We start from the raw sequence: 57,671 nt of genomic DNA, 5'->3' as shown, positions 1-57,671 counted from the left end.
CACATTATTGATGCTCATACAGGATATCCTGCTGATTCCGATTTAATGAGCGTTACCCTAATTACGGATTCTTCTTTTGTAGCTGATGCTTTAGATACGGCAATATATATCTTAGGCTTAGAAAAAGGAAGGGAATTGATTCAGAAACAGGAAGGAATTGAGGCTGTCTTTGTTACCAGGGATAAAAAAATCTACGTCACTGAGGGACTGAAAGATAATTTTAAATTCCACGATGAAAGCAACACTTTTCAATATATTAAATAAAACGAGGATTTTTTATGAATAAAAATAAAAGGTATGCATTAATTATTATTCTCGTGACAAACGCAATTTTGATCTCATTCCTGGAATCATTTATCCCGATTCCCATTCCTGTGCCGGGCATAAAGCTGGGACTTGGAAATATTATTACAATGATTGCTATTGTCTTTTTAAGCTGGAAAGATGTTCTTTTTATCGTAATCGTACGCAGTTTTGTGGTAGCGATTTTGACGAGGGGCGTGATGATGCTTGCCTTTAGTTTAAGCGGCGGCATTTTGAGTGCTATCGTTATGCTTCTGCTATATAAAAAGTTGTCAAGGTTTTTGAGCATAAAAGGGATAAGTGTTGCGGGAGCTATTACCCATAATACGACTCAAATCTGCGTGGCATTGCTAATATTGGGGCAAGTTGTTGTTCTGTATTATCTTCCTGTTCTTTTAATTGCCGCTGTCGTTACAGGCTTAATTACCGGCAGCATCGGCGAAATGGCTATCAACGAGATTCAGAAAAAAGAGGTATTTAAGGATGAAATACCTCCCCATTGTTGAGGTGTCGGATATGGATGGACTAATAAAGTTTATCCTTGCTATACTATTAACAATTCTTCCCTTTTGGGTTCACAATTGGATAAGTATAGTCATATTGTCTGCAGCGTTAGTCATTATTACGCTAGTCTCGAAAATTAAACCCAAGACGCTGCTTATAAGTGCTGGTTCATATGGGATAATCGTGCTGATTCCTTATCTTTTTGGATTTTTAATCAATACCCTTGTCTATACATTTTCAAATAATATGATGTTTGCAAATCAGCAGGGGTTTTATGAAAGCTTCTTAAGATTATATCGCTTATTTATCATTTGGTATGTAAGTATCCTTTATTTTCATACCACTCCGATAGAAACGGTTATTGGTATGCTGGATCAACTTCTGACTCCCTTAAAATCGTTTGGGGTTCCCATTGAAGATTATTTGAAAGTTGTCATGTGTGTTGTGATTGAGCTTAAGTCAATGGGAACAGAAGTCAAGAAGAGCCTGGGAGACAGTATGCGTACAGCTATGGGGGAAAAGGGAAAAAGGTTTAAAATAAATCTCAAAGGAATTTCACAGATTATTGTTTCTTTGATCGTTGATTCGTTTGGAAAATTAGATAAGATTGAAAGCTTTGTTGAAAAAGTTAATCCCGAAGAGTTATTTTATTACAGCTTTAATATCACTAAAAGGGATGGACTTGTGGTACTGAGCTTTATGGTTCTCACCTCTTTGGTATGGTTGGTAGAAAAGGGACATTGGGTATAGGGTCCTATTGAATGGGATAGCTCATGGTGATGCCTTGGATGTTGGCACATCATGAGCTTTTTTATGTTTATAATAAGTGCTTATTTGAACATTAACTTAATATATTTGAATAAAGTGCAAATAAGGGAGGGTTAATTATGAAAAAAGTAAAGGCGATTACTACGGTACTGGTTTTAACAACGGCATTGCTCATAGGGGGGTGTGGCGCATCTAAGACGGATCAGGCCCCGGGGACACAAACACCTGCGGCAGCGTCTCAAAAAGTTTCAGAAGTCAAGATTTACAAAGGGGTAGGTCAGACTGCTAATTTCCGGGTTGGACCCGGAGAGCTGTTTAGCATTAACTATGTGACTGCGAGTGCCTTATTCGATCAAGACGGGAAAATCATTGATATTTATTTTGATGCTCTGGAGGTCATGTCACCGAATGATACAGAGCATGTCGGTGTACCTAAATTTTCCGGCTGGCCCGGTCAAGCGGCCTATTTAACGGCAGCAGCAAATACAAATGAAACGGCAATTAAGGAGCTTGAAAATTGGAAATCAAAGCGTGAACGGGGTGATAAAAACTATGGCCTAAATTGGTCCGAACAGATCAATAATTACCAGAAATTCATGAAAGGTAAAACGGTAGCTGAAATTGAGCAATGGTTTGCTAAATATACGTCCGATCTTAATGGACGCCCATTAACCGAAAAATCAAGCAAGCCTGAGGATGTTGCGAAATATGCTAAGCTTACGGCTGATGAGAAAAAAGCATTAGAATCTGATGTTACTTCCGGTTCAACAATAAGTCTTAAAGACGGGCATGGTGATTACATTGGGGCACTGAAGAAAGCTTATCAAAATAAAGCAGAAGTAACAGTGCCTGTTAAATAATCTTCTTGGATCAAATGGATAAAAGTTAAACTCAAAAAGGGCTCACAAAAGTTTTACGGGCCCTTTTTACATTTCTCTAAAAAACACCTTGAATCTGGGGTGTGTTTGAACCGCGGACGCCTCTTCAACCTTGCTTATTGCAATATTTGTTTATATACTATTCTCATGGCTATTGTAATCGATCATTGCCGAGAGGCATGAGGAGAGGAAAATAAATGAGTATTCGAATTTTAACAGACAGTACAAGCTATATAAATGAGGAGATACGAAAAGAGCTGGATATTAGAGTCGTACCCTTAGGTTTATCCTTTGGAAATGAAAGTTTCAAAGAAACGGAGATTGATAACGAAACCTTCTATGAAATGATGTCTCAAAAGGGAATTCCGACTTCTTCACAACCTTCTGTCGGGGATTTGGAAAATGAAATGCGAAGCATGGTCGAAAAGGGGATTCATCTTTGTTGTATTTTTTTGTCCTCGGAAATGAGCGGAACTTTTGCAACGGCTCAACTTGTTAAGAAGATGTTATTGGAAAAATACGAGAATGCAAAGATCGCAATTATTGATTCCAGATCCAACTGTATGCAGCTTGGCTTTTCGGTCATTCAAGCGGCCAGAGCTGCAAAAGAGGGAATGAATTTGGAGCAGGTCATGAATTCGGCACTTCAGAATATAAAAAGAAGTCGATTCTTATTTATACCTGCTAATTTGAATTACCTTAAAAAGGGCGGACGAATCGGCGGAGCGGGCGCCTTGCTGGGCAATCTATTTAAAATTATTCCGATATTGACGGTAGAAGATGGAAAAACTTCTGTTTTAATGAAGGTGAGGACAAAAGGACTCGCTTTGCGTACGATGGTGGATGAGGCTGTGAAAGACATTACCCAGCACGGTTTGGGTGAGATTGTTGTTCACCATATTAATTGTAAGCATGAAGCGAAGGAACTGGCAGAGGCGATTAAAGAAAAGCTTAAAGTCAATATTGACATTATGGATATAGGTCCTGTTATCGGACTTCATGTTGGTCCCGGAGCACTCGGAATTGCTTATTATACACAACAAGATATGCGATGAAAGGCAGGAAAACAGATGATTTCGACAAATATGCAAGAGCAGGTCAAGAACAGTTCAATTATTCGGGCTATGTTTGAGGAAGGGAAACGACTGGCAAAAATATACGGGGCCGAAAATGTCTACGACTTCAGTCTGGGAAACCCCAGTGTTGAACCTCCTGAAGAAGTAAGAAAGGCAATAATAGAGATTGTTAATCAGGAAAACGCAATCAGTATTCATGGATATATGAATAACTCCGGATATGAAGATGTAAGGACGGCAATTGCCGCGTCAATTAACAATAAATTCGGGACTGATTTTACTCACAATAATATTGTGATGACTGTCGGGGCGGCAGGCGGCTTAAATGTCATTTTTAAAACGCTGTTAAACCCCCAGGATGAGGTTATTGTTTTCGCTCCCTTTTTTGGAGAATACAGAAGCTATGTTAAAAATTATGAGGGTAAACTCATTGTTGTAGCGCCTAATATTGTTGACTTTCAGCCCAATCTGGCGGAATTTAAAGCGAAAATCACGCCTAAAACGAAGGCAGTCATTATTAATTCACCCAATAATCCAACCGGGGTTATTTATTCGGAAGAAACGATTACCAAGCTCTCAGAAATACTTAGGGAAAAGCAGAAGGAATTTGGAACAGAGATTTACATTATTTCTGATGAACCCTATCGCGAACTCGCATATGAACAGGCAGAAGTCCCCTACCTCACAAAATACTATGATAATACCATCGTCGGTTACTCTTTCAGTAAATCCTTATCACTGCCGGGAGAAAGAATAGGTTATCTTGTGATTCCTGATCAGGCTACAGATCACGAGGATATCATTGCAGCGGCAAATATTGCCACGCGTATCTTAGGTTTTGTTAACGCTCCGTCTTTATTCCAACGGGTTATAGCGAAGTGTTTGGATGCGAAGGTGGATTTAGAGACATATAACAGAAATCGTGAGCTGCTTTATAATGAGCTCTCAACGTATGGTTATGGATGTATTAAACCTGAAGGCGCTTTCTACCTGTTTGTTAAAACGCCGATCGAGGATGATATTGAATTTTGTAATTTGGCTAAAAAGAAAAATATACTTGTTGTACCGGGAACAGCCTTCTCCTGCCCCGGATATATGAGAATTGCCTATTGTGTTGCTTACGAAACGATTAAGAAATCATTGCCGGGCTTTAAGGCATTGATCGATGAGGTTAAGTAAGCTCGCAACTTATGTATAGGGTCGTGTAGCTTTTCGCACATCCGTTTACTCAGGTGCTCCGGGGCTTGCACACTTGCTTCCATGAGAGCTACGCCAAACCTCTGGGAAATACCTGATGTGAACCACTGGCTCCGCTACCCACGTAAGCATCGTGTGCTCTAACGCCCCTCCGCAAAATCGTGCACTCCTGTGCGTAAAGCTACGCTATTGGGTCTTTTGTGTATTTGTTATACCTCTAGAACACATAAGTAAAAGGGACTGTTGCATTTTGCAACCAGTCCCTTTTACTTATTTCAGCCAACTATCCACTAATTCACGATTATCGGCAATCCACTTCTTGGAGGCTTCCTCCGGTTTCATCCCTTCATTGATAAGACTTTCCAGAGTGCCGAGTTGTTGGTCGCTGAGTTTGAAGGATTTCAGCATATCGGCAACTTCCGGATTATTCTGGGTAAATTTCTTGTTGGCCAGAGTATGCAGCCTTTCCGCATCTCCATAAACCTTTTTGGGATCTTCGAGATATTTGAGATCATACTTTGTAAACATCCAGTGAGGATTCCAAGCGGTTACGGCAATCCATTCTTGATTACGGTAAGCTTTATCCAGAGAAGTCAGCATGGCAGCTTCCGAACTTTGAATGATTTCGTAATCTAAACCATACTCTTGAGCCGCTCGGTTTGAAGCTTTCATAATTCCGGAACCGGGATCGATCCCGATAATTTTACCCTTGAATTTATCTTTGTTCGTGTTCAATTCCTCGATGGAGTTAATATCGACGTATTTCGGAACGACAAGTCCGATCCTAGCTTCGCTCTCATACCAGATTCCATAGTCATCAAGATTATCTTTATATTTATCCCAGTAGGCTTGGATAGTAACCGGAAGCCAAGCATCCACGAAGATATCGATATCCCCTTGGTTTAATCCGACAAAGAGGGGTGCCAAGTCAAGGCTCGTGAGATTAACCGTGTATCCTTGTTCCTCAAGAATCACTTTCCAAAGATTGCTGACGGCTATATCTTCAGCCCAGTTAACATAACCGATGTTAACCGTTTTGTTCGCCCCGGCAGATGGGGATTCTTGTTGAGTTGGGTTAGTTCCACAACCGGATACCAGTCCGGCGGTGAGCAGAGCAACCAAAGCCCATATAAAGAGATGTTTCCATTGCTTTTTAAACAATTTCATTTAATCAGTCCTCCTTACGATCACGATTTGGTCGTTGCACCTCGTGAATTTCGAACCACTCCTTGGCTGAGACGGTCCAGAATCATAGCTAAAATAACGACAGCTAAACCATATTCGAAGCCCTTACCAATGTCCATCTGTGAAATTCCGGCAAGAACGCCGGCGCCTAATCCTTGAGCCCCGATCATCGCCGAAATAACGACCATCGAAAGAGAAAGCATCATTGTTTGGTTGATACCTGCCATGATTGTGGGAAGGGCCAAGGGAAGCTGTATTTTCCAGAGCATTTGCCGGGAATTGGAACCAAAGGCTTCTCCGACTTCGACGAGGTCTGCGGGGACTTGGCGAATTCCCAGATCTGTTAAGCGAATAACCGGGGGCATAGAGAAGATAACGGTTGCAAAGATTGCAGAAACGGTACCGAGGCTGAAGAACATCAGCGCCGGAATGAGATAGACAAAGGAGGGCATCGTTTGCATGAAATCCAATACCGGGGAGAGGATTTTGTGAAAGCGATCACTTCGTGCAGCCAAGATACCTAAGGGAATACCGATAATGAGGGATACAAGGGAAGCGATGATGACGAGAACGAGCGTATCAAGAAAGGGAGACCATAATTCCAGGTTGTGGATGAGCAAAAGCCCTACCGTTGTTCCCAGAGCAAGACGCCATCCTTTGGCGCGCCAGGCCAATAAGGCAAAGATAAGAATAACCACAAACCACGGAACCAATGCTAAGCCGTTACGTACTGATTCCGTGAAGACCGTTACGGATTTTGTGAAGGATTCAAACGCATTTCCGAAATGGTATAATAGCCAATCTACTCCATTATTAACCCACAATCCTAAGGGTAGACGATACATCATTAACTTCACCCCCCGTGTTGGCTAGTGCGGCAAGCACAGCCCCCCGTATAACAATACCGATTAGCCGTTGTTCTTCATCAATCACCGCTAAAGGAAACTTGCTCTTTGCAATAACAGGTATGATATCTCGCACAAGGACCGTTTCCTTATACATGGGTACCTTTACTAAATCAATATTATGAAGATCTTCGATATTTCCTTCGTGTGCTTTAAGGGCGAGATCAGCGGAAATAAGACCTTGTAAGTGTTTCGCCCGATCCACAACGAATACGCTTGAAATCCCGTTTTCCCTCATGAGCTGTAAGGCAACATTAGGCCCGTCACGCAGTTGCATGACAGGATGGGGGCGATTCATGACATCTTTCAAGGTTAAGATTTTACTGCGATCCACACCGCGGGCAAATTTCGCGACATAGTCATCTGCGGGATGCCCGATAATTTCTTCAGGTGTACCGACTTGAATAAGAGAACCGTCTCTGATGAAGGCAATACGATCACCGATTTTTAATGCTTCATTAAGATCATGGGTAATAAATACAATCGTTTTGTTCATTTTCTGCTGCAGATTAAGCAACTCATCCTGCATTTCTTCACGAATGAGAGGATCCAAGGCGCTAAAAGCCTCATCCATGAGCAGAATATCCGGATCATTGGCTAAAGCGCGAGCCAAGCCAACCCGTTGTTTCATTCCGCCGCTTAATTCATCGGGATAAGAATTTTCCCAACCGGCAAGCCCTACCATCTCAAGACACTGGAGTGCCCGCTTTTCACGTTCTGATTTGCTTACCCCTTGAACCTCTAAACCATAAACCGTGTTTTGCAAAACAGTTCGATGGGGTAAAAGGGCAAACTGCTGAAATACCATAGCCAATTTTTTTTGGCGCAGTTCCCTGAGTTCTTGGGCCTTAAGCCGGGTAATATCTTTCCCGTCAATGATCACTGAGCCTGAACTTGGTTCAATTAACCGATTTAGACAGCGAAGGATGGTTGACTTACCACTTCCTGATAGCCCCATAATAACAAAAATTTCACCTTCGTTAACCGTAAAATTCATATTATTGATGCCGACAGTAAGTCCGGTTTCTTTTAGAATTTGTTCCTTATTTAAGCCTTGATTAAGCAGCTGCAATGCTTTTTGGGGTTGAAAGCTAAAGATCTTGATTAAATTCTTTACTTCTATTTTTACTCCCATAGATAGAGACCTCCTCTCCATGAGTACAGAAAAGCACGTGGCAACTTAGATATAAATATAAAGTTGTTACTTATTCATTATACCCCTGATAGGTGTTACAGGTCAAAAGGGGATAGGTCTGATAATTCGGTCTCTCTCTTGAAAAAAAGGGAGCATAAGGGAATAGCATACAAAAAAGCAGATAATCCTAGCCCATACTGCCACACCTTTAACAAAAGGAAGGTTGTCACTGCACAGTCATACCTTCTCAATCGAAAGAGTTTGAAATTAAAAAGTTCTTTATCTTAATACGATATTGTTGTAAAATTATTACTTTAAGGATATTAGTTTAAAGGGGAAAACGAAAATGGAAATATTGCAAGTTAAAGGAAATACGTATATATTGGACACAGGTATGACCTATATTCCTTTTTATAAAATCAACAATGAAGAAATAATTTTATTAGATACCGGGTGGAGAAAAGAGAGAGAAGGAATTGTGGACCTTCTCATGGAAAATAACTTCAAAGTATCGGGCATCATTAATTCCCATGCTCATGTTGATCATGTCGGAAATAATAAATATTTCAGAGAAAGATATAAATGCGCGATAGCTATGGGGGATATGGAAGCCTATATTTGTCGTTCAGCGGTTAATCTTAAAACTTACTATAGCAATGCAAGCTATACAGACATAAAAGAACATTATAACCATATGGTTTGTGAAACAGATATTCGGATTCAGAATAACCAAGACAGGATCAATATGTGTGGTATAGAATTTAGGATTCTTCATACACCGGGGCATAGCCCGGCCCATATTTGTACTATTACTCCCGACAATGTGGCTTATATCGGTGATGCTCTTATTAGTTACGAGGTTATGTGGGGGGCTAAAATGCCTTACGCTTTTATTCTCAGTGAGGATTTAAAAAGTAAGGAAAAACTTTACACATTGGAATGCAGCCAATATATAGTGGCCCACAAAGGGGTTTATAGTGATCAGGAAATAACCAAACTGATTGCGGATAATATAAAATTTTATAAGAGCAGAGCGGCGGGTGTTTATTCCGTCATTAAGAATAAGATAACCCTAGAAGAGATTATTAAAGCAGCTTGTAAAAAGTTTAATATTAGTATTAAAACCGTATGGAAGTATGCCATGATCGAAAGAATGGTAAGGTCTTATGTTGAATATTTGACTGAAATAGGGAGTATTAAGCTGGACTCTACCGATGGATTCTTAAAATATTATAAAGTCATGGACAATAAGGGTAATGTATGCTAAAGAAATATTAAATCGTATTGGGGGAGGGGTATTGAGTGAGGAAAAGTCTGAATACACTGTATTTTAGTGCGACAGGTACAACTCAAAAGATCGTAGTCGAATTAGCACAGAAAATCCTAGATCCAAGAGAACCGGCAAATTCTATTCAACATTTCGATTTTACATTACCAGGAGCAAGAAAAAATCCGGTATCCTTTGAGAAAGACGACATTGTCATTGTCGGAGTTCCGGTTTATGCCGGAAGAGTGCCCAATGTGCTATTAAAGTATTTAAATTCAATTAAAGGCAACGGGGCCTTAGCGATCGCCATTGTTGTCTATGGGAATAGAAATTATGATGATGCTTTAATCGAGTTAAAAGATATTTTAGAATTTGACGGTTTTAAAGTTATGGCCGCAGGTGCATTCATTGGTGAGCATGCCTTTTCGAAAACACTTGCTCAAGGCAGACCGGATGAAAAAGATCGGCAGATTGTTGATGAATTTGCGAAGTTAATCTCTACGAAAATAACATCTTCCGATGAAATAACCGGGGTTAAAGTTCCTGGCAATAAGCCTTATCGAAATTACTATATGCCTAAAGATAATCAGGGCAACCCTGTTGATATCAGAAAGGTTACGCCGAAAACGAATACGAATTGTACAGATTGCAAAATTTGTGCTGAGGTTTGTCCGATGGGATCCATTGATTATGAAGATGTTACCCAGCTCAAAGGAATTTGTATTAAATGCGGAGCATGTGTTAAAAAATGTCCGGTTCAGGCGAAGTATTATGATGACCCCGGTTATTTAAAGCATAAGTTGGAATTAGAAATAGAGTGTGCAAAGCGCTGCGAGCCGGAACTATTCATCTAAGACGATCGTTTTAGGGCGTTATAGTATGCCCAGATGTTCAAGCAGGATTTTTATCCCCATACCGATCAAAATGATACCGCCTGCAAGCTCGGCCTTGGATTTAAATTTTGTTCCGAATCCATTCCCGATTTTAACGCCAACAAAAGAAAATAAAAAGGTTGTAATACCAATAATCGTAACTGCCGAAAAAATATGAACTTGTAAAAAGGCAAAAGTAACACCAACAGCTAAAGCATCAATGCTCGTTGCAACGGAAAGTATGACCATACTTTTAAGGTTGAAGGAATCGTCAACTTCTTCAGATTCATCCCTTGATTCGCGGATCATATTTAACCCTATAACGGACAGCAGGAAAAATGCAATCCAGTGGTCAAGAGTGGTAATGCTTTCTTTAAATTGGGTACCGAGAAAATACCCAATGACAGGCATCAAGGCCTGAAATATACCAAAGTAGAGACCGACAATGACAGCGTGTTTGTAGCTCATCCGCTTAAGGGATAATCCTTTACTGATAGAAACAGCAAAAGCGTCCATTGATAATCCAATCGCAATCGTCAATAATTCAAAAAAACCCATTCTTCTATCCAAACTCCTTTTTTACCCATATGCTATTAATGAGTTTACCCAATAAGAAAAGACTCAAGTCCAGCTTAAGCTACACTTGAGTCTTTGATTTTTCGGCAAAGGCACATGCATAGCAGAACCTGCTACACATGAGTCTCATTCATTAAGGTAAGCCAGACCAGAAACGGCCAGTATGTTGACTTACCACACGGCAAATGCGTGCAAACTACTCCCTCATGGAAGTTCGATCATAAATTCATATCACTAATTATATCATACAATTTAGCGCAGGGGATTAACACGCTCGTAATTTTTCGCAAAGCGTAACGCTAAATCCTTGGCGACAGCATCAAATTCGTCTTTATTGGCCCACGTATTTCGTGGGTTAAGAATTTCACTCGGAACCCCCTCGACATGGTCAGGCACGAATAATCCAAATATCGGGTCTGCGCTGAAATTTGCCCGCTCGATTGAGCCATTGAGTGCCGCGGTAATCATTGCCCGCGTATAGGCTAACTTAATGCGCTTACCTGTACCATATGAACCGCCGGACCAACCTGTATTCACAAGGTATACTTTGGTATCATACTTTGCAATTCTTTCGCCGAGCATCTCTGCATAAATTCGAGGTTCAAGCGGAAGGAAGGGGGCGCCAAAACATGTTGAAAAAGTTGCCATAGGTTCAGTAATACCGCGCTCTGTGCCCGCAAGTTTTGAAGTATAGCCTGAAAGAAAATGATACATGGCTTGCTCTTTCGATAACTCCGAAATGGGGGGCAGTACCCCGAAAGCATCGGCAGTTAAGAAAAAGATAACTTTGGGATGTCCCGCTGTACCGGGAATAACCGCATTATCTATATGTTCAATAGGATATGCGGCACGGGTGTTTTCGGTTAGTGTTTTATCGGTATAATCAGCCTGATGAGTCTCCGGGTTGAGAATTACATTTTCCAGTACCGTCCCAAAGCGAATCGCCTTCCAAATTTGAGGTTCTTTTTCTTCGGAGAGATCGATGCATTTGGCATAACATCCGCCTTCAATATTGAAAACTCCATCCTCACACCAACCATGTTCATCATCACCGATTAAGCGCCGTGCAGGGTCCGCTGAGAGTGTTGTTTTGCCTGTACCGGATAATCCAAAGAAAAGAGCAACATCTCCTTTTGTTCCGATATTGGCGGAGCAATGCATGGAGAGGGTGTTTTGAAGAGGAAGATAATAATTCAGGACGCTGAAGATGGATTTCTTCATTTCCCCTGCATATTGAGTTCCCCCGATTAAAATAACACGCTTCTCAAAAGAACAGATGATAAAGGCCTCTGAATGGGTGCCATCAATTTGCGGATTCGCTTTAAATCCGGGGACCGCAATGATTGTAAAACCCGGCTTATGTTTTTTTAAATCCTTTTCGCTCGGCCGAATAAAAAGCTGATGAACGAAGAGATTTTGCCAAGCATATTCATTGATAACCCGAATCGGTAAACGATATTTCTCATGAGCACCGGCGAATCCATCAAATATAAAGAGTTCACGTTCTTTTAGGTAGACTTGAACTTGCTCGTAGAGACTTTCAAAACGTTCGGAAGAAATAGGGCGATTTACTGAACCCCATGCAATCTTATTATGTACGGACGGTTCATCGACAATAAATTTATCCTTCGGCGAACGGCCCGTATATTTTCCTGTGCTGACACGAAATGCTCCTGTCGAAGAGAGAATGCCCTCTCCGCGTGCGAGCGCTGTTTCGACTAATTCAGAAACGGATAAGTTATAATGTATTTCATTGGATGCAAAGGTTTCGCTTACCCCGATTGGCTGAGCGCTGCTGTTCATAAAATATTCTGCTCCTTTTTGAAGTTTAGTGAATATTGTATACGCCCTATTATAGCAACACATTGAGGGATAAGTACATACTTTTGGTAAAAAAAGTTTTATTTATTACTCATAATAGGTTAAATCCTGTGTTTAATGAACTTGATTAGTTCATTAATAACGACGGGAATGAGGGCAAAGGCTATAACCATAAGCCAATCCCTTCCTGAAAGCCATTGAAGCTTAAAGGCATTCGCCAGAGCAGGGATGGAGATTATCCCTAACTGCAAGACTAAACCGGTGATAATCGCCCCAATTAGATATTTATTAGTAAAAAGGCCAATGCTCAAGATTGATTTACGATCATTACGCATGCTTAAGGCGTAGAAGAGCTGAGAAGCGGCTAGAACAACGAAAGCCATCGTACGGGCATAAATTAAGACCTCATCCGGGATATTCCGGGAACTTAAACTAAAACCGTATTCACTCAGGCCAAAGTAAAAGGCAATCAAGGTCAGAAGACCGATCAGCGTTCCTCCCGTGATCGCTCGTTTTCCGGCACCCTGTGCAAAAAAGCCTTCTTTCGGGTCACGCGGTTTCGCTTTCATAATATCTTTATCACCGGGATCAACCCCCAAGGCAATAGCAGGGAGCGTGTCAGTCAGCAAGTTAATCCATAGAATTTGGGTGGGCAGGAGAGGAACAGGCCAGAAGAAGAGAACGGAAAGAAAAATTGCGATAATTTCACCCAAATTACAGGAAAAAAGGAAAATGACTGATTTCTTAATATTGCTATAGATATTCCTTCCTTCTCTAATGGCATGAACAATCGTGGCAAAATTATCATCGGTTAAGATCATATCACTGGCACCCTTGGCAACATCAGTACCGGTAATTCCCATAGCTACTCCGATATCCGCGGTTTTAAGGGAAGGAGCATCATTGACCCCATCCCCCGTCATTGAAACGATATTTCCCTGAGCCTTAAAGGCCTTAACGATTTTCACCTTGTGTTCGGGGGATACTCGGGCAAATACACGATAATTATTGATGCGACGGGCAAATTCTTCATCGGAGAAGGAGTTAATTTCAGCACCGGTTAAGGCTTGATCAAGGGAGTCGGCAATGCCTAATTCTTTGGCAATCGCTGCAGCAGTATTTTTATGGTCGCCTGTAATCATCACAGGTGTAATTCCTGCATCCTTTGCTTCTTTAATAGAGTCTTTGACCTCTAAACGAGGCGGGTCAATCATTCCGACGAGTCCGAGAACCGTTAAATCCTGTTCCATCTCCTCCGGCGCCGGTAATCGATCTGTATCTCTAAAGGCTGCGCCAAGGACCCGCAAAGCATGATCAGACATTTCTTCGGCGATCATTAAGAATTGATTTTTAATCTCCTCAGTTAAAGGGACGATTTCCCCTTGGATTAAAGCATATTTGGAGATTTTCAGAAGATTATCGATTGCTCCCTTCGTATGGACGCGATATCCTTTTCCTTCTTCATTAAGTGTTGACATGAGTTTGCGGTCCGAGTCGAAGGGGTTTTCCCCTACGCGTTTATATTCGGCAGACAATATTTGTTTAGATAATTTGTAGCGATCCCCGAGAACCACAAGGGCAATTTCAGTGGGATCGCCTGTCCCTTGCCCATTTTCATAAGTTGCATCAGAACATAAAACTAAAGTTTTCAGCAATTCTTGAGTATCCTTGTCAAGCGAAGATGGGGAATCTTCGGCAGGAACATCTTTAAGATTACCGAAAGTGTAATGCTTGACAACGGTCATTTTGTTTTGGGTCAGTGTTCCGGTTTTATCGGAACAGATGATATTAACAGAACCTAATGTCTCAACTGCAGGGAGTTTCTTAACGATGGCATTGATTTTGGACATTCTCGTTACGCCTAGGGCTAGGACAATCGCCACAATGGCCGGAAGGCCTTCGGGAATGGCAGCGACGGCTAAACTGATCGCGGTTAAGAACATTTCAAATAAATCACGTTTTTGAATGAAACCAATGGTAAACATGATAAGACAGATGGCGATAGCGAGATATCCTAAAATGCGGCCGAGTTCATCAAGCCTTTTTTGAAGGGGGGTCATTTCCTCAAGATCTTCATCGAGTATCTTAGCGATTTTGCCCATTTCGGTATTCATGGCTGTCGCAACGACAACCCCTTCACCCCGACCGTTGGTCACCAGTGTAGACATAAAGGCCATATTAGACCTATCCCCAAGGGGAGTTTGCGGATCTTCATGCAAAGCGTTAGCTTCTTTTTCAGAGGGTACGGATTCCCCGGTTAAAGCGGATTCCTCGATTTGCAGATTAGCGCTTTCGATGAGTCTCAGATCAGCCGGTATGTAGCGGCCGGCATCGAGAACAACAATATCCCCGGGGACGATTTCTTCGGAGCGGGTTTCCTTCACCTTTCCGTCGCGTCGAACCAGTGAACGCGGTGTTGCCATTTGCTGCAGGGCTTCAATCGCTTTTTCGGCTTTATATTCCTGGAGGACTCCGATCACCGCATTTAATATAACGACAAAGAGAATGATGAGGGTATCGGCATATTCGCCGATAATCAAGGTAATGATGGATGCCCCAAGCAAAACATAAATGAGCATATCTTTGAATTGCCCAAAGAATAAGGAAAGCAGGCTTTTCTTTGTTTTTCCCCGAAGCTTGTTTTCACCGTATTTTTGCAGCCTTGCTTGAGCTTCCGATGAAGTAAGCCCTAGGACGGGGTTAACGTTAAGTTCTTTAAGAGCTTCTTCTTGGGATTTGGCGAACCACATCTGCAATCACCTCTCAGTTATTGTATTCTTGGAGATCTTTAGTATAATTATTGTACCTCATTATTACAGCGCATTTTGTTATACTTATCAGAATATATAAGTTTTTATCGGTTGATAGTATAAGTGCAACCAGCGGCTTTCGCTCTCGCTAAGGCAACAAGTGCGTCAGTCCATACTATGGACTGACGTGGCGAAAGCCGGGTTTTCTATATTTCGTGGTAGCTCTAAAAATAGTATGATATAATATAAGAATTATTAATTATGTATTTCATAAATTTAAAAGAGGTTAATACATCATGAGTAAGGTCTATACATTTGAAGCGGAAATTAAGAAAGTGCCGGATATTGACGGTGCATATGTCGAAATTCCCTTTGATGTTAAGGCAGAATTCGGTAAAGGGCGAGTACCTGTTATAGCGACGTTTGATGGTGAAGTATATGAGGGAAGCCTTGTTAAGATGAAAACGCCTTGCCATATTATCGGAATTCGCAAAGATATTCGAGCAAAGATCGGTAAGCAGCCCGGGGATCGAATCAAGGTAACTCTTCAAGTGAGAGAAAAGTAAAAGTGTAAGGTGAAAGGACATCATGATTAACTTTAAAAACGTAGAATTAAATGACAAAGAATGGATACAGCCGCTGCTGGTTAAGGCTGACTTGAGCGGCTGCCATCAGAACTTTACCAATATATTTGCCTGGGCAGAAACATATAAGTACCGGGTAGCCAAGGTTAATGATTTCCTAGTGGTCAAAAGTGGCCATATTGTCGATGAACCGGCTTATTTCTGGCCTGCGGGTTCCGGAGATGTCAGGGCTGTTTTAGAGGTGATAAAACAAGATGCCGAGGACTGCGGGCATGATTTAATTTTAGCGGGTTTATCCCCTGAGAATATGGCTGAGCTGCGAATTTTATATCCCGACGGCTTTGAGTACCAGGAAAATCGCGACAGTTTTGATTATGTTTATTTACTCGATAAGCTCATTACTCTTTCAGGTAATAAACTTCACTCCAAACGAAATCATATTAATCGTTTTAAAGAAAATCCGGATTGGAGCTTTGAGCCGATCACGTTAGAGAACTTAGCCGAATGCTGGGAAATGAATAAAGCATGGTGTAAAGCCAACCGATACGAAGAGGATGAACAGCTTGTTGAAGAATTATGCGCTGTGCGCCGATGCTTTAACAATTTTATATCCTTGGGCCTAGAGGGCGGACTTCTGCGCTTAGATGGCAGAATCATTGCCTTTACGATGGGAGATAAGCTTAACTCAAATACTTATGATATACATATTGAAAAAGCCTTTGGTGAGATACAAGGAGCATATCAGATGATTAACCGTGAGTTCGCGGTTCTTATCAAAGAAAGACACCCCGAAATCATTTATGTTAATCGTGAGGAAGATATGGGTTACGAAGGGCTGAGGAAAGCGAAGTTATCTTACCATCCCGTTAAAATGGAGGAAAAGTTTTGGGCGAAATTCATCCACTGACTGAAATCAGACCGGCTCATAACGGTGAGGTTATCCGTCAAAAGGAAATATGGAAGCTTTGCTTTGGAGATGCAGATACGTTTATTGACTTTTATTTTGAGAACCGCTACAAGGCAGAAAATACAATCGTATTGCTTGATAAAGGCAAAATTTCGGCGATGTTGACTCAGATTCCGATCCGGGTGGTAACTCCTGAGCAACGAAGCTTGAATTCTGCAATGTTTTATGCAATTGCAACACACCCTCAAGACCGGCACAGGGGCTTTGCTACCCAAATTATTGAGTTCAGCAATGCGTATCTGAGTAAAGCTGATAAAGAACTTTCTGTTCTTGTCCCGGCGGAAAAGCCGCTTTTTGAATTTTATCATAAATTGGGCTATCAGGAGGGCTTCTATATTCGTGAAACTCTTCTTCAGGCTAAGGAAATTGATCATATGGCTGATCAAAGAAGCTGCTCCTGTAAAATTACACCGATCATCCCGAAAAAGTATAATCAACGGCGCGATCAACAGCTTAAGGGAAATCTCTACGTGGCCTATGAAGAGGATGAAATTGTTTATCAGAAGAAGATTTCTCAATTGTCGGGGGCCGATATTTACGCAATGGACAGTGGCGAAGTCCGGGGCTGTGCGGCGATCGAACGTTTGAGTTCAGATAAAGTACTGGTTAAAGAATTGCTGATTGCTGATCAACTTCTGCCCTCTGCCCTCCAAGCGATTGCTTTATGCTTGCCCGCCCAGGAATATATTGTACGTACACCTATATTTAGAGGAAAGAATTTAGGCGGTTCAGTTCATCCCTTTGGGATGTTTTGGACGTGCCGAAATAATAAGAGCGAATTTAGACCTGAAGCAAGCGGTTATCTTGGTTTGGCGTTTGATTAGGAGGATGAAGGATGAGTATGAAATTTATTAAAAGAATACCAACGTATGAAGAGGTTTTAACGCGGATACCTTTGCCAAAACATCTTGAGAAGATTAAGCAGAAACGAGACCAAGAAATTAGAAATATCTTAACGAACCAAGATGATCGTTTTCTTCTGATTATCGGTCCGTGTTCGGCAGACAACGAAGATTCAGTGTGCGAATATATCAGCAAGTTGGCAGTTATCCAAGAAAAGGTAAAGAAAGAGGTTCTAATCATTCCCAGAATTTATACGAATAAACCTCGCACGACAGGGGAGGGCTATAAGGGGATGATGCATCAGCCTGATCCGGAAAAAGGACCGGATTTATATGAAGGAATTAAGGCCATTCGTAATTTACATTTAAGAGCCTTAGCCGAATCCCATATGCCTGCGGCCGATGAAATGCTTTACCCCGAAAATTATAGTTATCTGGCGGATGTCTTAGGATATATTGCAATAGGTGCACGTTCTGTTGAAAATCAACAACATCGGCTGACGGTTAGCGGCGTAGATACACCCGTCGGCATGAAAAATCCGACGAGCGGGGACTTATCTGTTATGTTAAACTCGATCTTCGCTGCCCAACATGGTCACACTTACATCTATAATGGCTGGGAAGTAAAATCTACGGGCAATCCGTTTACACATGCTATTTTAAGAGGAGCAGTTGATCGGAATGGGAGAAATATTCCTAATTATCATTACGAAAATTTAATTTATCTGGCCAAAGAATACGAAAAACAAGAGCTAAAAAACCCGGCAATCATTGTGGATACCAATCATGCTAATTCCATGAAATGTTATTATGAGCAGCCGAGAATTGCCAGGGAGGTTCTGATGAGCAGAAAGTATGATACGAAGCTTCAGCAGATGGTCAAGGGCTTAATGATTGAGAGTTACCTTGTCGAAGGAAGCCAGGGTATCGGTGAAAATATCTATGGGAAATCTATTACAGATGCCTGTTTAGGTTGGGAGGACACGGAAAAGCTTATCGATTACATTGCCGAGAATAAATAAGGAGTTAAATATGACCTGTGTGAAAGATGACACTGAATCTTTTACACAGGTCGTTTAGCGTTTCGAGGTCTATAGAATAATTTACAAAGTGTTGAAAATACCCTAGAATTGGGTATATAGCGATTATTTGAAAGAATGGTGAGGATTAAGAGTGCAAGAATATATTAAAAAAGTTGTGGTTACCCTTTTGGTGATTCTCGCTTTTATTTTAGTTCCCTTATTTTTCTATTATATATTCCCTCATTTTTTACCCTTTATCTTTGCATTTCTTATGGCGATTCTTTTGGAACCCTTTAATTTATGGTTGATGAAGAAATTGAAAATTAAATGGTCGCTAGCGGCAAATATTTCTTATTTTCTTTTCTTAGGCGTAATCGCCCTCCTCACTTATGTCCTTTCAACAAAAATTATTCAAGAAACGTATGACTTAATCAAATATATTCAAAGGAATATTCCACAAATCCAAAATTGGATTTCTGATATGTTTCAGCAGATCAATAATTTTAGCCTTTTCCTTCCTCCCGGAATGGAAACACAGATTGAACAGATTTATTCTAATTTAATGGGTCAATTATCGAACTTGAACCTCATTTCTAACTTAGGAACCTATACCTTTAACATAACGGCAGCGATCCCGAACTTTTTTATCATGCTGATTATCTTTTTTGTGGCCCTTTATATGATAAGCTTGGATCTTAATAAAATTAAGAGTGCTTTTTTCTCATTATTTAAGGATAGCACAAGACAAAAAGTAGAAGTTGTTCTCACTGACTTACGTAATGCTACGATTGGCTTTCTACAAGCTCAGGTCATTTTAAGTTCGATTACCTATGTGGTGAGTTTATGTGGGCTGCTTATTCTACATGTACGTTATTCGGCAGCTATAGCGCTTCTGATTATTATGGTAGATATTTTACCGGTTTTAGGGACTGGCACTGTACTTGTCCCGTGGGGACTGTTTTCGATTGTTCGGGGAAAAATATTTCTTGGGGTTGGATTGATTGTTTTATACCTTGTGATTACCGTTTTGCGCCGTGCTATCGAACCAAAGATTCTGGGAGAGAGAATTGGCTTGAATGCATTAGCAACGCTCATTAGTATTTGGGTCGGCTTCAAAGTCATGGGTATAGCCGGAATTATCCTTTTCCCGTTGCTGCTTATTTTCTATAATGCATTGGTCAAGGCTAATGTGATTCATTTCAAGTTAAAAATCTAATGAAGTAAAATAAATTCAAATATGAGTAAGGGACAGATTCAATCATTTTATTAAAAATTGATGAATCTGTCCCTTTGTTTTACTTAGGAAGCGTGTTTTTTTACAGAAGTAGTTAAAGAAATTTTACACATACCCTATATCCATTGGAGACAAGCAAAAATGCATGACAAAATTATTTTACTTGTAAAAAATATTTGACGACCTGCTTACATGCTTATTATTTAAATAATCCATCTTGTGTAAGAAAAGGATATATAAGGATTAAACTTGTACAGACAAGTACTTGTCTGATAACCGTAAATGCTAATTTGAATAAAAACCTCAAATAGGAAAAGAATATTATTGGCATAGAAATTGCTTATATAAAAGGCGTAAATGATTCCAAGTTTTAATATCATCACAAGATAAGGGGGAACGGAAAAGAACGAATCAAAGCCTGTCAAATCCACTTAATTAAGGGGGAACTAAGTCTTGGAAAAGAAAAAAATGAAAATTGATCATGTCATCTTTTGGCCGCCATTATTACTAATATCTATTCTTTGCGCATTAATCATTAAGGATCCTAAGAGAGCGAACGAGATATCGAATAGCGCCCTGAGCTGGACCACAGACAAACTGGGGTGGGCTTTTGAATGGTATGTCGTTATTCTTTTCTTGATTGCTATGTATCTTATCTTCGGCAAGTTAAAAGATAAGAAGTTTGGCGAGGGCGAACCGGAATTTAAAACGAGTACATGGTTGGGAATGATCTTTACTTCAACCTCAAGTGCAGCCCTTATCTATTGGGCAACCATTGAATGGTTCTATTACATGCAATCCCCGCCTTTTGGGGCTCAGCCATTTTCGGTTGAAGCGGCACAGTGGGCGTCCTGTTACGGTATGTACCACTGGGGACTTATTCCAACTGCAATGTACGTTGTTGTAGGTGTGGCGATTGGTTATAACTTCTTTGTTAAAAAAAGAGATGTTGTCAAACCCAGTAGTGTGTGCGGAATTTTAGGCAAGCATAAGGACGGACTTACAGGTAAGATTATCGATATTCTTTATATCGTCGGAATGGTTGCGGGAGTAGGAACATCGTTAGGTTTAGGAACTCCTCTTGTAGCCGAACTGCTTTCTAAGATTTTTGGAGTTCAACATACGTTATCCCTTGATGGTTGGATTCTCATTGCTTGGATTGTTTTATTCTCGACAAGCGTCTATTTGGGATTACAGAAAGGGATTAAAGTTCTCAGCGATATCAGGGTTTATTTAGCTTTTGGAGTCATTATATTTGTCGCCGTGTTTGGTCCTACGGCATTCATTCTCAACGGTTTTACAGATGCCCTTGGAACGATGCTCCATAATATTACCCGAATGACTCTCTACACTGATCCTTATGGAAAATCAGGGTTCCCGCAAGGCTGGACGATTTTCTATTGGGCTTGGTTCCTGAACTGTGTTATTACCTACTCCATCTATCTTGTACGGATTTCCAAAGGGAGAACGGTTCGCCAATTTGCTTCGGCGGTATTGGGAGCTATTGTTCTGGGAGAAATGGTTTTCTTCGCTGTATTTACTAATCATGCGATGTATGTACATTATCAAGGACTATTGGATATTGGCAAGATCATGGAACAATCGGGTGCGGCTCGGGCGATTGTTGAGATTTGGGCTACCCTTCCCTTAAGTACAGTGGTTTTACCGGTTCTTCTTCTTTACGCCTTCATTTCTACAGCCACATTCATTAACGGTGTCGCTTATACTTTGGCGATGGTTACGACCAAAGGAATCACAGAGAATGATGAACCCTCAAGATTAAATCGGGTGGTATGGGCGGTGCTTCTTGGAACATTAGCAATATCGCTTCTCATGTTAGGAGGACTTAAGCCTTTACAAACGGCCTCAGTATTAGGCGGCTTACCGATGATGATTGTTTGTATTATTATCCCGATTTCCTTCTTTAAAGAAGTGAATAAAACCGGCTGGGTAATGAAAGCACCATCAAATAAAGATGCTGAATAATTGCGGCTAAAAGTAAATTTAAGATATTGGAGGATAATTTGATGGATTTTAGACTTAATGACGAGCAGGAATTATTAGTTAAGGGAATTAGTGAGCTAATGGCGAGGGAAAATTGGGAAAGTTATTTTGCAGAATGTGATGCCAACAGCCGGTATCCGGAAAGATTTGTCAAGGAATTGGCGGATCTCGGCATCGACAGTCTTTTATTGCCTGAAGAATATGACGGTTTTAATGCAGGTGCGGTAGCTGTGGCAGCTGCCTGGGAGGAACTCGGCAGATTGGGTGCACCGACCTATGTTCTGTATCAGCTGACCGGATTTAATACGATCTTGAAGTATGGAACCGAAGAGCAAATCAAGAAGATTATGGCTTTACACGGGACCGGCAAGCAAATGTGGAATTCCGCGATTACGGAACCCGGCGCGGGATCGGATGTCGGCAGTCTGCAAACGACGTATGTCCGCAAAGACGGCAAAGTCTATTTAAATGGGCATAAAACCTTTATCACGAGTTCGGCCTATGTTCCTTACTTGGTGGTTATGTCCAAAGATGCCGAAACCGGTACAAAGTATACAGAGTGGTTTGTGGATATGAGCAAACCCGGTATTAAAAAAGAAAAGCTTACGAAGCTGGGTTTGAAGATGGATAGCTGCTGTGAAATCTATTTTGATAATGTCGAATTAGAAGAAAAGGATATGTTCGGGACAGAAGGCAACGGTTTTAACCGGGTCAAGGAAGAATTTGATTTTGAACGCTTCCTGGTCGCCTGCTGCAATTACGGCACAGCTTTCTGCGCTTTCGAAGACGCGGCTAAATATGCCAACCAAAGAGAGCAATTTGGCCAAAAAATTGGAAGGTATCAATTGATTCAAGAGAAGTTTTGCAATATGTCCATTAAGCTGACCAATATGCGGAATATGATCTATGAAACCGCCTGGAAGTATGATAACGGACAGAGAATAACCGGTAATGCGGCGATGTGTAAATATTATTGCGCCAATGCAGCTTTTGAAGTCGTCGATGATGCGATGCAGGTCTTAGGCGGGTATGGCGTTGCAGGCGATCATCGCATCTGTCGGTTCTGGCGGGATCTTCGTGTGGATAGAGTCTCCGGAGGAACCGATGAAATGCAGATTCTTACCGCCGGCAGAGAGGCGCTCAAAAAGTATAGATAATTATTAAAAGCAAGCGAACGAGAGGGGGCTGCAACAAATTATGTCTAAAGGAAACAAAATACCGGCTTTCGGTAACTTACAGGGACTAAAAGTCGTTTACGCTGCAGTTGAAATTGCTGCTCCGGAGTCAGCTCAGTTGATGGCAGAATGGGGCGCAGATGTTACCTGGATTGAAAATACGTTTAACGGGGATTCGATGAGGGACACGGCGTATGTCAAAGAACTTGAACGTCGGAATCAACGGAGCTTATCCCTGAACATCTTCAAAGAAGAAGGAAAAGAAGTATTTTTAAAGCTTATTGAGACAGCCGATATTTTCATCGAATCCAGTAAAGGGCCTGTTTACGAAAAGCGAGGCCTTACGGATGAATTGTTGTGGGAACACAATAAATCCCTGGTTATCGTCCATGTTTCCGGATATGGCCAGTATGGGGTACAGGAAAGAATAAACCGGGCGGCATACGACCAAACAGCCCAGGCCTTTAGTGGATATTTATGTCAGAATGGGGCAGAAGAACAACCTATGATCGCTGCTCCGTATACCGGTGATTATATGTCTGCACTGATGGTAGCTAGCTCATCTTTGGCTGCGCTTTATAAAGCTCAGAAAACAGGCGTGGGAGAGAGCATAGATGTTGCCATGTATGAAGTCATGCTTCGCATGGGGGCCTATTATATGATGGATTACCTCAACGCAGGAATAACCTATCCCCGTGCAGGTGCCAGACAGCAGAACTTATGTGGGATCGGGGTCTATAAATGTAAAGATGGCTTCCTTAGTCTCTGTCTTTATGGGGCTCCTCAGAACAAGGCAATTCTTGAAAAGATTGGACTGGGTTATCTTTGGGGGACGGATGAATATCCGGAAGGGACAACCGCACTTTGGCTTAATAGTCCCAAAGCAGACCTTATCCAACAAAAAATTGAGGAATACCTTTTGACAAAGTCTGTTGACGAAGTAGAAGAGGACTTTTCAAATTGCAAAATTGCGGCCAATAAAATGCTCACTTTTGAGGAATTGCCTAAGCATCCCCATTTCTTGGCGCGTGAAGCGTTTATTGAATGGGAAACGATTGAGGGCAAAAAAGTCAAAGGCCCCAATATCTTCCCTAAATTTAAAAACAATCCGGGTCAAATCTGGCGTCCGATGCCCACGCTGGGAATGGATACCGAAGATATCTTAAGTGATTTAGGTTATTCAAGCGAGCGCATACAGGAACTCAGTGACAAAGGCATTATCAAAAAAGCCGAGAGCAAATAAAGCATCAGTCTAATAGGGATGAGGTGTAGGATCGAGCGTATAAATGCACCTCATCCCTGAACTAAGAACGAATTATTAATGACTAAGCGGTTAAGGGGTGGAAAGATGAGAGTAATCACATGTTGTAAGGCGGTGCCTGAAGCACAGGATATTGTCGTTACCAAAGACAGACAGATATCTATTGAAAAAGCGGAATGGAAATTCGGTCAATATGATCTTAATGCCGTTGAAGCGGGAAAACAAATTGTCGAGGCTGTAGGGGGCCAATTATCCGGTTTGTGCGCCGGGGGTAAAATCCTGGATAATTCAAAACTCAGAAAAGATATTCTTTCCAGAGGTCTTGATGACCTATATGTGGTGATGGATGAAAAGATGGAACAGGCAGACACCTATCAGTCGGCTAAAGTTTTGGAAGCTGCCATTCAAAAAATGGGGGACTTTGATCTGGTTTTGTGCGGAGCAGGTTCATCTGATTTGTATGCCCAGCAGGTTGGGAACCAGTTAGGCGAATTACTGGGCCTGCCGGTAGTCAATGCTGTCAATAAAATTACGCCTGAGGGAGACAAAATCATTGTTGAACGCACGGTGGAAAATGCAATTCAAGTCCTGGAAATCTCCTTACCGGCGGTCTTCTCTGTTACATCTGAAATAAATGTTCCCCGGATTGCAGGGATGAAAGATATTATTGCGGCCAATAAGAAATCGGTGAGCAAATTTACCCTGTCCGAGATCAATGCGGATAATCTGCCAAACAGCAGCAGTGAGATATTGAGTACGATGGCACCTGAGCAAGTAGATCGGCGGTTAAATATCCTCGAAGGTGAATCCGACGAAGTTATCGATGCGTTTGTGAAACTGCTTAGTGCTGAATTGAAGTAATCGGAAAAAGAGGTGAAAATTTATGACTGTAAATAATATATGGGTAATAACGGATGATCAAAACGCTGTCGGGGAGCTCTGCGACGGAGGACGCCAACTTGGCAAGCAGGTGTCTGTTATCTTATTTAGTGATCAGAATCGAGCGCAAGAAGCTATTTCCTCAGGGGCTGACCAAGTCTATTTGTTTGGACAGGCCGGGGAATCGGTAATGATTGAAGATTACTCAAAATCGATTGCGGAATTGCTGCGTGCCGAAAAGGCGGATTTAGTTCTGGTCTATTCATCTATACGCGGTAAACTGATCGCCGGACGGATTGCAACTCAATTAGGAATAAGTGTATTGTCGAATGTTTCAGAGCTCACTGTAGACGATGGCAGCATTATTGTGAAACACATGGTTTACGGCGGTGCGGCGATACGAACTGAAAAAGCCTTGACAGATACAGTTGTTGTAACTGTAGGATCAGGTGTGTTTGAAGCAATGCCTAAGGATGCGGCAAGACAGGGTAAGGTGAACGAAATTAATCCTAATGTCGACAATGCCGGAATTCGTATTCTGGAAACTCGCCCCAAGCAGGGTGAATTAGTTAATCTAAGTGCTGCCAAACGAGTTGTCGGTGTCGGAAGGGGTTTTGCAGCGCAAGAAGATCTGAAAATGGCTGAAGAGTTTACAGCTTTAGTCGGAGCTGAGATGGCGTGCAGCCGACCCATCGCCGAAGGTGAGAAGTGGATGAGCAAGGAGCGCTATGTAGGAGTATCCGGTGTTGTTTTGAAGCCTGATATTTATATCGCCCTGGGTATATCCGGCCAAATTCAGCACATGGTAGGGGTAAACCATGCCAAAACACTGGTAGCGATTAACAAGGATAAAAATGCACCAATTTTCAAACAGGTTGATATCGGTCTGGTTGGGGATCTGTATAAGGTTTTGCCGAAAATCGCCGAGAAAATTAAGGCACAGAACTAGAGGTTTTTAAATATCCAGAGGCTGATTGGTAGGGGTGAAAGTATTGGACGAGGAAAAATTTGACGTGATTGTCGTAGGGGGAGGTCTTGCCGGCTCAACTGCGGCTTATATTCTGGCCCAGCAGGGCTTGGAAGTTCTCCTGATTGAAAGAGGGAATTACGCGGGTTCTAAAAATATGACCGGAGGCCGTCTCTATGCTCATAGCTTAGAAAAAATAATTCCCAACTTTGCTGAAGAAGCACCGGTAGAAAGAAAAGTTGTCAATGAGCGGATCAGCATGATGACTGAAAAAGATGCGGTAACGATGAGTTATCATTCTCCCCGCTTGGCTGAGACAGGCAGTGATTCTTATGTGGTGTTGCGTGGTAAGTTTGACCGTTGGCTCTTTGACAAGGCTGAAGAGGCGGGAGCAATGGTTACGGCGGGTATTAAAGTAGACCAATTAATGGTGGAAGATAATCGGGTCACAGGTGTTATCTGCGGCGGTGAGGAAATGAAGGCCGACGTTGTAATTCTGGCGGATGGGGTGAATTCTTTATTAGCCGAAAAAGCCGGTTTAAGAAAAAGAGTTCAGCCTTCTCATGTTGCCGTGGGTGCCAAGGAAACCTATGAACTGCCGGCAAAGGTTATTGAGGATCGGTTTAGCTTAACGGGGGATGAAGGAACCGCATGGTTATTTGCAGGCTCCCCCAGCAGCGGACAAGTTGGCGGAGGCTTCCTGTACACCAATAAGGAAAGCATCTCGATTGGTTTGGTTCTGGGTCTTGAGCATATAACGGAAAGCGGGAAAACCCTAGAGGAAATGATGGTCGGCTTTACTAACCATCCCGAAATAGCTCCTTTAATCAAGGACGGCAAGCTGCTTGAAAGAAGCGGCCACGTTGTCCCAGAGGCAGGCTTGTCGATGGTATCCACCTTGTATGGTGATGGATTTCTGATTTGCGGCGATGCGGCAGGCTTTTGTCTGAATATCGGTTATATGGTAAGAGGGATGGATCTGGCGATTACCTCCGGAGAGTTGGCGGCAAAGGCCGTCCTCAAGGCTAAAGAAAAGGGCGATTTTAGTTCTTCCTCTCTTCAAAGCTACAAGGAGATGCTGGATAACAGCTTCATCATGAATGATCTTTCAGTTTATAAGAATTTCCCTGCCTTCATGGATAATCCACGAATTTTCAACCAATATCCAAGTATGTTATCCGGTATTATGGCAGATATGTTTATTATTGACGGCAAGCCTGCACTGCCATTACGGAAAAAGGCGATGAAGCATTTAAAGGCTGTCGGTCTATTAAATCTGGCCAAGGACGCACTGAACGGGGTGAAATCTGTATGAGTATGACCATTGAGGAAAAATTGGGAGTTAATAAGTTTTTTGTAGATGAAGGGAATGCCCATATCGAGATAGACCCTTCCTATCCTGATTTGAAGGAGAAGATGAAGCTTGTCATCGCTTGCCCGGCCGGCTTGTACAAGCTCAATGAAAATGAAACCTTATCTTTTGATTATGCCGGCTGTTTAGAATGCGGTACGTGCCGAATTTTATGCTTGGGCACAGTTGTTAAGAAGTGGGAGTTTCCTGAAAGTACAATGGGTGTTGAGTTCCGATATGGTTAAGGGGCGCAGGAAATGGATATAGTAGGAAACAAGACTTTGCGGGATATGTGGGATGAGCTTGCCCTGATTAACGGCGAAAAAACGGCCTTCATCTTCGTGGATCGCAATGGAAGTATAAGTGAATTTAGCTATTCACAATTTAATGAAGAAATAAATAAGGCGGCAAATCTATTTCTCGACTTAGGCATAAAAAAGGATGAAAAGGTTGCAATTCAGCTTCATAACTGCCCTGAGCTTTTGATGTGTTTGTTTGGGCTTGCCAAAATAGGAGCGGTTACAGTCCCTCTAAACACACAATGTACACAAGAGGAATGTGGATATATCACTAAAAAGTGTGATATTGCAACCGTAGTTACTGAAGAAGAGTTTTTACCCATTTATGATAGAAGTCAATCAAACGATGCTTTATGCATCAAAAACATTATATCGGCAAGAAGCGGCAATAAGTTTCCCGGTACTATAAATTTTGGGGAAAATATTCGAAAACAGCCGGGGGAATTAAAGGAGCACGGGCCATTAAATAGTGATGATGTTGCAGAAATTTTGTTTACGTCAGGTACGACATCAAAGCCAAAGGGTGTTGTTCTTACCCATTGTAATATTTTGTATGCCGGTATTTTTACCGCCTGGCAGTTTTCGCTCCGGCATGAGGATCGTTATTTAACGACGATGCCTGCTTTTCATGTTGATTTTCAACTCAATGCCTTAATGCCTGTGCTTATTGCCGGTGCAACTCTGATCGGCGTGGAAAAGTACAGCGCAAGAATGTTTTGGAAGCAGATCTGCGACCATAAGGCAACGGTCACAGAGGCTATACCCATGATGGCCCGTACCATGATGCTGCAGCCGGAGCAGGAATGGGAAAAAGACCATTGTGTTCGTGAAATGTGCTTTTATCTTCCGTTTACGAATCAAGAAAAGAAGGCTTTTGAAGAGCGTTTTAACTTGCGATTATTTACTTCCTACGGTTCGACCGAGACTCTCGTCGGAGTCATTGGCGACTCGCCGTACTACGAGAGAAATTGGCCTTCTATAGGCAGACCGGGACTGTCGTATGAGGCGAAAATTATTGATGAGGAAGGCAATGAACTTCCCCCTAATGCTGTCGGTGAAATCTGTATTAAGGGGGTACCCGGCCGAACATTGATGAAGGAATATTATAATGATCCGGAAGCGACGGCAAAGGTTTTGGAACCCGGAGGATGGTTTCATACAGGGGATAAGGGCTATGTGGATGAGTCAGATTGGTTTTACTTTATTGACCGAAAGGTAAATATGATTAAAAGGTCGGGAGAAAACGTATCGACTACTGAAATTGAAAATATTCTCATGTGCCATCCTAAAATTGCGGAAGCAGCGGTGATCGGTGTACCTGATCCTATTCGTGACCAGGCAGTGAAGGCTTTTATTATATTTAAAGAGGGGGAAGAGCTTAGTTCTGAGGAGACCTTGGACTATTGCCGAGGTCGTATGGCTGAATTTAAAGTGCCGTCCTTAATAGAAATAAGGACCTCTCTTCCTAAAACTTGCACAGGTAAAGTACAAAAAAAATTACTGTCATAAAGGGGGTGGTTAATTTAAGACGATGTTAAACCCTTCGTAATTTATGGCTCCCTTATCGTGAATCATGTATTGACAAGAAAGGATGATTAGAAATGACAATTAAAATGGAAATGGTTGGACAAACATTTGGACCGTTTGAACGCGACTATAATTTTAAAGATTTAATTCTTTTTGCGCTCGGCTGTGGTGCCGGCTTTGATGGCAAAACCGATTTGGAATATGTTTACGAAAAGGATTTAAAAATTCTGCCGATGTTTGCGGCAATGCCCATTGTGGACAGTGAAGTCACTAAAACCATTGATTATGGCTATAATTATGCAGGGTCGCTCCATTGGGGATTCGATTTGCAATTTCATAAGCCGCTGACAAAATTGTCCGGTAAATTAAGCACGCATGTACTGCTTAAGGGGTTATATGACCGCGGACCTGATAAAGGTTTGTTAGCCCAACATGTGGGAGACACCTATGATGAAACCGGTGAAAAAATATTTACCAACGAGAGCTGGGATTGCTTAATCTATGATGGAGGTTTTGGAGGTCCGAAACCCCCGAAGGATATCGTGGAAATTCCGGAAAGAGAACCCGACTTTGAGGTTGAAGAGCGGATTCCTGAGAATCAGGCACTCATTTACAGATTGTCAGGGGATTTTCACCCTCAGCATATTGATTGGGAATATGCTAAAGCAAATGGTCATGCAAAGCCAATTCTTCATGCAGTGAGTTTCGCAGGAGTAGCTTGCCGCCATTTCATTAAAACAATTATTCCCGGAGAACCTGAGCGCTTGACACGTTTCAAAACTCGAATCACGGCTTCACTTCTCCCAGGAGCAACCATTAAGACTCAAATGTGGAAAATGGGCGAAAACAAGGTTCATTTTAGAGTTATTGATGCTTATACCCAAGCGAAACCCTATCTAAACTTTGGAATAATTGAATGGAAATAATTTAAAACAGTCTTAATCGAGTGTCCTTGATTTGCTGATCTACCAAAAAAGGGAGATGAAAAGTATGCAGCCCCAAAAAACGCTCGATGATTTTGAACTAACCCCTTTTCTTAAGAAAATGATACTTTTTGCGAGTGGCGGTCCCTTCTTGGATGGCTATGTCCTAGTTATTATAGGTGTTGCACTTGCCCAATTGGGGCCTCAACTCAATTTAGATGCACACTGGAGCGCGTTGGTTGGGGCTGCCGCTTTGGCAGGAATTTTTTTAGGCACTGCTTTATTCGGATATATAACTGATCTGGTGGGACGTCAGTTGATGTTTACCATCGATATTATGGCAATTGCAATCATTTCCCTTGGAACGATGTTTATTACAACCCCTATGCAGCTTGTTGTTATGAGGTTTTTGATAGGAATTGTTATTGGGGCGGACTATCCGATCGCCACTTCCCTGGTGACAGAATTTACACCGCGAAAGTACAGGGCTCTTTCGATCGGATTTATCGCAGCTGTTTGGTATGTAGGTGCAACTGCAGCGGATATTGTGGGATATCTTTTGAGCGATGTAAATAGCGGTTGGCGATGGATGCTGGGCAGTGCTTTTATTCCTTGTGTCATTCTCTTTGTTGGACGGTGGGGCACTCCGGAATCACCCCGGTGGTTGGCTCGTAAAGGGCGTGTTGATGAGGCTCGTGCAATTGTACATCAGTTATTTGGGGCAGATGTAGAATTAGAACCTGAAGAGGTTGTAAAAACACAATATAGCAAGATTTTTAAAAAAGGATACTTTAGCAGAATGCTGTTTGTGGGTACCATATGGGCATGTCAGGTTGTCCCCATGTTTGGTCTATATACATTTGGTCCGCAGATCATGAGTGCATTTGGCTTTGGGGCCGGAAAGCAAGCGATTTTAGGTGATATAATTATTAGTATGTTTTTCTTAATCGGCTGTATTCCGGCAATGTTTTGGTTGAATTCGATAGGCCGCCGCCCCTTGATTATAGGAAGCTTTACAATCATGAGTATTGCCTTAGCCGTTTTGGGAATTTTTCCAAACGCTAATATCTGGATTGTTGTTGCCGCCTTTGGAACTTATGCATTCTTTTCCGGTGGCCCCGGTATTTTGCAATGGCTTTATCCGAATGAACTTTTCCCAACCGAGATTCGGGCTTCGGCAGTGGGGGCGGCTATGGCTTTCAGCCGCATTGGGACAGTTTTATCGACTTATGCCTTACCCATTTACATGAGCTCTCATGGGATCGGGCCCACAATGCTTGTTGGGGTAGCCATCTCGGTTCTTGGACTGGTTGTGTCAATAGCTATGGCTCCTGAGACAAAAGGTTTGACGTTAGCTGAATCAAGTTCGGTGGATTTTAAGAGATACAAGCTTAAAGAAGAGGGCTGATATTTTACAAGAGGTTGTTGGACAACTATTAGACAACTATTATATGAGGCTAGATATAATTGCAGGGACTGTTGCATAGCAACAGTCCCTTGTAGTAGTGCGTCACGCATGGCGAAGTGCAACTAAGATAAAAACATTTAAGAAATTTGATATAATAAATCGAAAGAAAGGAGGGAACGAATGTATAAGCTTCGGGGACTTATCTTAATAATTGCTGCTGCTACATTTTTTGGTTTTATGCCGATATGGGCTAAACTCGCCTATTCAACAGGACTTACTGCCTTCGAGGTCGCCTTCCTGCGTTCGGGTATGGCTGCCGCTATGTTAGGAGTATATATACTCTATCGTAAGATTGATTTTCATATCGAGAGGCAACAGATTGGTCCGATGTTATTGTCGGGTACTTTGGGTTATTCAGCGACTATTCTAACGTTGTACCTATCATATACATATATCAGTGCCGGTGCAGCCACATCGCTACATTACCTGTTTCCGGTGCTGGTTATGCTGCTCAGCTATTTTATCGATCATGAGAAACTACCGCTTTACAAATGGATGGCTCTGTTGACATCTTTGGGTGGCATCTACCTGATTGCAAATCCGAGGGGAAGTAGTTTTTCTTTCCGGGGAGTTATCCTAGCCATAGGTTCGGCCGTATTTTTTGCCATCTATGTGTTTTTAATTGACCATCCCCAGCTAAAAAAGATGGACAGCCTGGTCCTGGCTTTTTATTCCTGCGTGATTACATCCATCATCTGTCTGGCAGCGGTCATGGCTCAGGGGAATTGGCCCTTGATGCTTACGCTGAAAGGTCTGTTCTATATCGCTTTGTTAAGTTTTTTCTGTACTGCCTTGGCCCTGATCTTCTTCATCAAGGGGGTACAAATCGTGGGGGCTTCCAATGCTTCCATACTGAGTACCCTCGAACCGGTTGTTAGCCTGATAGCCGGGATCATCATTTTACATGAACCACTAACCTGGTCTATATCCTTGGGCTGCGCATTGGTTGTAGCGGCCGTTATTCTTGTTGCTTATTCTAACCTCAGCGGTAATTCATAACTCTATTCGATAGAGATCTCGTGCTGAATATCAATATCTAATCGTTTTAGTTTATAAAATAAACACTGCCTGGAGAGATCCAATTCTTTAGCGGTTTTATTGATATTGCCGTTATTCCTTTTTAAGGCTTGTGTCAATATTTCTCTTCCAACTTGCAGCATCGTTTGTCTATAATCATTTTGTTTGGGGATGATGATCGGCAGAATATTATTCTTAAGTGTTTTGTCTAGAAGAAAGGCAGGTAAGTGCTTCACTAAAAGGGAAGTATCGGTGGGGTCAACCATATTCATTGCATGCTCGATACAGTGACTTAACTCACGAACATTTCCCGGCCAGTCATGTTTTTTCAGGATGTGTATGACTTCATCCGATATATTGTTAATCTTTCTTCCCAGAATCTTACTATATTTCCCGACATAAAACCAAGATAAGGCAATAATATCCTCTTTTCTATTTCGCAAGGGTGGACATTCTAAAGTGACAACAGCAAGCCTATAATAAAAATCACTGCGTAGTTTTTCAGTTTCAATGGCTTCTTGAGGATTGATATTCATGGCGCTGATAATTCGAGGATTTATAGGGATTTCCTTGTTGCTTCCCAACCTTCGAATACGATTTGTTTCTAGGGCTCGTAAGAGCTTTGACTGGAGAGCAATATTCATAGAATTGATTTCGTCGAGAAAAAGCGTGCCATCCTTCGCCGCTTCAAACAATCCAGGCTTATCTCCCGCCCCGGTAAATGCACCTTTAGCTGTTCCAAACAGGATGCTTTCCAGTAAATTATCCGGAATGGCTGAGCAGTTAATGGCGATAAAAGGCTCTTTTGCTCTGGAACTATCGTTATGAATACTTTGGGCAAAGAGCTCTTTACCTGTTCCTGTTTCCCCGAGAATCATGATCCGTGATTCCGAACGGGCCATTCTTTTAGCGGTATTGATGACACTTTGCATGGCTTCTCCGGAACCGATGATGTCGTCGAACGAAAATTGGGTTCCATTGCTATTGCCTTTTTGGGACTGTTGAAAAAGCGCTTTTTGAAGTTCAAATACTTTATCTGTTAAGGCTTGTAATTTGCTTGTATCGCGGCTTATGGCAAAGGAACCGATCACTTCGGATCCTGAAAAAACGGGATAGATATCCATTACGAGATCAACGGGCTGACCATAGGCAGAAGGATATCTAAATTTCTCATTTTTCATAACCCGTTTTTCGGTGATTGCTTTCATATGGACACTGTTTTCTTTATGTAAACGGTAAACCTCCAATACATTTTTTCCTAAGATATCTTCAGTTTTGTAGCCATCTATTTTTTCAAATTCAGTTGAGATAGTAATAATTTTTCCTGTTGCATCAACGAGTGAGTAATAACAATCTTCCAAGCAATTTAAGGAATTGCTTAGAAGTTCATATTCGGCACTGACATTTTTAAAACGCATTTTTAATTCGTTAAAGTTTTCCAGCGGTTGGGACAGCTTGCTTTTAGTCATCAAGTGCATCTCCTTCGGCGTTTATGCTGTAATGTCGGTTATGATATTTTTCATTATTTTACTCAATGATATACGGAAATTTCACTTAACTATCTATAATCCGCGCCATGTTTCAGGTCTTAAGAGGTCCTGTCGGTTTTGTTCTATTACGTCTGACAAAGCCGTAAGCAAGGTTTCCTTTTCTTCGGGAAGATGAGCTTTGAGGGTTAAGTAATTCGAAGCATGGTTGCTTCGAAAGATGCAGTTGCTGACCTCTAAATGTTTAATCATCAACTCCAGCTCTTGGAGAATTTCCCAGGGGTTTAGCAGCTTGAAAGTTCCGGCCTTCACTTGTCTTAGCAGAGGGGCTTCAGGTTCAAGCATTAAGGTTAGAGTCCCCAAATAATGCGGATCTATGGCACTCACAACCTTTGCGGTTTCTAAGGCATGCTCTTTCGAATATTCCTTACCCCCAAGACCGGATATAACAGTGCAGGATAATAGGATACCACTGGCAACAATTCGTTGACCGGCTGTAATTAAATCTTGTGGTGTTACACCTTTCTTGATCTGTTTAAGGATCTCTGCACTTCCGCTTTCAATACCTAAATAAACAATGTGTAAACCATGCTGACGGAGTCGATTGAGTTCCTCCGGTGATTTCGCTAAGATATCTAAAGGTCCGCCATAAATGCCGACCCGTTGGAGGTGTGGAAAGGTTGCATAAAGTTCGCGAAGAATAGTTACTAAGAGATCGGTGTCTAAAGTAAGTGCATCTCCATCGGCGAGAAAGATGCGTTCGGCGGAAGGGTATAATGAGGCCCCTTCTTTGATAATTTCTTTTATTTCACTGTAACTTTTTTCACGATATCGTTTGCCTTTATACATATTGCAAAACGTACATTGATTATGCTTACAGCCCACAGTAACCTGAAGGATAAGACTTGAGGCCTCGCTAGGCGGACGGTAGATTGAACCTTCGTAAAACATCGGCTTTCTTACTCCTTTCGGGCCCGGGGTACAACTGAATCTACGACAATCTTGACTTGATTGTTTTTGGCCATAAGCGTTTTGGCGACAGTTTGACGTATTTCTTTATACTCCGATTCTTTGATGCTAGGTGGGACAATAACACTAAAGATGATGTTGATATGATGTAAACCCTCGGTCATTCGAACATTTTCCACGTCAATTGAATGGCCAATTTCCCGGATTTCTTGGTGAATAAATGCATTGACCTGAGCAAGTTTCTCCGGATTTGTAGTTAAAGGATCAATGTGAAGAACCATATTAATGCCCAGTTCATTGGAAATTTGCTCCTCAAGATCGTCAACAATCGAATGAGCCTTGATCGTACTAACCGTATCCGGAAATTCGGCATGGATCGAGGCAAGGATTCTGCCTGGGCCATAGTCGTGAACCTTTAGATCGTGAGTACCGACAATATATTGTCCGTGGCTAACCTTGGCCCGGATATCTTGAACCAGATTAGGATCAGGGGCACTGCCCAGTAATAAGTTGATGGTTTCTTTCGCAATTTGTAAGCCTGTATACAGGATTAATACGGAGATAGCCAGACCGACAATTCCATCAATGGATAAGTTAAAATAATGGCTGATCAGGGTTGTTACTAAGACTGCACTTGTTGCTAAGACGTCATTAAGACTATCGACGGCAGTAGCCATTTGGATACTGGAGTTTATTTTCTTGCCGATATATCGATTATAGGAAAACATCCAAAGCTTAACGATTATGGAAAATATCAAAATAATAAGCAGGGTGGCACTAAAAATGACTTTTTCCGGAGCGAGGATTTTGGCTATTGAACTCTTAAGCAATTGAAAACCTACGGCGAAAATAAGAAAAGCCACGATAAGGGAAGAAATATATTCAAACCTTCCGTGACCAAAAGGATGTTCCGGATCAGCAGGGCGATTGCTCATCTTGGCACCGATGATTGAGATTAAGGAGGATCCCAAGTCTGAAAGGTTATTAAATGCATCAGAAATAACTGCAATGCTGTTGCTAAGCATCCCAATAGTCAATTTGAGGATAAAAAGAGAGAGATTACAGACGATGCCTAGGACCCCGCCGAGAACTCCGTAAGCTTCACGAACTTTTTTGTTATTAATATCCTCGTAATTTTTAATAAAAGCTTTAATAATCCAATTTATCATATGATCCTCCAAAGTGACTTATTAAAAGATAATAAAAGTTAGGTATAATTATGGAACATCCATCCAAGACTGAGGATAGAATTGATAGCAAAGGCTTTAAGGGAGGTTATTAAGTGAAAAAGCTTTATTTAACCGCTGTTCTTCTTATCTCACTTTTTATATTAAGCAGTTGCGCTCATAAAGATTCTGTCCCACAAGATACCACGAATACAAGCCCAAATACAGCTGTTCTCTCTGTTAACGATTTTCTTAATGATCAGGAAAATACACGGTATACTTACGTGGGACAGGGAAATGAGTATGCTTCATTCACCACTAATGTTGATTATATCAAGGGAAATCGTGTGCAGCTTAGGTCGAATAACGGGGGGACAGAAATCGTTAAGGTTATCGAAAATAGTAATGGGGAGCTAATTCAGCTTCTTGCTCGGGGTGAAACTTATTTTCGGGAAGATTTTACCCAAAGCGCGCTCCTAAAAAGTACTGAGGGAGCAAATAAAGGCGAAGTACTCTTGAAGGAGCCGATTGCCATAGGTACGACATGGACACTCCCAGACAATCGGAAAAGGACAATCACCAATATCGACGTCAGTTTATCAAACCCTGAGGGTCATTACAAGGCGGTGGAAGTAACCACGGAAGGTAACGAGGGTAAGACAGTGGATTACTATGGACCGAATGTTGGCTTGATTAAAACAGTCTATCAATCAAACGGAATAGAAGTTTCTTCTATGTTAAATAAGATTGAGAAAAATGTTCCTTTTGAACAAACGGTAAGATTTTATTACCCCAATGTTAATGATGAAAAGCTTTATTATATGGATAAGAAACTTTCCTTTAATACCAATGACATTACAAGACAGATTTTTGAGAAGGAATTTAAAAATTCCCCGCAAGCTAATCTCGGTAAAGTCTTGGGGCCAAATGCAAAAATCAATAGTCTCTATCTCAATAAAGATAATCGTGTCTATATTGATTTAAATAAAGAATTCGTAAGTGAAATGAATGCAGGCTCAGGTTATGAAGGCATGATTTTGCGGAGTTTGGTCAATACAGTAGGGGGATATTACGGTGCAGCTAAAGTTTACTTAACAATAGAAGGAAATCCTTACGTATCAGGGCATATTGAAAAGAAAAAAGGTGAGGATTTTAGCGTCAACATAAATAATTGTGTAGGGCTAAAGTAATCTTTAATCATCTGTGTTACGCGGGATTGGTGCTCAGAAGGTTTTGAATCATTGCCTGTGTATTGATCCGAAAAGCATTGAAGGGTTGTTCGGAGCGACTTTCCTCGTCCCGAAAAACTTCTTCAAAAGCAGATAAAATTTCGGCCTCACTGTACCCTAATTCAGCACGTTTGAGTATAAAACTCCGGCTTTCTTCCGCAGCCTTAATACAATCCTGCCAGAAGTGCGGCATATAGTGAGGGTCGATCAGTCCATAATGAGAAGAATATATAAACCGCGGATGAAGCATTTGACACTTTCCTATGGATTTAATGGCTTCATAATAGCTGACCAAGAAGCCCGGATAGATGGTCCCCGATTGACTTAATACCCCGCATGATTCGCTGACAAATAAAATTTCGTCATTGATCAAGAAGGAAAGGGTGCAACGGGTGTGTCCGGGAGTCTCTATGACTTTAATACTGATATTGCCCAAAGTAACCATAGCGCCTTCAGCAATTGAGGAGTCGATTTTCATAAGATCATCGTTGTAATTCTCAATTAATCCTTCCGCGTATATACCGGCGGCCTGGCGGCCCAAATCACGAATAGTGGCTAAGGCGTTAGGCCGTTTAAGTATAGCTTGATCATACTCAGAACCTAAAACGATAAGGTTAGGCCATTCTGTTTTTAAGTAGGGGACAGCACCGATATGATCATAATGAGCGTGGGTAAGGAGAATATAATCTAAAGGACGATTCGGAATTACATTTTTAATGTTCTCAATTAAAGTTTGCGCACAATAGGCCATACCGCAGTCGATTAAGGCGGTCTTTTGATCGCCGACGATTAAATAGGCATCACCGCCGCGACCGCCTCTGACATCATAGATGTTATTCATTTTAACAACACTTTCTTAACGATATTAAAAATATATCATTAAATTTTAACACAACAAGATGCATTTTCCTAGTTCTTTGAACAGCATTAATGGTGGATAATTTGCAGTGCGTTTAACAGCCACTGTTTGAGGCCGGCTTTGGGGCGAGCAGGAGGGAGGGGTTTTCGTCCATAGACCAAGCCAAAACCAAAGTAGCCTTGAGTCCTCCTTGTGAAACTTACATTCTTCTGCAGTCTGGATATTAACCCGGGCTGTTTGGTTACTTTATCGGCAAGATCTTTAATCAAGAGCCAATCTTTTTTTAGTTTATTAGCGATGAGACTGCCATTGTTTTTTAACGGTTGCGGATTTTTGATTTCAACATCTTGGAATCCTGCCTGGCTGATTGATTGAGACCACTCTTCAAAGGATACGGGGTTTGTGTTCGGACCAAAGCAATCTGCCAATTGCTTTTTGAGAGGAGGAGGTAAAGCATGAAGTAGGGCCATCTCAAGATCGGCAACTTGACCTTCGGGTTTAAGCACACGGTAGAATTCACGGTATACTTGAATCTTATCCAGAAATACTGTTACTGATTCGGCAATGACCCAATCAAAGGTGTTTTCGGCGAAGGGCAATTGATTAACATCTGCTAATTTGAACTCTACAAGATGTGATATTCCCTCTTTTTCAGCTCTTTGGGCGGCTTTTTCAATCATCTGGGGATTGATATCAATCCCTATAATCTTACAACCAATCATTTTGGCGAGGTGACAGCTTGTAAGGCCACTGCCGCATCCGGCGTCAAGCACGTAGTCTTCAGGTTTAATCTGGATCGCCTCTAAATTCAGCTTAGTAGCAGGAAAGCCTCCGGGATGAGAACTACCGATACCAAGCCACGCCAGTAATTCAAAATAATTCATATCTTCAACTCTTTTGTTCTCAAAAGAGGCCATAAATCACCCCTCCTTTTCTGATGGTATTATATTCCAAGGAGGGGTGATTGGTACGTTTGCTTTAAGTGAGTAAATCTGGCTATTTTTTCTTTTTCTTTTTGTTTTTCTGTCCCGATTCTGATCCCTTAAAGCTAATAGCGCCATGGGGGCAACTTTTGATACAAACCCCGCAGGCGATGCACAGTTCAGAGTTGACAAACGCCGGTCCTCGACTTAAGAAACCTAGCTTTTCTTGTGAGATTGCTTTCTCAGGGCAAGAACGTCTGGAAGGACACATCGGTGAACGATCACATTTAAGGGGATCAACATAGGCTGCTTTACTCACAACTCCCACTCCAATCTATTTAACGGTTGTATACCTAATGGGGGTATATTTGTAAGCATACTATAAATTGATCAATGCGACAAGATGATTTAAGGTTATAAATACCATTTTTTTATTTGGATATTTTGGTGTAATATTATAGGGAATTATAGAATATTTACGAGGAGAGGAAGTATATATGGGGACTACAGGTATTCCCGGATCAACACGACAGACAATGCAATCGAGGCGAGTCCACGGAGAACCTGCAGGAGTATATCATTATAGCCGCAAGAAGAGAAGGAGGAAGAAACATTGGACCAGGATTGTTCTTTTTATTTCTCTTTGCTGCCTATTACTTGCAGGATTTCGCTTTGCACCTTTTCAACCTTTTGAAGGATTGCGCAATCTATGGGTAACCACGGCTATGACAACGTTAAACCACCAATACTTGGCGACTTGGTTTTTTAGTAATGATGAAATTCAAAAAATATTAGATAAGAATAAAGCGGTTGATCTAGGAAATTCAAACCCTTCCGCCATCAACATCTTAGGAGCAAAAAACGATAAAGAAATTCAGCTGATTGATATTAGTCAAAAAGGGTTTAAAGGATATTTGCTGAAGATAAAAGATCCATCCCGAGTCAAGGTTGCAGGGACAAGCTATCTTGGTAAGCGGGGAGAAAAGGCGGCAGAGATAGCTAAGGAATCGAATGCTGTTGCGGTTATTAATGGAGGGGCTTTCAGTGACCCGGAGGGGAACGGGAACGGCGGACAGCCTCGCGGTATTCTCATTTCAGGGGGAAAGATTCTTTACAAAGAAAATGTCAGTAAGTATGATCTGATTGGCTTTGATCGAAATGATAAACTCATCTTAGGTCATTATTCGCTGGCCCAAATTCAGAAAATGGGTATTCGGGATGCAGTTTCATTTGACCCTTTTCTCGTTGTTAATGGCAAACGGGCCATTACTGAAGGGGATGGGGGTTGGGGAATAGCGCCGCGGACAGCCATTGGACAAACCAAAGATGGGACAGTCCTGATGCTGGTTATTGATGGGCGCCAGGCCGGTTCGGTTGGTGCAACACTCAAGGATGTTCAAGAGATCATGCTTAAGTACGGTGCTTATAATGTGGCGAATCTTGATGGGGGTGCCTCCTCGGTACTTTATTATCAGCAAAAGCGGGTGAATAACCCTTCAAGCCCCTACGGAGAACGTAATTTGCCTTCATACTTTATTGTAAAGTAAATGTGAATTTAATAATTAACAAATTCATCAATTGATGTAAAATAAGAAGTGTAAATGTAATAGGGGTGGGTAGGGGGAAGGTTTATGTCGGAAGATAAGCAATGCTTAGAAGATATTAAAGACCAACTCGAGAACCTATTAGATACGTTCAGTGTCGTTGAGAAGATGTATGAATACATTCGGATCGTCGAACCGATTACCCATCAGGTTATTGTGGAACGGGGAGAATACCACTTGAATCCCGGAACGGAATGTTATGGGATATGGGAAAACGAAAAATGTTGCAAAAATTGTATTTCGATGCGTGCCATCAACGAGAATGAGAGCATTTTTAAGATCGGCCATACTCCCACAAAGATATTTTTAATCATGGCAACTCCTATCCAGTGGAAAAATCAAAAATTCGTCCTCGAAATGTTTAAAGATGCTACTAAAGGTATGATTTTTGAAAATGAAAGTAATAAGACCCAATTCACAATTCTGCGCGGTCTTATTGATGACTTGAACTACATCGCTTTGCATGACTCACTGACGGGATTGTATAATCGGCGTTTTATTAACGAAAGATTGCCGGTTAATCTTGATGCGGCCAAGAAATTGGGGCAAAATCTATCCGTAATAATGGCTGACATTGATTTCTTTAAAAATGTTAATGATACTTTTGGCCACGCGGCAGGGGATGGCGTTTTAAAATCCTTTGCGGAAATACTGTTAAGCTGTATTCATAGGGAAAGTGACTGGGTAGCACGGTTTGGGGGCGAAGAGTTCCTAATTTGTCTTCCCGGTGCCGGTTTAGAAAAGACTCATGAAATCGCCGAACAGATGCGTAAACAGATTGAAGGTAAAACGTTTATTTGCGGTACGCACGTGATAAAAGTTACCGCAAGCTTTGGTATATGCAGTATTATTCCCTCTGAGGGTGATACCTTGATAGATTTAATTGAATGCACGGACAAGGCCCTTTATGCAGCTAAAAGAAAAGGCAGGAATCGAGTGGAGTGACTGAACTTAGAGAATTATTTGAAAACTAAGCGAATTGAGCAGGAATTAAAAGGGATTTGTAGAATAGGGAACAAAGTTGATCATACAGCAGTTAGTTAAGGACATGAGGAGGATGTAACATGAACAAGTATTTATGCCCCGGTTGTGGGTATGTCTACGATCCCGCCCTGGGCGATCCCGAGGGGGGCATTGCCCCGGGAACAGCGTTCGAGGACATTCCGGATGATTGGGTTTGTCCCTTATGTGGGGTAACAAAAGCTGAATTTGAAGTTATTGATGAGAACAAAGAAGTAACAAAAACAAAACGGTATTTATGTACAGGTTGCGGGTATATTTACGACCCCGCTCAAGGCGATCCCGAGGGAGGAATTGCCCCGGGAACAGCATTTGAGGATATTCCGGATGATTGGGTTTGTCCTTTGTGTGGTGTCACAAAAGCAGAATTTGAAGTTGTTCAAGAATGATCCAAGTGAGGCGGGCCAATGGCCCGCTTCTTTTTTATTACAAGCTTTTTTTGCCCTGAAAAAAGATCTTTGGCATATGCTCAGGATGACCTCAATGCAGCAGGAAAGCCTGATATGATAAAGCTAACAAATTTTAAATGTTGGGAACCTTTTCCCTTGCCAAATCATCTATCAGGTGTCTAGACGAAATAATTCAACTGAGGTGAGGCGGTTTTGGAAAGGGCAGGAACCGAGGGGGTACCCATAGTGGTTAGAAATGTTCACTTTAATCTTGGCTTTGATCAGTCGGTTAAGGGGAGGAAAGAAAAGTTCTGTACTTTTATAAACGACTATAAAATAAATATGTTTCGTTTGGCCAAAAGTATTCTTCGCAATGATGATGATGCTGAGGATGCGACTGGCGAGGCTATTTTGAAGGCTTACAAAAATTTGGACAGTCTCCGATCCTATGCTAGCTTTAAACCCTGGATAATGAAAATCCTTATTAACGAGGCTTATAGTTTAGCCAATCAGCGAAAGAAAGTGTTGTACATAGAAGATATGGAGATTCCCGAAGAAAAGGCGTGCAGTGACTTGAGGGAATTGTGGAGTGTAGTTAGTCATCTCGATGAAGAATTTCGCACCATAACCGTACTTTTTTATTATGAAGATATGAGTATCAAGGAGATTAGTAAAACTCTGGGTTTGCCTTCAGGTACGGTAAAATCCCGTTTAGCCCGGGCCAGGCAAAAGTTAAAAGTCTTGTTAATTGAAGAGTGGGGGCATGGAATAAATGGATGATCGAAGATTTGATAATCTTTTAAAGAGCAAAGCAATGAATGAACCTTTCAGTGTTCCCCCAGAATTTTCGGAAAGGATAGATTCCTTAATGAAAAATTTATCTGACAACCCACCGCGATTAAGGAAAGTCCCCAGGAAAATATTCTTGATTGCAGCCGGTTTTATCGTCTTTGCATCGACTGCGGTTGCTTCTCCTGTTGTATCGGATATGACCAGTGGAGTGATTAGCTATTTTAACGCACCTCGGGATTTCAAATACCTATCCCAGCAGGCCATCTATGAGCAATATAACAGCCAAGTCGGAGTTTCTGCTACTGACCAAGGAATTACTGTAACAATCGATAATTTAGCGGTAGATGATAATTATATCAATGTGTTCTATACTATCAAAAGTGAAGAGCCTATCCAATTGCTTGGAGATGAGAACGATCTAAAGCAGTGGCGTCTGAATTGGACCGCACCGATCTTCTGGTTTAAAGAGGATGGCCGCTACATTGAACCCCCTGCCCAAAATGAAGTAGAGGCTTACTTAGAGGATGCGTACACTCTTAAAGGAATGCAGCGTTTTGCTGTGATGGGTACATTAGAAGATCGAATGAACCTGGAATTGTATACCGACGGTATTTTTGGCAAAGAAGGTCAATGGCATATTCCGCTTAGCGTTGATAAAAGCAAAGTTGCAGTGGAAAGCTTAACTGTTACGCCAAAGCTTAAAGCTCAAGTAACTTCAGGCTGGAATGGGGAATACAAGCATGACATAACGGTAGAAAAGGTATCCATTTCACCCTTTGGCAACCAGATAGTTATCAGTGAACGAGCAAAAAATACTTTCTACCAATTTGTCCTTAAAGATGACCGGGGCGAATATCTGACCATGATCCCGGCTGCAACTTATGGCGGTAACTTTTTTACAAAGGCTACAAATAGCTTTGAATTTCTTGGCGGCAGAACAGATATGAAGGAGCTTACTCTTATTCCCATTGTTACTGGGGATGACGATGATGGTTTGCCGGCACCGAAGTTAGTAACGGTAGACATCGGCAACGATCCCATTCCAATGCCCCAGGGTGAGCTGGGTGGATTTGTGATGGATAAGCTGGAGATAACGACCGAAAAAGCAGTGGCCACTTTCCATCAAGTGGGGGCGGTGCCTATAGCAGAACCCAATTTAATATTTCTGGATGAAAAGGGTGAACAATTTGACTTTGACGTCTATCAGAATTCATACTACAACCGAGAAACAGGGGAAATCACTATAACCTGTACATTCCAAAATGCCACTGAAGAAGATATTTCTAAGGTGAAGAAGGTGGGTTACTTCACACGTTCTACAAAGCTCAACGAAAAGGAAGCCATACACATTGAGTTAAGTGAATAGTAAGTTGCAAAATGAAAGAGAGCTGGTCACTTTGTGGACCAGCTGCTTTTTTTATACTAACGGAAAGTATAAGTTTTGGGAAGATAAACTCTAAGTGCAACTAAGCTTCCGAAGGCCATGGACGGCCAAGTGCCGCTGAAGCCATGGACGGCGAGAAGCGGCCGCTCGCGCTAAGGCTTGGCGCAAGCAAGTTTTCTTTATTTCATTTGTTTTATATTGCATATTTTCGGCAAGACTATTATAATAATTTAGTGCAATGCGAATGCGAATGATTTGCAAATACCGTTAAGGATGGTTATCGATGAAAAGAATAAAAGTGGGTTTAATTATTGGTTTGCTTTTAAGTGCCTTAGTTATTACGGGCTGCGGGGCAATAAACAGTACAACAAATTCCTTAGGCACCGGCTCGGCTTCAGACACTGATCATAAGCTTACAGTCTATACCAGCGTCTATCCCATGTATGATTTTACCCAGAAAATCGCAGGTGATAAGATCATACTGAAAAATCTTGTTCCGGCGGGTACGGAACCTCATGAATGGGAGCCAACGCCCAGTGATATCGCAGATCTGGAGAAGGCTGATGTACTCATCTATAATGGTGCGGGGATGGAACCGTGGTTGGATAAAGTACTCAATTCCATCAACCCTGAAAAACTGAAAACGGTCGAGGCGTCAAAGGAAGTTAAGCTTTTAAATAATACAGATGGAGCAAAAAATAAAGGGACAGATCCGCATGTTTGGTTAGATCCTATGTCTGCCAAAGTGGAAATGGGTGCCATTAAGGACGCTTTGGTCAGTATTGACCCTGCCAATAAAGATTATTATGAAAAGAATTATGAGGATAATGCCGCACAGCTGGATCAATTAGATCAGGAATATAAAAGTGCTGTCGCTCAGTTTAGCAAAAAAGATATCGTTGTTGCTCACCAAGCCTTTAGCTATTTATGCAATGCTTATGGCTTGAATCAAGTCGCAATCGAAGGAATTTCAGCCGATTCAGAACCGTCACCGGCCAGAATGGCGGAAATCGTAGAGTTTGCCCGGGAAAAGCAGCTTAAATATATTTTCTTTGAAGAATTAGTGAGTCCGAAGGTTGCCCAAACGATCGCTCAGGAAACAGGAGCAGCTACAGCGGTCTTGAATCCTTTTGAGGGCTCAACGGATAGTGGTCAGCAGGCTGGCAAAGATTATTTTTCAGTTATGCGGGATAATCTTAAAGTTTTAAAGCAAGCCCTGCAGTAAGGAAGAAAGATGACGATGGTAATTGAAGTTAATCATTTGAATTTTGGATATAACAATAATTTAATTCTGAAGGATATCTCGTTTTCCGTAGAAAAAGGGGATTACTTAGGAATTATTGGGGCGAATGGGACAGGAAAAAGCACGTTGATCAAGCTCCTGCTTAAGATTATGGACCCGCTGAGCGGGGAAGTTAAGATCTTGGGCGAGAATGTAAAAACCTTTAAACGGTGGGATAAGGTGGGATATGTATCTCAAAAGGCCAATTCTTTTAATTCAAGTTTCCCGGCTACGGTCGAGGAAGTTGTTGCGGCTAATCTTTATTCCAAGATTGGTCTGTTCAGATTCCCGAACAAGTCACATATGAAAAAGGTCTATGAAGCCCTTGAACTTGTGGGAATGCAGAATTACGGTAAACGATTAATCGGTAATCTTTCCGGGGGACAGCAGCAGAGGGTTTTTATTGCCCGCGTCCTTGCCAATGATCCCGAAATCATGTTTTTGGATGAGCCGACGGTGGGAATCGATGCCCGATCCGAAGAAGCAGTCTATGGTTTACTGGGGAGGCTCAATCGGGAACTGGGACTGACAATTGTGATGGTCACCCATGATATCAGCGCGATTACAGTTCATGCCAATAAACTCGTTTGTTTAGGTGAGAATGGGATGTTTATTCATGATCCCAGAGAGGGAATAACGAAGGAGTTTGCTACAGAATTATACGGGTATAGTGTCAATCTCCATAACCACAATTGTAAGAACTGTTACAAAGAGGTATCTCAATGCTAGATATTTTTCAATATGATTTTATGCGGCGGGCTTTTATCACAGGAATTCTGATTGCTATAATTACACCATGCATCGGTGTTATCGTTGTGCTCAGAAGGCTCTCGATGACGGGAGATGCACTTTCCCATAATTCTCTGGCTGGTATCGCGGCGGGGTTGGTCTTAGGGATAAACCCAATCCTTGGTGCGGTTGTATTTTCGATTTTGGCGGCTTTTGGAATAGAAGAAGTCCGCAAAGCTTTTCCCAGATATGCCGATATTGCTATAGCCATCATTATGTCAACTGGAATTGGGCTGGCCGGTATTCTCTCCGGTTTTGTAAAAAATAGCGCCAATTTTAACAGTTTTCTTTTTGGAAGTATCGTCGCGATTAGTGATTTCGAGCTTTACCTGGTGATTGCCTTAAGCATTATCGTGATGTTAGCCTTTATCCTTTTATTTAAAGAGCTGTTTTATACGACCTTTGATGAAGAATCCGCTCGTCTGGCGGGGGTCCCCATAAAGGTTGTTAATTTTATTTTTACTCTGCTGACCGCGGTAACGGTTTCAGTTTCTGCGCGGACGGTTGGAACGCTGGTGATTTCCTCGTTAATGGTATTGCCGGTAGCGTGTGCAATGCAGATTTCTAAAAGCTATAAGCAGACTGTTGTCTTAGCCATTATTTTCGCGTTGTTTTTTACAACAACTGGACTTTATATTTCATACTATGCTAACCTTAAACCTGGGGGCACGATTGTTTTAGTTGGGGTTATAACGCTTATTGGAGTTTTGATTTCTAAGAATTTATCAAACATCTTGCGGAATAGGAATGATTTTTATGCAGGACAATAACAACGGCGATATTGATGAGCTTCTGGCAAAAGAAGGAGTTAAACGGACCAAACATCGAAAAGCGATTCTGGAAATTCTTGAACAATCGGAGACAGCTTTAACGGCCGATGAGATTTTCCTTCTTTTAAAAGAGAACAATACCTCGATTTGGCTGTCTACTATTTATCGAACGCTGGAAATGTTGACCGAGAGGGAGATCGTTCGAAAGATAATGATTATGGGTGAGGATAAAGCACGTTATGAACTCAGACATAATGAGCATAAACATTGTTTTGTTTGTGTGACTTGCCATAAAATGATTCCACTTGCCGATTGTCCTCTTGAAGGGTTTGAAAAAGAATTGCATGACAAGATGGATTTCGATGTTACCGGTCATAATCTTGAGATTTACGGCTATTGCCATGATTGCAAGCTAAGAAAACAATAATAAGCAAAAGGCAGGAGAAAGCTCCTGCCTTTTGCTTAAATTAGTGTCCAACACCTTTAAAATATGATATGCTTTGGGTTAAGTCTAAGAACGAGGTCAATTAGGTCCCGGGGCCAGGGGGCACGGAAAGATACCCAAGCCTCGGTTGCCGGATGATAAAAACCATAGAGAAAGGAATGAAGGGCCTGCCGTTGTAAAATACGGCGCTCCCCTCCGTATAAATCATCTCCGATCAGCGGGTGACCGAGAAATTGGCAGTGTGCACGAATTTGGTGTGTCCGTCCCGTATCCAGCACGAATTTCATTAAAGTTGCCTGAGGATAACGTGCCAGCACTTGATAACGAGTCAGTGCAGGCAAACCATCCGGGGAAACAATGCGTTGGACAAAGCTTCCCGGAGCTAAGCCGATGGGTTGATTGATAATGCCCTGGCTTTCTTGGACTTGTCCGTGAACGATACCGATGTATTCCTTTTGGATGAGTTTATGCTCCAGTTGATAAGCTAATTGTTGATGAGCAAAACGATTTTTGGCAATAACCACAATTCCTGAGGTATTTCGATCAATACGGTGGACAGGACGGAAGGGATGGGGGGTGCCTTTAGAATTCCAATATCCAACGACAGCATTGCCTAATGTTCCTTTAGGATACCGAGAATTAGGATGAACGACTTGACCGGGCGGTTTATTGATAATGAGCAAAAAATCATCTTCAAAAAGAATATCCAGGGGGAGAAGCTCACCTGGGATATTTGGCGGTTCTTCCATCTGAAGCTGAAGCGTAAGAATATCGCCGGTGTGCCCGCGGGAAGAAAGGTAAGTAAATTTCCCGTTAGCCCATGCGTGTTCACCTTGCTTAAGCTTTTGCAGTAGATTCCGTGAAAAATGAAATTTGTGAGCAAGAATATCCAGATATTTTTTACCATTGTCTTGAACTTGCAGCGTATATTCCCAAAGATCGTCTTTTATCATGGCAGCTCCTTTAAAGCAGGAAAATTTGTAGGTTAAAGAGAAATATAAAGTGAAATATATAGAAAAAACAAACATTCGTTTAAGCCGGATATAAGAAGGAAGGAATTCAAATGAAAGATTTACGCATAGATCAATTAGCAGATAGCATTATTAACTACTCCATCGGCTTAAAACCGGGCGAGAAAATTCTAATTGAAGTCAATGGATTGGAAATTCCGCTGGCCCAAGCTTTAGTCAAATATGCCTACCAAGCCGGCGGAGTCCCTTTCCTTACTGTTCATAATCATACCTTACTTCGGGAAATTCTCAAAGGAATTTCTCAAGAGCAAGCTCAGGCCATGGCGAGTTGGGATCTGGCCCAAATGAAAGAGATGCAAGCTTATGTGGGTATTCGGGCCGGGGAAAATGCCAATGAATATGCCGATGTGCCTGCGGATAAAATGAGAATTTATCAAAAATATTATTCAAAGCCGGTCCATTCTGATCAGCGTGTGCCGCATACACGCTGGGTTGTCATGCGTTATCCGAATGCGGCAATGGCACAATCCGCAAATTTGAGCATTGAAGGATTTGAAGATTTCTATTTTAAAGTCTGTAACTTAGATTATCAAAAAATGTCTCAGGCGATGGACCCGCTGAAAGCTTTAATGGATCGTACCGACAGGGTGCGAATAGTGGGGCCGGGAACGGACTTAACCTTCTCGATTAAAGGATTAAATGCAATAAAATGTGATGGGCACCTGAATATACCCGATGGGGAAGTGTATACCGCGCCGGTAAAGGATTCCGTCAATGGCCGGATTTCTTACAACACTCAGGCGGTTTATCAAGGCTTTACCTTTGATTCAATCGTTTTAGAGTTCCAAAACGGAAAAATCGTGAAAGCGACCGCAAATGATACTGAGCGGATCGAAGATGTGTTTAACACGGATGAAGGTGCACGTTATATAGGTGAGTTTGCAATAGGTGTTAACCCATACATTCTCACACCGATGAAAGATACTTTATTCGATGAGAAGATTGATGGAAGCTTTCATTTTACACCCGGATCCTGTTATGATGACTGCTCAAACGGGAATAAATCAGCGATCCACTGGGACTTAGTATGCATCCAACGTCCCGAGTACGGCGGTGGAGAAATCTATTTTGACGATGTTTTAATTCGAAAGGACGGCCGGTTTGTAATCCCTGAGCTGGAAGGACTTAATCCGGAAAATCTTAAATAGTAGAGGGGAGTATATTTTTTGAAAATCATCAGCACAATGTCACTAAAACCGGAACAGATAGAGCAGGCGAAAGCTGTTCGTCCGGATTTGAGTATAGAAGTTGCAAAACAATTCACAGAGCCGGATGAGCAGGCAGAAGCATTATTGACTTATGGCTGGGATATAACCGAGCAGACGTTGGAGCTTTACCCAAACTTAAAATGGATTCAGGCGATGGCTGCCGGCGTGGATCAACTTCCCCTCAAAGCTTTTGCGGCAAAAGAAATTTTATTGACGAATGTTAGAGGAGCCCACTCTATTCAGATGGCTGAACATGTGATTTGGAGTATTTTGAACCTCTTAAGACAGGGAAGAACAGTTATGCACCAACAAGATCAAAAGGTTTGGAGCGCCAAGCTCAAGATTAATGAAATGAATGGGAAAACGGTTTGTATCGTTGGAGCAGGAACCATTGGAATTACAGTAGCCGAAAAATGCCACGCCTTTGGCATGAAGGTTTGGGGAATATCCCAAAGCGGGAAAAGCCATCCGGGCTTTGATCGTGTCGGAAGGCTGGAGGATATTGAAGGGTTTTTAAAGGAGAGCGATATTGTGGTTGCGCTTCTTCCCTTAACCCCTAAAACGAACCGCTTCTTCAATGCCGAACGTTTTAATCAAATGAAGGAAGGCGCCTATTTTATCAATGTAGCTCGGGGACCTGTCGTGGATGAGGAAGCCCTTGTCCAAGCTTTGCAAACGGGGAAAGTTCAAGGGGCTGCGCTGGATGTCTTTACAACTGAACCTTTACCGGAAACAAGTCCCTTCTGGACAATGGATAATGTTTTTCTTACTCCGCATATTGCGGGAAGATCCCCACAATATACGAAACGAATGTATGACGTTTTTCTTAAGAATATTCGGGAATATCCGAATACAAGCACCATGATTAATCATATTAACCTTGAAAACGGTTACTAATTCTAAGGAGTAGACGATGAGTCAAAAGAAATTACGATTGATCTATAACCCTTTTGCAGGTCGGCGAAGATTGGCCGGCGAGCTGGATGACGTGATCCGCATCTTTCAAGAGGGTGGATATGAAGTCTGTATTCATCGGACAGAGTCTCCGAAAGATATCGAACAGACTGCCGCACAGTCGCAGGATGTGGATACGCTTGTGATTGCAGGGGGAGATGGAAGTGTTCATCAGGCGGTCAATGGTTTAATGAAAATTGATGAGCAAAAACGGCCTGTTTTGGGTATTCTACCCGTAGGAACAGCAAATGACCTTGCTTATGCCTTAAAATTGCCAAAAGCGCGGGCAGAGGCATGTAAGGTGATTAACCGGGACAAGATTCTTGAAATGGATCTGGGAATGGTCAATGAACGCTATTTTGTAAATGTAGCCAGTGCGGGATTACTTACCGATGTTTCCCCTTTGGTCGACATTCACATGAAAAACAGTCTCGGCCAATTAGCGTATTACTTAAAGGGACTGGAGACGCTTCCGAGTTTTCGTCCTTTTCACGTGGAATTTGAACATGATGGGCACCTGTATTCTGAAGATGCCTTACTAATTCTTGCGGTAAATGGTTTATCAGTAGGGGGATTTAAACAACTTGTGCCAATGGCCTCCCTCAGTGATGGCAAACTGGATTTCCTCATAGTCAAACTGAGCGGCTGGCCTGAAACAATGCGGCTGTTGTTAAAGGCTGTCGGCAGGGGAAAAATGAAAAGCGAAAAGGTTGTTCAGTTTCAGACGGAGTATTTACGGATCACTTGTGATCGTGAGTCAAGTTCGGATCTTGATGGTGAATGGGGACCAAACAGCCCATGGGAAATTAAGGTAGGCCCTAAAATTAAAGTGTTATGCTGAAATAAACGCAAGGGAGGATTTCAATGACTCCTTCTCAGAAAGAGCTTTTGACCAAACTAAGTAAAGTTACCCGTGCCTATCTCGTCGGTGGAGCGGTGCGCGATCAGCTTTTGGGATTTACAGCAAAAGATATCGATGTTGTAACTGAACTAGACTTAGAGAAGCTTCAGCAGACGTTAGAAGGCTGGGGCTACCGTCCTCTTAGGATAGGTGCTCAATTTTTAACGCTAAGTCTCTTTTTGGGTGGTGAGCGTATTGATTTTACCCAGCTTACACAAAATTTAAAAGCAGATGCACTTCGTCGTGATTTTACCATCAATGCGATATATCAGGATATCCAAAGCGGAGAATATCTGGATCCTTTAGGAGGTCAAAAGGATTTACAGGAAAAGAGACTTTGTGCTTGCGGAGATCCTTCTGAGCGGATCATGGAAGACCCTATTCGAATCTTGCGGATGGTTCGATTTAAGGTTAAATATCAGCTGGAACTTGAGGAAGAAACGAAAAAGGCTGCCGGTGTTTTGATGGATCGTTTAACAGGGGTTGCCAGTGAAAGGGTCACAGAAGAACTGGGGCGGATTATGGTTCTTAATTCTGTAGAAGAAGCCCTGCGCCTTTTAGACGAAATCGGCTACTGGCAGGTTTATGTTCCGGAGCTTGCACGTTTAAAGGGATTAGTCCAAAACAAGTATCATGCGAAAGATGCTTGGGAACACACGCTGTATGTTGTGAAAAATACTCCTCCTCAAATCTTCTTGCGCTTAGCGGGGCTTTTTCATGACATTGGAAAATGGGAAACCGCCAGCCGCGAATGTTATGTATGGGGAAAATTAGAGGGCTCGGAAAAGGAGTTTTATATCAACGAGTTTCAAATTATGGGAAAGCAGCTTATGCGCTATCGCGGACAGTACGTGGAAGTTCACGGTGCACGGCTGGATTTTTACCCGCGCAAAATCCAAGTTAAACATATCCGTAAAGTAACCGGGAGAAAAATCGGGTTCGAATGGGTGGTTGATGGCAAGCGGCACTTTCTTGGTCATGAAAGGGAGAGTGCCCGATTGGTTCGTCAGATTTTACAACGCTTTCGCTTTTCTATGATCCTTGGCTCCGATCCGTTTGGAGAGAAAGAATTGCTTTGGGTCATTGAAAACCATATGAGCGGAACGTTAGCCTTTATGTCAGAGTTAAGAGGCGAAGGAAACCCTGCTTACGTTCAGGATAAAGTGCGGCGCTTTGCTTGGGAAAAAGGATGGAATGGCCGAGAATACCGCAAAGAACGCGTATTAAACCTACTGGATCTTTGGCGAGCCGATTTTTTCGGCGGGAAACAACGTGAACCGCAGGACGAGGAAATTTTCAATAAACTGCAAGCAAAGATTAGGGTTACTGCTGAGGATTTAGAAGAGCGTAAGCGGGAATTGGATTGGACGCAGCTGGAACCCTTTGTGCGTGGAAAACAGCTCATGGGCAAAGAGATTGGTGAGTTTAAAGAAACGGTTCTTACGGCGGTTATGCTCAATGAAAGGTACCAACCGGATAACCTAGGCTTTCTTGAAAAGGAGTATCAGAAATTCAAACTTGTCAATAGGTTGAATAACCGCTAAACTATGGTTATAAAATCTAAAATTGAATAATAAAAGAACTTTAGGTGAGGATGTGGAAACTTTGGAAAAACAATGGCGTTGTACTGTATGCGGTTATGTACATACGGGTGATAATCCCCCGGAAACTTGTCCTGTGTGTGGGGTTGATGCAAGTCTTTTTGAAGAGATCAGCAGTTCACAATCGGAAGCACAATCTCAGGCTCAATCATCTGGAACCGAAGCACAAGTCAAGACTCCTCACACTTCGGAACAATTAAACATCAAAAACTTGACACCCGAAGAAGAGATTCGTCATGCTCTCTACAAGATTTCTTATGGGCTCTATATTATTACAGCGCAATATGACGGCAAAGATAACGGACAGTGTGCAAATACCTGCTTCCAGATCACTTCAGATCCGGCTCGAATCGCAATAGGGATTAATAAGAATAACTATACTCATGAGCTGATCTCGAAGAGCGGGTATTTTGGGGTATCGATCCTTGACCAAAAAGGTCATGATTTTGCCCGAAAATTTGGATACCGTTCAGGCCGGGGCATCAATAAATTTGAGGGAGTTTACACCCATCGCGGGCAAACCGGAGTGATGCTGCTAGATGATGTCAGTGCTACGCTCGAAGCGCGAGTGATTGGGCAGCTTGACGCGGGAACCCATACCTTATTTTTAGCCGATGTTGTTCATGCGGAGCTTCTCAATGAAGGAGAACCAATGACATATGCTTATTTCCGAGCAACAAAATAAACAATTCTTATGGAAGGCACGTTTTCGTGAATTGGCGGAGAGCTTGGGTTTTATCAAGGTTGGGTTTACAGGAGCTCAACCTTTAAAGGAACTTGCCCTTTATCTTGGAGAGTCAATAAACGAGGGGTATGTTACCCCGTTTGTGCAAACAGACATTACGCTGCGAACAAATCCCCAAGCGGTTTGGCCAGAATGCAAAACAGTTGCTGTTCTGGCCTATCCTTTACCTTTGACAGCGCAGCCTCAAGCCAACGAAGGGGTACTATCCCGTTCGGCAGTAGGCGAGGATTATCACCGCGTATTGCGGATAAAGTTAGAAGAACTGAGTCAGAAGTTGCTTGAAGCGGGCTGGCCTTCCAATAATATCCGTCTTCAAGTTGATACCGGTCCATTAAATGAACGGGGGTTTGCGCTCCGTTCCGGGGTGGGATGGCTCGGGAATAATCAACAACTGATTATCCCCGGTGTGGGTTCATTTGTTGCTCTTGCATTATTGCTGTTGGATCAAGAGCTTCCTCAGGATGAACCGATCGCTAATTTATGCGGGACATGTCAAAATTGTATCCGGGCTTGCCCTGCTCGACTATTAGGAAAAAAATATTTCAATGCTTCCCAGTGTTTATCTTATCTTACACAGACTAAAGAAAGATTAACAGGCAAACAAGCGGAAAGTTTAGGCCGGCGCCTTTTCGGGTGTGATACGTGCCAGGAAGTATGCCCTCATAATCAAGGCGTGATTAGGCGAGAAGAAGAGACAAGGACGAAAGCAGAGGTCATGAGCCGAGGCGTAGATCCTTATCAAGTACTCATTATGACGAAAGCGGAGTTTAATGAACGCTTCCGGAAGACTGCCGCAGGATGGCGCGGTAAAGGGATTTTGCAAAGAAATGCTTACCGGATCATGGAAAATCTTCAGGATGAGCGCCGAATTTCCTGGCTTAAAGAGAATAAGTTAAAAAAATAGGAACCGTTGCCATTAAACTTTAATCAGTTGGCAACGGTTCCTTAAGTTTTATTTAATGCTTAACCCTAAATCCTTTTTTGGACAAACTGTTCGATGCGTTTTAGGGCCTCTTCAAGCTGTTCGGTTGAATAAGCATAGGAACAACGGATATGGCCTTCACCCGAGGGTCCAAAAGCCGTACCGGGAACAACGGCTACTTTTTCCTCGCGAAGAAGCTGTTCGGCGAAATCGTTTGAGTTTAGGCCGGTTGCGGAGATATTGGGGAAGGTATAAAAAGCCCCGAGAGGTTCGAAACACGTCAGTCCCATTTTACGGAAACCATGCACCATTAATCGCCGCCGCCGGTCATAGGTCGATACCATTGCCTCTTTAGCTTTTCCGGCAGAATGTAAAGCTTCAAGAGCCGCAATTTGAGCGGTAATGGGTGCACAAAGCATTGTGTATTGGTGAATTCGCGTCATTGCTTTAATAAAATCCGGATGCCCCGCGGCATAGCCGATACGCCATCCAGTCATGGCATAGGATTTTGAGAAGCCGCTGATATGAATGGTACGGTTTCTCATATCAGGCATGCTGGCAAAAGCCGTATGGGTTCCTTCATAAGTCAAATCGGAATAAATTTCATCGGATAAAACGATTAAATCATGCTCAATGACGAAACGAGCGATAGGTAAATAATCCTCGCGCGTCATGATTGCTCCTGTGGGGTTATTGGGGTAGGAAAGAACCAACACTTTACAGTTGGGGGTATAGGCTTTCTCTAAGTCCCCGACTTTTAAACGGAAACCGTCTTCGGCGTGAGTGGTGATATAATTCACCTCAGCGCCGGCTAGAGCAGCGCAAGGAGCATAGGATACGTAAGCGGGGTCCGGAACCAGAACAGCATCACCAGGACCGAGCAGGGCACGCATGGCTAAATCGACAGCTTCGCTGGCTCCGACTGTGATGAGAATCTGATGCTTAGGATCATACTCTACCCCCATATCACGAGCCATACAATAGGAAAGCTCCTGACGAAGTTCGATTAGACCGGCATTGCTCGTATACATGGTTTGACCCTGCTCAAGCGAGAAAATACCGCTTTCCCTTACAGTCCAAGGGGTTACAAAATCCGGTTCGCCAACACCGAGGGAAATCACGTCTTTCATTGTCGAGACTAAATCAAAGAATTTACGAATTCCGGAGGGGGGAAGCTCTCTTGCTATCGGTGAAAGATATTGCTTCACGGTGAAATCACAAGCCGAGCAAGGGCTTCTTCTTCTCCCATTAGTTCAACTCCGTCTTGTTTATAGCGGCGAAGAACAAAATGAGTACCTGTGCTTTGAATATGTTCGAGCGGTGCAAGCTTTTCGGCGACGAAAAGTGCAACCTCCTGCATTGTTTTGCCTTCAATCATAAGGGTCAGATCAAATCCCCCGGACATTAGATAAACCGCTTGTATTTCCGGGTATTTTTGCAGACGTTTGGCAATTTTATCAAAGCCAAACCCGCGTTGTGGAGTAACTTTAACCTCAATCAGTGCAGAAACAGTCTGAGCTCCCGTTCGTTCCCAATTCACAAGCGGACGGTAAACCAGGACGCGGTCTTCAACCCACTGTTGGATACGTTCTTTAATATATTCCGGTGCTAATCCGGTTTGAATGGAAAGTTCTTCAGGTGTTAATCGGCTATCCTGAGAAATAAGTTCAAGTAAGTTATGGTCTTCTTTGGAAAACAAATGCGGCTCCTCCTCTCAATATAAACTGAATTCTAATTATATAATTGTATAATATCATTTCGACTGTTCTACTACAAGAAAAAGTAAACAAAATTGGGCATTCAAGCAATTATGGGTTATAATATATCGATGAAGGTGATTACTTCTACAATGGGGGCTGGAAATGAATGCCAATCTATGAGTTTAAATGTCCGGAATGTGGAACAAAGTTGACAAAATTGTGCAAAATGGGTGAATCGGGACAGGAATTGATCTGTTCTGAATGTAATCGTGTTGGGCTTACACGCCAAATCTCCGGGTTTGCAAGTCCGGGAATAGCCGGGACAAGCGCAACAGGAGGATGTTCAAGTCACTGCGGCGGAAATTGCTCAGGCTGTCACGGTTAATCTAAGAAGGGAATGTAGGAGTTAATGTTAAACATCGTTATGGTCGAACCGGAGATTCCCCCGAATACTGGGAATGTTGCCCGTCTTTGTGCGGTTACCGGTGCGGTCCTTCATCTTGTAAAACCATTAGGCTTTGAAATTACGGATAAATATTTAAAACGTGCAGGATTAGATTATTGGGATCAGCTCGATCTTCATATTTACGAAAACTTTGCTCAATTTGAAGAAATGAATCCTTTAGGAACCCGCTATTTAGCAACAACCAAAGGATCCCGTACACATACGGATGTCCGATTTGAACAAAATTGTTACTTCTTATTTGGTAAGGAAACAAAGGGGCTGGCTCCCGAAATTATTGC

General features: G+C 42.2%; 57 protein-coding genes and 1 pseudogene (2 of these 58 cut by a window edge). 43 read left to right on the top strand and 15 right to left on the bottom strand.

The features are described from left to right. The 6 genes from VB077_RS07320 to VB077_RS07295 all read left to right on the top strand — a co-directional run. Positions 1 to 264, top strand: partial view of an FAD:protein FMN transferase gene (locus VB077_RS07320; protein ID WP_323414579.1) — the end only. Its footprint begins 801 nt before the window's first position; 264 of the gene's 1,065 nt are visible here — the last part of the coding sequence; its start codon lies beyond the left edge, outside the window; its stop codon occupies positions 262 to 264. A gap of 14 nt (positions 265 to 278) precedes the next feature. Then, positions 279 to 809: a Gx transporter family protein gene (locus VB077_RS07315; protein ID WP_323414567.1), complete on the top strand. Its 531-nt coding sequence runs from the start codon at positions 279 to 281 to the stop codon at positions 807 to 809. Continuing rightward, the gene (locus VB077_RS07310) at positions 787 to 1,557 is read left to right on the top strand and encodes an energy-coupling factor transporter transmembrane component T (protein ID WP_323414566.1); all 771 of its coding nucleotides are present in this window, start codon (positions 787 to 789) and stop codon (positions 1,555 to 1,557) included. The genes VB077_RS07315 and VB077_RS07310 overlap by 23 nt, the downstream gene beginning before the upstream one ends. A gap of 137 nt (positions 1,558 to 1,694) precedes the next feature. Continuing rightward, positions 1,695 to 2,435 carry an FMN-binding protein gene (locus VB077_RS07305; protein WP_323414565.1) on the top strand — a complete coding sequence of 247 codons (741 nt, stop codon included), beginning with the start codon at positions 1,695 to 1,697 and terminating at the stop codon, positions 2,433 to 2,435. Positions 2,436 to 2,650: 215 nt separating this feature from the next. Continuing rightward, positions 2,651 to 3,508 (top strand): DegV family protein, encoded by an 858-nt coding sequence (locus tag VB077_RS07300; protein ID WP_323414564.1) that lies wholly within the window; start codon positions 2,651 to 2,653, stop codon positions 3,506 to 3,508. Positions 3,509 to 3,523: 15 nt separating this feature from the next. Beyond that, positions 3,524 to 4,708: a pyridoxal phosphate-dependent aminotransferase gene (locus VB077_RS07295; protein ID WP_323414563.1), complete on the top strand. Its 1,185-nt coding sequence runs from the start codon at positions 3,524 to 3,526 to the stop codon at positions 4,706 to 4,708. Positions 4,709 to 4,996: 288 nt separating this feature from the next. Here VB077_RS07295 and VB077_RS07290 read toward each other — a convergent pair whose 3' ends face one another. From VB077_RS07290 to VB077_RS07280, 3 genes are read right to left on the bottom strand one after another with little or no spacing between them, the layout of a single operon-like run. Beyond that, complete coding sequence (locus VB077_RS07290) at positions 4,997 to 5,893, bottom strand: glycine betaine ABC transporter substrate-binding protein (protein ID WP_323414562.1); 897 nt, start codon at positions 5,891 to 5,893, stop codon at positions 4,997 to 4,999. A 20-nt stretch (positions 5,894 to 5,913) separates the two neighbouring features. Beyond that, the gene (locus VB077_RS07285) at positions 5,914 to 6,756 is read right to left on the bottom strand and encodes a proline/glycine betaine ABC transporter permease (RefSeq protein WP_323414578.1); all 843 of its coding nucleotides are present in this window, start codon (positions 6,754 to 6,756) and stop codon (positions 5,914 to 5,916) included. Further along, positions 6,725 to 7,951 carry a glycine betaine/L-proline ABC transporter ATP-binding protein gene (locus tag VB077_RS07280; protein ID WP_323414561.1) on the bottom strand — a complete coding sequence of 409 codons (1,227 nt, stop codon included), beginning with the start codon at positions 7,949 to 7,951 and terminating at the stop codon, positions 6,725 to 6,727. The genes VB077_RS07285 and VB077_RS07280 overlap by 32 nt, the downstream gene beginning before the upstream one ends. A 346-nt stretch (positions 7,952 to 8,297) precedes the next feature. On the opposite strand from VB077_RS07280, the gene VB077_RS07275 reads away from it, so the two are divergent. After that, entirely contained in the window at positions 8,298 to 9,218 is a 921-nt protein-coding gene (locus VB077_RS07275) for an MBL fold metallo-hydrolase (RefSeq protein ID WP_323414560.1), read from the top strand. A 35-nt stretch (positions 9,219 to 9,253) separates the two neighbouring features. Further along, positions 9,254 to 10,072 (top strand): EFR1 family ferrodoxin, encoded by an 819-nt coding sequence (locus VB077_RS07270; RefSeq protein WP_323414559.1) that lies wholly within the window; start codon positions 9,254 to 9,256, stop codon positions 10,070 to 10,072. 18 nt (positions 10,073 to 10,090) lie between these two features. Here the strand turns inward: VB077_RS07270 and VB077_RS07265 are convergent, their stop codons facing one another. From VB077_RS07265 to VB077_RS07255, 3 genes are all read right to left on the bottom strand, one after another. Next, the gene (locus tag VB077_RS07265; RefSeq protein ID WP_323414558.1) at positions 10,091 to 10,648 is read right to left on the bottom strand and encodes a manganese efflux pump MntP family protein; all 558 of its coding nucleotides are present in this window, start codon (positions 10,646 to 10,648) and stop codon (positions 10,091 to 10,093) included. Positions 10,649 to 10,918: 270 nt separating this feature from the next. Then, entirely contained in the window at positions 10,919 to 12,469 is a 1,551-nt protein-coding gene (gene pckA, locus VB077_RS07260) for a phosphoenolpyruvate carboxykinase (ATP) (RefSeq protein ID WP_323414557.1), read from the bottom strand. A gap of 119 nt (positions 12,470 to 12,588) precedes the next feature. Then, a complete protein-coding gene (locus tag VB077_RS07255) occupies positions 12,589 to 15,237 on the bottom strand; it encodes a cation-translocating P-type ATPase (protein ID WP_323414556.1) in 2,649 nt (882 codons plus the stop codon). 296 nt (positions 15,238 to 15,533) lie between these two features. Between VB077_RS07255 and VB077_RS07250 the strand changes: the two genes are divergently transcribed. The 16 genes from VB077_RS07250 (at position 15,534) to VB077_RS07175 (ending at position 32,739) form a co-directional block, all read left to right on the top strand. Beyond that, positions 15,534 to 15,803: a DUF1905 domain-containing protein gene (locus tag VB077_RS07250; protein WP_323414555.1), complete on the top strand. Its 270-nt coding sequence runs from the start codon at positions 15,534 to 15,536 to the stop codon at positions 15,801 to 15,803. A 22-nt stretch (positions 15,804 to 15,825) separates the two neighbouring features. Next, complete coding sequence (locus tag VB077_RS07245; protein WP_323414554.1) at positions 15,826 to 16,728, top strand: DUF2156 domain-containing protein; 903 nt, start codon at positions 15,826 to 15,828, stop codon at positions 16,726 to 16,728. After that, positions 16,707 to 17,612 carry a GNAT family N-acetyltransferase gene (locus VB077_RS07240; RefSeq protein ID WP_323414553.1) on the top strand — a complete coding sequence of 302 codons (906 nt, stop codon included), beginning with the start codon at positions 16,707 to 16,709 and terminating at the stop codon, positions 17,610 to 17,612. The genes VB077_RS07245 and VB077_RS07240 overlap by 22 nt, the downstream gene beginning before the upstream one ends. Positions 17,613 to 17,623: 11 nt before the next feature. Continuing rightward, the gene (locus VB077_RS07235) at positions 17,624 to 18,652 is read left to right on the top strand and encodes a 3-deoxy-7-phosphoheptulonate synthase (protein WP_323414552.1); all 1,029 of its coding nucleotides are present in this window, start codon (positions 17,624 to 17,626) and stop codon (positions 18,650 to 18,652) included. 151 nt (positions 18,653 to 18,803) lie between these two features. Continuing rightward, a complete protein-coding gene (gene ytvI / locus VB077_RS07230; RefSeq protein ID WP_323414551.1) occupies positions 18,804 to 19,868 on the top strand; it encodes a sporulation integral membrane protein YtvI in 1,065 nt (354 codons plus the stop codon). 471 nt (positions 19,869 to 20,339) lie between these two features. Then, on the top strand, positions 20,340 to 21,872 hold the full coding sequence (gene caiT, locus VB077_RS07225) for an L-carnitine/gamma-butyrobetaine antiporter (protein ID WP_323414550.1): 1,533 nt from the start codon (positions 20,340 to 20,342) through the stop codon (positions 21,870 to 21,872). 41 nt (positions 21,873 to 21,913) lie between these two features. Next, on the top strand, positions 21,914 to 23,047 hold the full coding sequence (gene caiA / locus VB077_RS07220) for a crotonobetainyl-CoA dehydrogenase (protein WP_323414549.1): 1,134 nt from the start codon (positions 21,914 to 21,916) through the stop codon (positions 23,045 to 23,047). A gap of 40 nt (positions 23,048 to 23,087) precedes the next feature. Further along, positions 23,088 to 24,308, top strand: coding sequence for an L-carnitine CoA-transferase (gene caiB, locus VB077_RS07215; RefSeq protein ID WP_323414548.1), 1,221 nt, complete (start codon positions 23,088 to 23,090; stop codon positions 24,306 to 24,308). Positions 24,309 to 24,413: 105 nt separating this feature from the next. After that, positions 24,414 to 25,187, top strand: a complete 774-nt coding sequence (locus tag VB077_RS07210) for an electron transfer flavoprotein (protein WP_323414547.1) — start codon at positions 24,414 to 24,416, stop codon at positions 25,185 to 25,187. Between the two features lie 22 nt (positions 25,188 to 25,209). After that, on the top strand, positions 25,210 to 26,154 hold the full coding sequence (locus VB077_RS07205; protein ID WP_323414546.1) for an electron transfer flavoprotein subunit alpha/FixB family protein: 945 nt from the start codon (positions 25,210 to 25,212) through the stop codon (positions 26,152 to 26,154). A 43-nt stretch (positions 26,155 to 26,197) separates the two neighbouring features. Beyond that, positions 26,198 to 27,487, top strand: a complete 1,290-nt coding sequence (locus VB077_RS07200; RefSeq protein ID WP_323414545.1) for an FAD-dependent oxidoreductase — start codon at positions 26,198 to 26,200, stop codon at positions 27,485 to 27,487. Then, positions 27,484 to 27,768 (top strand): ferredoxin family protein, encoded by a 285-nt coding sequence (locus tag VB077_RS07195; protein ID WP_323414544.1) that lies wholly within the window; start codon positions 27,484 to 27,486, stop codon positions 27,766 to 27,768. Before VB077_RS07200 ends, VB077_RS07195 begins: the two co-directional genes overlap by 4 nt. Positions 27,769 to 27,780: 12 nt before the next feature. Then, positions 27,781 to 29,331, top strand: coding sequence for a crotonobetaine/carnitine-CoA ligase (gene caiC, locus VB077_RS07190; RefSeq protein WP_323414543.1), 1,551 nt, complete (start codon positions 27,781 to 27,783; stop codon positions 29,329 to 29,331). A 92-nt stretch (positions 29,332 to 29,423) separates the two neighbouring features. After that, complete coding sequence (locus VB077_RS07185) at positions 29,424 to 30,275, top strand: MaoC/PaaZ C-terminal domain-containing protein (protein ID WP_323414542.1); 852 nt, start codon at positions 29,424 to 29,426, stop codon at positions 30,273 to 30,275. A gap of 64 nt (positions 30,276 to 30,339) precedes the next feature. After that, complete coding sequence (locus VB077_RS07180) at positions 30,340 to 31,680, top strand: MFS transporter (protein ID WP_323414541.1); 1,341 nt, start codon at positions 30,340 to 30,342, stop codon at positions 31,678 to 31,680. Positions 31,681 to 31,860: 180 nt separating this feature from the next. Further along, positions 31,861 to 32,739 carry a DMT family transporter gene (locus VB077_RS07175; RefSeq protein WP_323414540.1) on the top strand — a complete coding sequence of 293 codons (879 nt, stop codon included), beginning with the start codon at positions 31,861 to 31,863 and terminating at the stop codon, positions 32,737 to 32,739. 2 nt (positions 32,740 to 32,741) lie between these two features. Here VB077_RS07175 and VB077_RS07170 read toward each other — a convergent pair whose 3' ends face one another. From VB077_RS07170 to VB077_RS07160, 3 genes are all read right to left on the bottom strand, one after another. Then, a complete protein-coding gene (locus VB077_RS07170; protein ID WP_323414539.1) occupies positions 32,742 to 34,226 on the bottom strand; it encodes a sigma-54 interaction domain-containing protein in 1,485 nt (494 codons plus the stop codon). 93 nt (positions 34,227 to 34,319) lie between these two features. Further along, positions 34,320 to 35,195 carry a radical SAM protein gene (locus tag VB077_RS07165; protein WP_323414538.1) on the bottom strand — a complete coding sequence of 292 codons (876 nt, stop codon included), beginning with the start codon at positions 35,193 to 35,195 and terminating at the stop codon, positions 34,320 to 34,322. Between the two features lie 8 nt (positions 35,196 to 35,203). Beyond that, positions 35,204 to 36,382: a cation diffusion facilitator family transporter gene (locus VB077_RS07160; protein WP_323414537.1), complete on the bottom strand. Its 1,179-nt coding sequence runs from the start codon at positions 36,380 to 36,382 to the stop codon at positions 35,204 to 35,206. 113 nt (positions 36,383 to 36,495) lie between these two features. On the opposite strand from VB077_RS07160, the gene VB077_RS07155 reads away from it, so the two are divergent. Then, entirely contained in the window at positions 36,496 to 37,569 is a 1,074-nt protein-coding gene (locus tag VB077_RS07155) for a GerMN domain-containing protein (RefSeq protein WP_323414536.1), read from the top strand. A 16-nt stretch (positions 37,570 to 37,585) separates the two neighbouring features. On the opposite strand, the gene VB077_RS07150 is transcribed toward VB077_RS07155, so the two are convergent. The 3 genes from VB077_RS07150 to VB077_RS07140 all read right to left on the bottom strand — a co-directional run bounded on the left by VB077_RS07150 (position 37,586) and on the right by VB077_RS07140 (position 39,709). Continuing rightward, positions 37,586 to 38,449 carry an MBL fold metallo-hydrolase gene (locus VB077_RS07150; protein ID WP_323414535.1) on the bottom strand — a complete coding sequence of 288 codons (864 nt, stop codon included), beginning with the start codon at positions 38,447 to 38,449 and terminating at the stop codon, positions 37,586 to 37,588. A gap of 86 nt (positions 38,450 to 38,535) precedes the next feature. Continuing rightward, positions 38,536 to 39,384, bottom strand: a complete 849-nt coding sequence (locus VB077_RS07145) for a class I SAM-dependent methyltransferase (RefSeq protein WP_323414534.1) — start codon at positions 39,382 to 39,384, stop codon at positions 38,536 to 38,538. A gap of 79 nt (positions 39,385 to 39,463) precedes the next feature. Then, positions 39,464 to 39,709 carry a 4Fe-4S binding protein gene (locus VB077_RS07140; protein ID WP_323414533.1) on the bottom strand — a complete coding sequence of 82 codons (246 nt, stop codon included), beginning with the start codon at positions 39,707 to 39,709 and terminating at the stop codon, positions 39,464 to 39,466. Between the two features lie 178 nt (positions 39,710 to 39,887). Here VB077_RS07140 and VB077_RS07135 point away from each other — a divergent pair, with 178 nt between their 5' ends. The 10 genes and pseudogenes from VB077_RS07135 to VB077_RS07090 all read left to right on the top strand — a co-directional run bounded on the left by VB077_RS07135 (position 39,888) and on the right by VB077_RS07090 (position 47,847). Next, positions 39,888 to 40,937: a phosphodiester glycosidase family protein gene (locus VB077_RS07135; RefSeq protein ID WP_323414532.1), complete on the top strand. Its 1,050-nt coding sequence runs from the start codon at positions 39,888 to 39,890 to the stop codon at positions 40,935 to 40,937. 84 nt (positions 40,938 to 41,021) lie between these two features. Next, positions 41,022 to 41,939, top strand: coding sequence for a GGDEF domain-containing protein (locus tag VB077_RS07130; RefSeq protein WP_323414531.1), 918 nt, complete (start codon positions 41,022 to 41,024; stop codon positions 41,937 to 41,939). 119 nt (positions 41,940 to 42,058) lie between these two features. Continuing rightward, a pseudogene (gene rd / locus VB077_RS07125) lies at positions 42,059 to 42,208 on the top strand (rubredoxin); the annotation flags it as partial. A 3-nt stretch (positions 42,209 to 42,211) separates the two neighbouring features. Further along, a complete protein-coding gene (gene rd, locus VB077_RS07120) occupies positions 42,212 to 42,403 on the top strand; it encodes a rubredoxin (protein ID WP_323414577.1) in 192 nt (63 codons plus the stop codon). Positions 42,404 to 42,649: 246 nt separating this feature from the next. Beyond that, the gene (locus VB077_RS07115) at positions 42,650 to 43,183 is read left to right on the top strand and encodes an RNA polymerase sigma factor (RefSeq protein WP_323414530.1); all 534 of its coding nucleotides are present in this window, start codon (positions 42,650 to 42,652) and stop codon (positions 43,181 to 43,183) included. Next, positions 43,176 to 44,561, top strand: coding sequence for a DUF4179 domain-containing protein (locus VB077_RS07110; protein ID WP_323414529.1), 1,386 nt, complete (start codon positions 43,176 to 43,178; stop codon positions 44,559 to 44,561). The genes VB077_RS07115 and VB077_RS07110 overlap by 8 nt, the downstream gene beginning before the upstream one ends. Before the next feature lie 301 nt (positions 44,562 to 44,862). Next, the gene (locus VB077_RS07105) at positions 44,863 to 45,804 is read left to right on the top strand and encodes a metal ABC transporter substrate-binding protein (RefSeq protein WP_323414528.1); all 942 of its coding nucleotides are present in this window, start codon (positions 44,863 to 44,865) and stop codon (positions 45,802 to 45,804) included. Between the two features lie 9 nt (positions 45,805 to 45,813). Continuing rightward, complete coding sequence (locus tag VB077_RS07100; RefSeq protein WP_323414527.1) at positions 45,814 to 46,590, top strand: metal ABC transporter ATP-binding protein; 777 nt, start codon at positions 45,814 to 45,816, stop codon at positions 46,588 to 46,590. Beyond that, positions 46,584 to 47,420 (top strand): metal ABC transporter permease, encoded by an 837-nt coding sequence (locus VB077_RS07095; protein ID WP_323414526.1) that lies wholly within the window; start codon positions 46,584 to 46,586, stop codon positions 47,418 to 47,420. The genes VB077_RS07100 and VB077_RS07095 overlap by 7 nt, the downstream gene beginning before the upstream one ends. After that, complete coding sequence (locus VB077_RS07090) at positions 47,407 to 47,847, top strand: transcriptional repressor (RefSeq protein ID WP_323414525.1); 441 nt, start codon at positions 47,407 to 47,409, stop codon at positions 47,845 to 47,847. The genes VB077_RS07095 and VB077_RS07090 overlap by 14 nt, the downstream gene beginning before the upstream one ends. Positions 47,848 to 47,903: 56 nt before the next feature. Here the strand turns inward: VB077_RS07090 and VB077_RS07085 are convergent, their stop codons facing one another. Then, a complete protein-coding gene (locus VB077_RS07085; protein WP_323414524.1) occupies positions 47,904 to 48,818 on the bottom strand; it encodes an RluA family pseudouridine synthase in 915 nt (304 codons plus the stop codon). Positions 48,819 to 48,928: 110 nt separating this feature from the next. Here VB077_RS07085 and VB077_RS07080 point away from each other — a divergent pair, with 110 nt between their 5' ends. The 6 genes from VB077_RS07080 (at position 48,929) to queG (ending at position 55,209) form a co-directional block, all read left to right on the top strand. Beyond that, positions 48,929 to 50,044, top strand: coding sequence for an aminopeptidase (locus tag VB077_RS07080; RefSeq protein WP_323414523.1), 1,116 nt, complete (start codon positions 48,929 to 48,931; stop codon positions 50,042 to 50,044). A gap of 18 nt (positions 50,045 to 50,062) precedes the next feature. Next, the gene (locus VB077_RS07075) at positions 50,063 to 51,001 is read left to right on the top strand and encodes a D-2-hydroxyacid dehydrogenase (protein WP_323414522.1); all 939 of its coding nucleotides are present in this window, start codon (positions 50,063 to 50,065) and stop codon (positions 50,999 to 51,001) included. Between the two features lie 16 nt (positions 51,002 to 51,017). Then, a complete protein-coding gene (locus VB077_RS07070) occupies positions 51,018 to 51,899 on the top strand; it encodes a diacylglycerol kinase family protein (RefSeq protein WP_323414521.1) in 882 nt (293 codons plus the stop codon). 23 nt (positions 51,900 to 51,922) lie between these two features. Then, complete coding sequence (locus VB077_RS07065; protein ID WP_323414520.1) at positions 51,923 to 53,503, top strand: CCA tRNA nucleotidyltransferase; 1,581 nt, start codon at positions 51,923 to 51,925, stop codon at positions 53,501 to 53,503. 61 nt (positions 53,504 to 53,564) lie between these two features. Further along, a complete protein-coding gene (locus VB077_RS07060) occupies positions 53,565 to 54,245 on the top strand; it encodes a flavin reductase (protein ID WP_323414519.1) in 681 nt (226 codons plus the stop codon). Continuing rightward, a complete protein-coding gene (gene queG / locus VB077_RS07055) occupies positions 54,220 to 55,209 on the top strand; it encodes a tRNA epoxyqueuosine(34) reductase QueG (protein ID WP_323414518.1) in 990 nt (329 codons plus the stop codon). The genes VB077_RS07060 and queG overlap by 26 nt, the downstream gene beginning before the upstream one ends. Positions 55,210 to 55,274: 65 nt before the next feature. On the opposite strand, the gene VB077_RS07050 is transcribed toward queG, so the two are convergent. Beyond that, positions 55,275 to 56,435 carry an aminotransferase class I/II-fold pyridoxal phosphate-dependent enzyme gene (locus VB077_RS07050; RefSeq protein WP_323414517.1) on the bottom strand — a complete coding sequence of 387 codons (1,161 nt, stop codon included), beginning with the start codon at positions 56,433 to 56,435 and terminating at the stop codon, positions 55,275 to 55,277. Continuing rightward, the gene (locus tag VB077_RS07045) at positions 56,432 to 56,926 is read right to left on the bottom strand and encodes an Lrp/AsnC family transcriptional regulator (RefSeq protein ID WP_323414516.1); all 495 of its coding nucleotides are present in this window, start codon (positions 56,924 to 56,926) and stop codon (positions 56,432 to 56,434) included. Before VB077_RS07045 ends, VB077_RS07050 begins: the two co-directional genes overlap by 4 nt. 167 nt (positions 56,927 to 57,093) lie before the next feature. On the opposite strand from VB077_RS07045, the gene VB077_RS07040 reads away from it, so the two are divergent. Both VB077_RS07040 and VB077_RS07035 read left to right on the top strand, forming a co-directional pair. Continuing rightward, positions 57,094 to 57,312: a zinc ribbon domain-containing protein gene (locus VB077_RS07040; RefSeq protein ID WP_323414515.1), complete on the top strand. Its 219-nt coding sequence runs from the start codon at positions 57,094 to 57,096 to the stop codon at positions 57,310 to 57,312. A gap of 24 nt (positions 57,313 to 57,336) precedes the next feature. Next, positions 57,337 to 57,671, top strand: partial view of a tRNA (cytidine(34)-2'-O)-methyltransferase gene (locus VB077_RS07035; RefSeq protein WP_323414514.1) — the 5' portion only. 127 nt of this gene lie beyond the right edge of the window; the window shows 335 of its 462 coding nt (coding positions 1-335); its start codon is at positions 57,337 to 57,339; its stop codon lies off the right edge, out of view.

Origin of the sequence: Desulfitobacterium sp., from assembly GCF_034927245.1 — a bacterium.
Lineage (GTDB): Bacteria > Bacillota > Desulfitobacteriia > Desulfitobacteriales > Desulfitobacteriaceae > Desulfitobacterium_A.
Note: the sequence above shows the minus strand (reverse complement) of the source record. Positions and strands in the feature narration are given on the sequence as shown.

Excerpts from the sequence above, each read along its gene's own strand:
- VB077_RS07295 (WP_323414563.1), top strand. The coding sequence starts at position 3,524 with ATGATTTCGACAAATATGCAAGAGCAGGTCAAGAACAGTTCAATTATT.
- VB077_RS07285 (WP_323414578.1), bottom strand. The coding sequence starts at position 6,756 with ATGTATCGTCTACCCTTAGGATTGTGGGTTAATAATGGAGTAGATTGG.
- VB077_RS07135 (WP_323414532.1), top strand. The coding sequence starts at position 39,888 with ATGGGGACTACAGGTATTCCCGGATCAACACGACAGACAATGCAATCG.
- VB077_RS07110 (WP_323414529.1), top strand. The coding sequence starts at position 43,176 with ATGGATGATCGAAGATTTGATAATCTTTTAAAGAGCAAAGCAATGAAT.
- VB077_RS07315 (WP_323414567.1), top strand. The coding sequence starts at position 279 with ATGAATAAAAATAAAAGGTATGCATTAATTATTATTCTCGTGACAAAC.
- VB077_RS07255 (WP_323414556.1), bottom strand. The coding sequence starts at position 15,237 with ATGTGGTTCGCCAAATCCCAAGAAGAAGCTCTTAAAGAACTTAACGTT.
- pckA (WP_323414557.1), bottom strand. The coding sequence starts at position 12,469 with ATGAACAGCAGCGCTCAGCCAATCGGGGTAAGCGAAACCTTTGCATCC.
- VB077_RS07300 (WP_323414564.1), top strand. The coding sequence starts at position 2,651 with ATGAGTATTCGAATTTTAACAGACAGTACAAGCTATATAAATGAGGAG.
- VB077_RS07290 (WP_323414562.1), bottom strand. The coding sequence starts at position 5,893 with ATGAAATTGTTTAAAAAGCAATGGAAACATCTCTTTATATGGGCTTTG.
- VB077_RS07280 (WP_323414561.1), bottom strand. The coding sequence starts at position 7,951 with ATGGGAGTAAAAATAGAAGTAAAGAATTTAATCAAGATCTTTAGCTTT.
- VB077_RS07040 (WP_323414515.1), top strand. The coding sequence starts at position 57,094 with ATGCCAATCTATGAGTTTAAATGTCCGGAATGTGGAACAAAGTTGACA.
- VB077_RS07065 (WP_323414520.1), top strand. The coding sequence starts at position 51,923 with ATGACTCCTTCTCAGAAAGAGCTTTTGACCAAACTAAGTAAAGTTACC.
- caiB (WP_323414548.1), top strand. The coding sequence starts at position 23,088 with ATGTCTAAAGGAAACAAAATACCGGCTTTCGGTAACTTACAGGGACTA.
- VB077_RS07195 (WP_323414544.1), top strand. The coding sequence starts at position 27,484 with ATGAGTATGACCATTGAGGAAAAATTGGGAGTTAATAAGTTTTTTGTA.
- VB077_RS07095 (WP_323414526.1), top strand. The coding sequence starts at position 46,584 with ATGCTAGATATTTTTCAATATGATTTTATGCGGCGGGCTTTTATCACA.
- caiC (WP_323414543.1), top strand. The coding sequence starts at position 27,781 with ATGGATATAGTAGGAAACAAGACTTTGCGGGATATGTGGGATGAGCTT.
- VB077_RS07310 (WP_323414566.1), top strand. The coding sequence starts at position 787 with ATGAAATACCTCCCCATTGTTGAGGTGTCGGATATGGATGGACTAATA.
- VB077_RS07210 (WP_323414547.1), top strand. The coding sequence starts at position 24,414 with ATGAGAGTAATCACATGTTGTAAGGCGGTGCCTGAAGCACAGGATATT.
- VB077_RS07100 (WP_323414527.1), top strand. The coding sequence starts at position 45,814 with ATGACGATGGTAATTGAAGTTAATCATTTGAATTTTGGATATAACAAT.
- VB077_RS07070 (WP_323414521.1), top strand. The coding sequence starts at position 51,018 with ATGAGTCAAAAGAAATTACGATTGATCTATAACCCTTTTGCAGGTCGG.
- VB077_RS07185 (WP_323414542.1), top strand. The coding sequence starts at position 29,424 with ATGACAATTAAAATGGAAATGGTTGGACAAACATTTGGACCGTTTGAA.
- VB077_RS07165 (WP_323414538.1), bottom strand. The coding sequence starts at position 35,195 with ATGTTTTACGAAGGTTCAATCTACCGTCCGCCTAGCGAGGCCTCAAGT.
- VB077_RS07130 (WP_323414531.1), top strand. The coding sequence starts at position 41,022 with ATGTCGGAAGATAAGCAATGCTTAGAAGATATTAAAGACCAACTCGAG.
- VB077_RS07305 (WP_323414565.1), top strand. The coding sequence starts at position 1,695 with ATGAAAAAAGTAAAGGCGATTACTACGGTACTGGTTTTAACAACGGCA.
- VB077_RS07275 (WP_323414560.1), top strand. The coding sequence starts at position 8,298 with ATGGAAATATTGCAAGTTAAAGGAAATACGTATATATTGGACACAGGT.
- queG (WP_323414518.1), top strand. The coding sequence starts at position 54,220 with ATGCTTATTTCCGAGCAACAAAATAAACAATTCTTATGGAAGGCACGT.
- VB077_RS07250 (WP_323414555.1), top strand. The coding sequence starts at position 15,534 with ATGAGTAAGGTCTATACATTTGAAGCGGAAATTAAGAAAGTGCCGGAT.
- VB077_RS07080 (WP_323414523.1), top strand. The coding sequence starts at position 48,929 with ATGAAAGATTTACGCATAGATCAATTAGCAGATAGCATTATTAACTAC.
- VB077_RS07145 (WP_323414534.1), bottom strand. The coding sequence starts at position 39,384 with ATGGCCTCTTTTGAGAACAAAAGAGTTGAAGATATGAATTATTTTGAA.
- VB077_RS07150 (WP_323414535.1), bottom strand. The coding sequence starts at position 38,449 with ATGAATAACATCTATGATGTCAGAGGCGGTCGCGGCGGTGATGCCTAT.
- VB077_RS07090 (WP_323414525.1), top strand. The coding sequence starts at position 47,407 with ATGCAGGACAATAACAACGGCGATATTGATGAGCTTCTGGCAAAAGAA.
- VB077_RS07160 (WP_323414537.1), bottom strand. The coding sequence starts at position 36,382 with ATGATAAATTGGATTATTAAAGCTTTTATTAAAAATTACGAGGATATT.
- VB077_RS07265 (WP_323414558.1), bottom strand. The coding sequence starts at position 10,648 with ATGGGTTTTTTTGAATTATTGACGATTGCGATTGGATTATCAATGGAC.
- caiA (WP_323414549.1), top strand. The coding sequence starts at position 21,914 with ATGGATTTTAGACTTAATGACGAGCAGGAATTATTAGTTAAGGGAATT.
- VB077_RS07170 (WP_323414539.1), bottom strand. The coding sequence starts at position 34,226 with ATGACTAAAAGCAAGCTGTCCCAACCGCTGGAAAACTTTAACGAATTA.
- VB077_RS07205 (WP_323414546.1), top strand. The coding sequence starts at position 25,210 with ATGACTGTAAATAATATATGGGTAATAACGGATGATCAAAACGCTGTC.
- VB077_RS07105 (WP_323414528.1), top strand. The coding sequence starts at position 44,863 with ATGAAAAGAATAAAAGTGGGTTTAATTATTGGTTTGCTTTTAAGTGCC.
- VB077_RS07245 (WP_323414554.1), top strand. The coding sequence starts at position 15,826 with ATGATTAACTTTAAAAACGTAGAATTAAATGACAAAGAATGGATACAG.
- VB077_RS07175 (WP_323414540.1), top strand. The coding sequence starts at position 31,861 with ATGTATAAGCTTCGGGGACTTATCTTAATAATTGCTGCTGCTACATTT.
- VB077_RS07085 (WP_323414524.1), bottom strand. The coding sequence starts at position 48,818 with ATGATAAAAGACGATCTTTGGGAATATACGCTGCAAGTTCAAGACAAT.
- VB077_RS07235 (WP_323414552.1), top strand. The coding sequence starts at position 17,624 with ATGAGTATGAAATTTATTAAAAGAATACCAACGTATGAAGAGGTTTTA.
- VB077_RS07180 (WP_323414541.1), top strand. The coding sequence starts at position 30,340 with ATGCAGCCCCAAAAAACGCTCGATGATTTTGAACTAACCCCTTTTCTT.